Below are 57,671 nucleotides of genomic sequence, written 5' to 3'. Positions count from 1 at the left end.
TGTTCCTGGTCTCCGCAGCGGTCACCGGGGCACTGGTCGCGGTGAGCGGCGCGATCGGCTTCGTCGGGCTGATGGTCCCGCACGCCGCACGCATGCTGGTCGGCGCGGATCACCGCCGTCTGCTGGCCGTCGCACCGCTCGCGGGCGCCGTCCTGCTGATCTGGGTGGACATCCTCTCGCGCGTGCTGCTCGCCCCGGCCGAACTGCCGCTCGGCGTGCTGACCGCGATGATCGGCGTGCCGTGCTTCATCCTGCTCATGCGCCGCCGCTCCTACACCTTCGGGGGTGCGTGATGCGGATCGACATCGACGCGCTGACGGTCGAGATCGCCGGCGCGCGGCTGGTGGAGGACGTCACGCTGCGAGCGGGCGACGCTCAGCTCGTCGGCCTGGTGGGGCCCAACGGCAGCGGGAAGTCAACGCTGTTGCGCTGCGTCTACCGGGCGCTGAACCCCGCCACCGGAACCGTCCGGATCGGCGGCGAGGACCTGCACGCCCTGAGTCCGCGGGAGAGCGCCCGTCGGCTGGCCGCGCTTCCCCAGGAGTCGAGTCACGAGTTCGACTTCACCGTCGCCGAGATCGTGGCGATGGGAAGGATGCCGCACCAGGGACCGACGGCGCGCATGTCGGAGGAGGACCGGCGCACCTGTGAGGCGGCGCTGGCGGAGGTCGGGGCAGGCCACCTGGCCGACCGGGGCTTCCTGACCCTGTCCGGAGGCGAGAAGCAGCGGGTCCTGATCGCCCGCGCCATGGCGCAGCAGCCACGCGCGCTGGTGCTCGACGAGCCCACCAACCACCTGGACATCGCCCAGCAGCTGGAGGTACTGGCCCTGGTGCGTGCCAGCGGACTGACCGTGCTCACGGCGTTGCACGACCTCAATCTCGCCGCGCTCCACTGCGACGTCCTCCATGTCATCGACCGCGGCCGGATCGTCGCCTCGGGCGCCCCGCACGACGTACTCACCCCTGAACTGCTGGCCGAGGTCTTCGGCGTCCGGGCGCACCGCGTACCGCACCCGGAGACCGGCGCCGTACAGCTGATCTTCGACCGTCTCCTCCCCGTCGCCCGTTCCTAAGGAAGCACTGCCACCATGCCCAGCCCGATACGTCCTGCCGCAATCGGCCTCGCCCTCACCGCTGTCCTGGCCCTCAGTGGCTGCGGCGCCGAGATCACCCCACAGGACGGGAACGACGACAAGAGCGCACCCGCCGCCGGGGGCCACTACCCCGTGACCGTCGAGAACTGCGGTGAGAGGAAGACCTACGAGAAGGCCCCGCAGCGCGTGGTCACCAACGACGTCGGAATCACCGAGATCATGTTCGCCCTGGATCTCGAAGACCATATGGCGGGCTATGTGATGCCCGACGACAAGGGCGATCTGACATCCGTCCCCTGGAAGGGCGGCTACAAGAAGACCACCTGGCTGTCCAAGAAGACGATCAACAAGGAACTCGTCCTCGGCGCACGCGCCGACCTGGTCTTCGCGGGCTGGAACTACGGCTTCAACGAAGGGGACGGATTCACCCCGGCCGCCCTGAAGAAGGTGGGCGTCGACTCCTACCTGCTGAGCGAGTCGTGCCGCAACGGGCAGGGGAAGGCGCGAGGGGTGATGCCGCCGCTCGACGCGCTCTACACCGACCTCCGGAACCTGGGGAAGATCTTCGACGTCGAGAAGCGTGCCGAATCCCTGATCGCACGGTTCCGGAAGGAGGTCGCCCAGGCGCAGGCGACCGCCCTGAAGGGCGCCGACCGGCCGAGGGTGTTCCTCTACGACGACGGCCGCGACAAGCCGCTGACCTCGGGTGCCTACGCCGGACCGCACGACATCATCACCAGGGCCGGCGGCGACCACGTCATGAAGGACCTCAAGGACACCTGGACGACGGTGGGCTGGGAGACCGTCGTCGAGCGGGACCCCGAGGTGATCGTCATCAACAACTACGGGGACACCAGCGCGGAGCAGAAGCGGAAGTTCCTGGAGTCCTATCCGCCACTGGCCAATGTGTCGGCGATCAAGAACGACCGCATCGTGGTCCTCGACTACGTGGACCTCGTCGAGAGCCCGCGCAACCCGGCGGCCATCACCTCACTCGCGGCGGCTCTGCGGAAGGCCCGGAGCTGACCTGCGTCCGACCTGGGACAGCCCTGAGGTCTGCTTCCCGGCACCGCCGGCCCCGCCACCAGGGGCCGGCGGCCTACCCGTTCAACGGCGATCTCCCGGACTGCGACGGTCCGCCCCCGGTGACGGGCGAGGTGCGGGTACTGAAGACGGACGCCGATTCCGGTGCACCGCCGGCAGGCGCGGACTTCGAGCTGTGGCGGGAGACCAACGGGGTCGACGGCCTCCAGACCTCGGGCACGGACCCGGACACCCTGGTGACGACGTGTACGACCCCGTCATCGGGAGTCTGCGCGGAGACGACCGCGGTGGGCACGTACTACTGGCGCGAGACCGAAGCACCCGACGGCTACGAACTCCCCGACCCCGACGTGTTCGGATTCGCCGACCTCGCCACGTACCGCACCGTGCTCGTCGTCGAAGCCGCACCCGATCCGAACGCGGCGGGCCACTGCCCGGTCGAGTCCTCCCGATCACGTCTCGACCATCTGCGACAACGCCCCCATGCCGTACGCCCAGTTCTTCGACGGCGGACAAGCCCTCCACGGCCACCCCGGCGACCTCTACGACGGCGGGGGCTCGGCAGGCTGCGTCAACCTGACCGTGGACGACGCGGCGAAGCTGTGGAACCTCCTCGCGATCGACGACCGCGTCTACGTATGGGGCGTCAAACCCGGCACCGCCGGATGAGCAGGCCGGAACCGCCCGCCGCCGTGCCGGGCTGACACTCCCAGCACTCACACCGGGCGACACACCGGGGCGACGCGCCTCCGACGGGACGCCGTCGATGTCGGGATTACGCCATGGCGTTCACTCGCCAGCCCGAACGCGCCCACGGCGATCCGGAATTGGCGACGCTGCTGGTCCAACACCCCTTTGGACCAGGAGCTGTCCTGTGAGACGCACCCGACCATGGCGGTCCACGGCTGCCGGCCTCGCGACCGTCGCGCTGATGGCCGCCGCCGTACCCGCGGCGCACGCCGGCATCGCTCCCGCCCCGTCGACCGGCACCGGCGCGGCGTCCGCCCGCACCGCGACCGTCACCCTGATCACCGGTGACGTGGTCGAAGCGCGCCTGGCTCCCGACGGCCGGATCCTGTCGGCCACGCCGCGCCCCGTGGACGGCACCGACCACCCCGCCGCCGTCTGGCAGGACGGCAGCCGCACCTACGTCTTCCCCCAGGGCGTCGAGAAGCTGGTGGACGCCGGGCTCCTCGACGCACGGCTCTTCGACATCGGCGGACTCGTCGCGGACGGATACGACGACGCGCACTCGGCCACCATGCCGGTGATCGTCGAGTACGCGGGCGGCCGAGCGCCGCGCACCGCCCGTCCGGGCACCCGGACCACCACCACGCTCGACTCCCTCGGCGGCGCCGGCCTCGCCGTGGCCAAGGACACCGCCGCCGACGCCTGGCAGGACCTGACCCCGGCGAAGGCCTCGGCCCGCTCGTCCGGCGGTGTCACCAAGATCTGGCTGGACGCCAAGGTCAGGGGTTCCGCCACCGGCGCCCCCGGCACCCCGACCGTCCCGCTCACCGGAGCGGGCACCGCCCACAAGGCAGGGCTCGACGGCTCCGGCGTCAAGGTGGCCGTCCTGGACACCGGAGCGGACGCGGACCACCCGGACCTCGCCGGCCGGATCACGCAGACCAAGGTGTTCGTCACGGGCCAGGACGCAGCGGACCGCACCGGCCACGGCACCCACACCGCGTCCACCATCGCCGGAACCGGCGCCGCGTCCGGCGGCCGGTACGCGGGAATGGCACCGGGGGCCGGACTGCTCGTCGGCAAGGTGCTCGGCGACGACGGCTCCGGCACGCTCAGCGGCATCGTCAGCGGCATGGAGTGGGCCGTCTCCGAAGGCGCGAAGGTCGTCTCCATGTCGCTCGGCGCCGACGGCGCCACCAGCTGCGCGGGACCGGACGTCGAAGCGGTCCAACGCCTCGGCGACAAGGCCCTGTTCGTCATCGCGGCGGGCAACGCCTCGCTGCACGGCACCGTCTCCACACCCGGCTGCGCACCGAGCGCCCTCACCGTCGGCGCCGTCGACCGCCACAACGAGACCGCGCCCTTCTCCAGCCGGGGCCCCTCCGCCGACGGGATCGACGCCAAGCCCGACATCGCCTCCCAGGGCGTCGACGTCGTCGCAGCCCGCGCGGGCGGACGCGGCGCCCAGGCATACCAGTCGATGTCCGGCACCTCGATGGCCACCCCGCACGTCGCGGGCGGCGCCGCTCTCCTCCTCCAGCAGCACCCCGGCCTCGCGCCGGACCGGCTCAAGGCGCTGCTCACCTCGTCGGCCAGGGACACCGACGCCCCGGTCCTGGACCAGGGCGCAGGGCCGATGGACGTGTCCCGTGCGATATCCCAGCCGGTGACCGGTCAGCCCAACCCGCTGCTCGGTGACTTCGCGTACCCGCAGGCCGGGCTGGAGCCGGTCGAGAAGGCGGTCACGCTGACCAATGCCACGGACAAGGACGTCACCCTGACCCTCGCCGTGCGCGATGTGCGGGGCGACGACGGCTCCCGTGTCCGGGGATTCGCCGCACCGGCCCGTACCAGGATCAGGGTCCCGGCGCACGGCACCGCCGACGCGCCGGTCCGTATCGACCCCGCGGTGAAGCTCGACGCGGGTGACTACGGCACGCTCACCGGACGCCTCGTCGGCACGGGCGCCCACGGGGCGCGCGTCACCGTCCCGTTCGGCGCGCACCTGGAGGTGCCGTCCGCCGGCCTGACCGTCAAGGGCCTCGACCGGCACGGCGACCCGGCGGCGTCCCCGTCGGCGTTCCAGCTGTTCGACGACCACCGCGACACCGCGACCCGGTACACCCTCGGCTACCCGGACGCGGGCAGCACCACGATCCGGGTGCCGCTCGGCACGTACTCCCTCAGCGCCCTGATCATGACCCGGGACGAGCCGGGCAACGTCGGCAGCGTGGCCTCCGTGTCCCAGCTCTACCGGCCGGAGGTCACCGTCTCCGGCGACACCACGGTCACCCTGGACGCGCGCGCCGCCGAGCGGATCGCGTGGGACACCGAGCGCGCGAGCCTGCCCAGGGGATTCGCGATCGGGCTGACCTACGGACTGGACGGCACCGGGCGACTGCTCGCCGGGTACGCCACCTCCGTCCCGTCGTACGCCAAGGCGATCTACGCCCAGCCGGTCCGGCACGCGGAGAAGGTCACCTTCCTCGCGTCGGCCCGGCAGGCCGCGCCGCTCGCCCGGTTCACCTCCGGCGGCGGAAGGGTCCTGGACTCGCTGCCGGTACAGCAGGCCACGGAGTTCGACGGCAAGGGCTCCGCGGCGGTGGTCGCGATCGGCAAGGGCACGGACGCCGCCTTCGCCGCCCAGGACCTCTCGGGCAAGGTCGCCCTGGTCGACGCGGGCCCCGGCGGCGGTAACTCCTACGGCTGGGACGCGGCCGCCCGGAAAGCCGGCGCCGCCGGTGTCCTGGCCGCCGTGCCCGACACCCAGGGCCGCTTCCAGATCACGGGCGCCGAGGGCGGTGTTCCGCAGGCCACCATCACCTGGGACGACGCGCTCGCCCTGAAGGCAGAGGCCGCGCGCTCAGGTTCAGCGAAGGTCGGCTGGTCCGGCACCGCGAGTGCCCGGAGCCCGTACGTCTACAACCTGGCACACGTCTCGAAGGACGCGATCCGGCCCGGCCCCCAGCGGGTGCGCGACAGCGAACTCGCGGTCACCGACGCCCGCTACCACGTGCAGCAGGCCACCGGCGACGCCACGTACTGGTCCGACGTGAAGGTCGGACTGCCCGGCATGCCGGCCGTGTGGGCGGGCGGTACGACACTGCCGCTGCGCGCCCCGCAGCAGCGCACCGAGTTCTTCACACCGTCGGGCGGCGAGGGCCTGACCTGGACGACCCTGATGCGCCGCGACCTCGGCACGAACGGCGGCACCGCCTATGACGGGCCGCGTGAGGCACGGAAGGGCAAGTCCACGGCGTACTGGTACAAATCGCCGTACGGTCCCGTGCGCAACACCTACAGCGCCGCGCTGATGACCCGCGACAGCAACCGTCTGTCCTTCACCGTCGCCCCGTTCGGGGACGCCGGCGGCCACGACTCCACCGCCGGCCGGAACGACTACGGCACCCGGCAGCTGCTGGTGAACGGCGAACCGCAGCCCCTGGTCTCGGGCGTCTTCGAACTGCCGCAGGACACAGCTGATGTGACGTACCGCCAGACATGGCGGCGGCCCGTGTCGGCCGCCGACCGCACCGGCCTCGCGTACAGCACCGAGTGGGACTTCCGTTCCGGCGCCGCCGACCAGGGTGCCCAGCGCCTCCTGGTCCCGGTCCTCGACCTCCCGTCCGGTCTGCGCAACTCCCGCCCGGCGGGGGAGCCGACCACGGTCGGCGTCGGCGCCGCCGTGGACGGGGCGGACGGTCCGGCCGCCCTGGCGGACGTCGAAGTCCAGTACTCCTACGGTGACCAGGCCACCACGGACGCGGTCACCGACTGGCGCGCCGCAGACGTGCGGCGGTCCCACGGCGAGTGGCGGGCGACGGTCCCCGGCGACGCACCCGCGGGCACGTTCGTGCACCTGCGCGTCACGCTCACCGACGGACACGGCGCGCGGGTGGACCAGACGATGGTCCGCGCGTACGAAGTCCGCTGAGAGACACCCGCGGCAGGCCATCCTCCCGTGGCTGGCCGGCAAAGGCCAGTCAAGTCGCTCCCGCACGAACCTGGTTGATGGCCCAGGCACTACCAGGATTTCCGCACGTCCTCGCTCCGCGACCCTTGGGGGTTCTCGTGCACGTCAGATCCATCGCGGCCGCCGCCGGCATGCTGGCGGCGCTCATACCCGCCACCGCCGCCCACGCGGCGGACCCGGCCCGGCCGGCCGCCGAACCCCGTACGCCGGCGGCCACCACGTTCACCGTGCCGCTGCCCACCGGCGACACCGTGACCGTCGAACGCTCCGGCGCCCGGATCGGCTCGGCCACCCTCACCCCCGGACCCGGCCGGAAGAACGTCACCTTCACCACCAGTTCCGTGGGGAACGGCGACGTCAGCGTCGTGCCCTCGGACGCCGAGCCGCTGCTCGCCACGGGCCGGCTCGACCCCCGGCTCTTCGACGTGAAGGCGCTGCTGGACGCCGGATACGGCACGAAGGGCGTCGGCGCCCCCGGCGCCGTGCGGATGATCGTCCAGCACGCCAAGGGCGCGGGCGCCGCGGGCAGAGCCCGCGACGCGGCCGGCGGTGCGGCCCACCCCGGGCGCGCGATTCCCCGTCTCGGCCTGACCGCACTCGCCCCGCACGACGGCACCGACGCCGCCGGCACCTGGAAGCGCCTGACCGCCGGCAGCGGCCGTTCGCTCACCGGCGGTGCGGACAAGCTGTGGCTGGACGGCCGGATGCACGTCGCCCTGGACAAGAGCGTCCCCCAGATCAACGCCCCCCAGGCATGGGAGGACGGCTACACCGGCAAGGGGGTCACGGTCGCCGTCCTCGACAGCGGCTACGACTCCGACCACCCGGACCTGGCGGGCCGGGTGACGGTCTCGTCCAACTTCTTGGGCGGCGACAACGCGGAGGACGACAACGGCCACGGCACCCACGTGGCCTCCACCATCGCCGGGGTCGACAGCACCTACCGGGGTGTGGCGCCCGACGCGTCCCTCGCGGTCGGCAAGGTCTGCGACAACACCGGCTCCTGCCCCACCTCCGCGCTCCTCGCCGGAATCGACTGGGCCGTCAACACCGTCCACGCCAAGGTCGTCAACCTGAGCCTGGGCGGCCCGGCGGACGAGACGGACCCGGCGGTCGCGGTCATCAACGACCTGTCGGCGACCACCGGCACGCTCTTCGTCGTCGCCGCGGGCAACGACGGCGAGTACGGGACCTCCACGGTCGGCGCGCCCGCCATCGCGAACGCCGCGCTGGCCGTGGGCGCGGTCGACGCCGACGACGAGTTGGCGGCGTTCTCCAGCCGGGGTCCACGCCCGAGCGACAACGCGGTGAAGCCCGACATCACCGCGCCCGGCGTCGACATCGTCGCGGCGAAGGCGGGCGGCGGCCACACCGCCAAGAGCGGCACGTCGATGGCGACGCCGCACGTGGCCGGCTCCGCCGCACTCGTCGCGCAGGCGCACCCCGGCTGGAACGGCGAGCAGATCAAGACCGCGCTCATGAACAGTGCCGAGCCCAACCCGAAGCGCGCGGCCTACCAGCAGGGCACCGGCCGGGTGGACGCGGGCCGCGCCGTCCGGCAGACGGTCCTCGCCTCTCCCGCGAACCTGACGACGACGGCCGGCTGGTCCGACGGCGCGGGCAGCGACACCGAGCACACCGTCACATTCAGCAACTCCGGTGACCGCGACACGACGCTCGCCCTCGCCCTCGACAAGCCTCTGTCGCCCACCGCGCAGCCGGGCAACGCCGGGCAGTTCTCCGTCGACCGCGACAAGGTCACCGTCCCCGCGCACTCCACCGCGACCGCGACCGTCACCACCCGAGCCACCCTGCTGCCGCACGGCCCGTGGTCCGCGGTCCTCACCGCCTCGCGGAACGGCGAGACCGTGACCCGCACGATCCTCGGTGTCAACAGCACCATTCCTACGCATCAGCTGACGCTCCACGCGGAGCAGCGTGACGGCGCCCCGGCCACCGGAACCGCCATGCTGGTCAACCGCTGGACCGGCGACCGCTACCCGGTCCCGATCAACGAGGGCACCGCGACGGCGTCCGTGCCCGAGGCGCAGTACTGGATCGGCATGACGATCAACAGTGGCACCGGCACGGAACGCACCACCACGATGGCCGCCACGTCCGTCACCCCCGTCGCGGACACCACGGTCGACCTCGACGCCCGCACCGCCGTCCCGGTCCGGGCGGACGTGCACGACCGCGCGGCCCGCGCCACGGCCGTGCAGGCCGCGCTCGCACTGCCCGCCGGCACCGGCACGTACACCCTGAGCGTCGTCACGACCGGTGAGCGCGCCGGAGCGTCGCTGTTCGCGACGCCGTTCGCGGAGGCGGACGCCACCTACCGTACGTTCGCCGTGTTCGCGGCCGAGGGCGCCTCGTCGCAGTCGCCCAGCCCGTTCTTCTACCACGTGGCCCGCACCTGGCACGACGGTGTCCCGGCCCGGCCCGCCTTCTCCGTCCAGCGCCGCGAACTGACCGATGTGCGCGTCCACTTCAACGCCCAGGGCACACCCGCCGCCGGTACCACCGGGGCCGCCCCGGACGATGATGTCCTGCTCCCGGTCTTCATCGACCAGCAGGTCGGCTTCCCCTCGACCGTGCGGGACTACCGCACCCCGGGCGAATGGCTGGACCGGGCCTCGGTCGCCGGGCGGCAGTCCTTCGCGACCCCGTCGCAGACGTTCGGCCCGCGCGCCCTGAGCCGCCTGGACTTCGCGGCCGCGGTGGTCGGACCGGCGCTGCCGGCGGCGCCCGCCTACCGGACCGGCGACTCCGTGGTCTGGGCCGGCACGCCCTGGTTCACCGACGGCGACGGCAGCCGGGGCGGCACCGACTGGGGCGCTTCCGGCACCCTGACCCTGGCGAGGGACGGTCGGCGGGTGAGTGAGTGGAATGCCATCGGCAGCGCCAGGACCATCCCGGTTCCGGCGGGTCCCGGCCACTACACGCTCGACGCGGACATCGGCCGGGACCAGACCTTCGCCGCCCTGTCCACCCGCGTGCAGTCGGCGTGGAGCTTCGACTCGGACACCGACGACGGCGCCGGGACCATCCTGCCGCTCATGGCCGTACGGTTCACCCCGCACGGCCTCGACGCCTCCGGCGGCGCCCCCCGGCACGCCCGGACCCGGGTGGACGTGACGGTCCAGCGCGCACCGGGCACCGTGGAAGCGGCGGTCGCTCCCGCGCGGCTGGAGGTCAGCTGGGACGACGGCGCCACCTGGCACGCGGCCGGGCTCACCGCCCCCCGGCACGGAACGCCGGCGCACGCGGATCTGACCGCACCCGCGGGCGCCTCGTACGCGACGCTGAGGGCCGGCGTCGCGGCGAGCGACGGCAGCGCGGTCAAGCAGACCGTCACCCGGGCCTTCCAGGTCAACAAGGCCCGCCGGTAGACCGGACCGTGGATGGACCGGGCCCCTCGGGGGCTCGGTCCACCCACGGTCCGCAACGGGCGGTGCTCAGGGAGTGACGATGGTGAAGTCCGGGTCCGGGGAACCGAGATGGCCGAGGAGTTCGGTGATCCTCGCCGCGTCACCGGTGATGGTGGCCCGTCCCGGGAGTTCCGACGGGGGGAGGCTGCCCAGCAGGACGTCGCGCAGAGCGGCCTCGTCCAGAGCCACCTCCACGTCCGGTGCATGGGCCGCGGGGCCGGTGCCGGTGACGTGGGTGAGCACACCGTTGTGCAGCCGCAGCGTCACGGGCTCCCCGCCCGCCACGTTCCAGCGCACGGTGATGTCCGCGTCCCAGCTGCGAGGACCGTCGACCCGGATGGACAGCGCGTCGAAGAGCTGGTCCAGCGAGAGGACCCTGAGGAAGTCCGGGGACGCGGTGACGGTCGGCGACCCGACCGGGCCCCGCCGCAGCTCCAGCGCGCCCGTCAGGAAGAAGTTGCGCCAGGTGCCGTTCTCACTGCCGTACCCCAGTTGCTCCAGCGCGTCCGCCTGCAGAGCGAGGGCCTCCGCATGGGTCGGGTCCGCGAAGACGACGTGGTTCACGACCTGCGCGACCCAGCGGAAGTCGCCCGCGTCGAAGGCCTCGCGTGCCCGGCGCACCACCTCGTCCGCGCCGCCCATGAAGTCGACATACCGCTTCGACGCCTCGACGGGCGGGTGTTCCCACAGGTGGGCCGGGTTTCCGTCGAACCAGCCCATGTACCGCTGGTAGACGGCCTTGGTGTTGTGGCTGACGGAGCCGTAGTAGCCGTGGGTGTGCCAGGCCCGCTCCAGCGCCGGAGGCATTTCGATGGTCTCGGCGATCTCCAGCGGCGTCATTCCCTGGTTGATCATCCGAAGCGTCTGGTCGTGCAGATAGGCGTACAGGTCGCGCTGTTCGGAGAGGAATCGCCGGGCCTTCTCCCGCCCCCACACGGGCCAGTGGTGGGAGGCGAAGGCGACGTCGGTGGAGTCCCCGAACAGGGTGATCGCCTCGGTCAGATACTGGGCCCAGACCCGCGGGTCACGGACTTCCGCGCCCCGGAGGGTCAGCAGGTTGTGCAGGTTGTGGGTCGCGTTCTCGGCGAGGCACAGCGCCGCGTGGTCGGGGAAGTGGATGTTCAGCTCGGACGGGGCCTCGGTACCGGGGGTGAGCTGGAAGACCATGCGGATGCCGTCGACGGTCTCCGTCTGCCCGGTACGGGTGATGTCGAGCGTCGGCGGGATCAGACCGACCGATCCCGTCGAGGTCGTCTGCCCCAGACCCGCGCCGATCTGCCCCTGCGGGCCGTTGGGCAGGGCGGCCCCGTACATATAGGCGGCGCGGCGTGCCATCGCCGTGCCCGCGTACACGTTCTCGCTCACCGCGTGCTCCAGGAAGCCCTCCGGTGCGATCACCGGCACGCCTCCGGCGACCTCCTCCTCGGTGGTCACGCCCTTCACGCCACCGAAGTGGTCGACATGACTGTGCGTGTACAGCACCGCGGTGACCGGGCGGTCGCCGCGGTGGCTGCGGTAGAGCGCGAGGGCCGCGGCGGCGGTCTCGGACGAGATCAGCGGGTCGATCACCAGGACGCCGTGCTCGCCCTCCACCACCGTCATGTTCGACAGATCGAACCCGCGGATCTGGTAGACGCCCTCCACGACCTCGAACAGCCCGTGCTCGGAGACCAGACGGCTCTGCCGCCACAGGCTCGGATTGGCCGTGGGCGGGCAGTCCTGGGCCAGGAAGCCGTAGGCGTCGAGATCCCAGACGGCCGCGCCGTCGGCCCCGGCGATCTCGCCGCTCTGTGCCGTTCCCATGAACCCGCGCCGGGCGTCGTCCATGTCCTGGGTGTCGTCGAACGGGAACCGGCGCAGAACATCCTCGTTGGCCCGGCTGATCGAGGACTGGGCCGGTTTGGACTGCGGGTTCCCGGACATGGTGCGCTCCCTCGCGGCGGACTGAGGCACCCGTCGGCTGCCCTGCCCGCCAGCGTTGCCGTTGCGCCGGTCCGCTGCCAGCAGGGCTGCTCCGAACGGCTTACGCGCGGGGACACGGGCAGAGGCGGCCGGGCTCCCCAAAGCCCGGCCGCCTCTGCCCTCGGTGTCAGTTCCCGGTCAGCAGCGGCCCGCCGGGCGGTCGCGCTTCACGAGGTTCGTGTATCCGGTGGTGCCGTCCAGCCACAGCACGCGCCGGCCCTCGTCGGCCACGCCGAACGCCTGCTCGCCACGGTTGCAGGACATCCGCTGCGGGCCGCCCTTGCCGTCGGGCGCGACCTGGTAGAGCTTCGCCATCGTGTCGTTGGCCCACCAGGTGGCCGGCGGGGTCGACGTGATGGAGACCGCGTCGTCCGAGGCCGTCAGGGAGTAGGCGTAGAGGGAGCCTTCGCCCGCCTCCGGGGTGACGGTGACCGGGTTCGAGCCGTCGATGTTCGCGCGGCGCACGGCGGCCTGGCCGGTGTCGGTGACGTCATCGTCCTCGATCCAGAAGACACCGTCGTCGGTGATCGCGGTCTGGCCGATGCCCCATGCGCTGTCGGCGACGGGCATCGCCGTCTTGGCGCCGGTCGCTCCGTCGAAGACCTCGACGCCGACCTTGCCGTCGCCGTTCGCGTCAGGGGCCACCTTGGCGTACGCGATCTTGCCGTCCTTGACGGACGGCAGACCCGAGACGTTGCTCGGCCGGCCGTCGTCGACCAGGCCGACCTCGCCGGTCTTCATGTTGACGTACCGGACGTTCGTGACCCCGTACTGCGGATTGAGGGCGGTGTACGCGACGTAGTCGCCGTCCACGACGAGGCCGCTGACGTTACTGCCGATGCTGTCGATCACCTTGGCGGGGCCGCCCTTGACGGGGCGCGCCATGATCTTGATGCCCGTGCTGCTGTAGTCGGCCCACACCACCGTCTTGCCGTCGGTGTTCGCGTAGACGTTGAAGTCGCCGTTGTTGGCGCTCATCAGCTGCGGCTGACCCTTGCCGGACGTGTTGCCCAGCCACACCGAGTACGGCTCGCTGCCGTCCTCGTTGGAGTTGGAGACGGCGTACTTGCCGCCGCCCGCGCCCACGCCGGTACCGGCCACGTTGACCTTGTTCAGGATCGTGTCGGTGTCGACGCCGAGGGCCTTCTCCCAGCCCGGGACGATGCCGTGCGCGTCGAACGACCGCTTCACGGTGTTCAGCTGGGCCTTCGTGGCGCCCAGCTCCTGCGCGGCGGCGATGACCGCGGCGCGGCCCTCGGTGAAGCCGTCCAGCGGCGTCATGTACGCGGACAGCGCACGGTAGACGATCTTGTCGGCGAGGTCGCTGCCGAGGTCCTCGCGCATGTCCCACAGGGCGCCGGAGAAGATCGTGGAGTTGAGGTGCACCCCGCCGTTGTCACCGCCGTAGGTGGCGCCGATGAAGTTCTTCGACGTGGTGGCACCGTCGTTGAGGTCGCGCAGGGCGCACTCGCGCGGGCCCAGCGTGGTGCAGAGGTCCTCACCGAGGAGACCGGCATCCGGGTCGTCCATGGAGACGTTGTTCGCCTCCAGGTCGATGGCGTTGCCGAAGTAGTCCGCGAGCGCCTCGTTCATGGCGCCGGACTGGCCCGCGTAGACCAGGTTCGCGGTGTGCTCGACGACGCCGTGCGTCATCTCGTGGCCGACGACATCGGTGTCCGCGGAGAAGGTGCGGTAGTCACCGCCGCCCTTGCCGTACACCATCTTGGCGCCGTCCCAGAAGGCGTTGTCGTACGGCTGGCCGTTCTGCACCACTCCGACCAGGGAGTAGATGGCCCCGTCCTTGCCGTCGAGGCTGTTCCGGTCGAAGTGGTTCTTGTAGTAGTCGTAGACCTTGCCGGCCGCCCAGTGGGCGTCGATCGCACCGGAGTCGGTGAAGTCCGCACCGAGCTCGGGCGTCGTCGACTGGAACGTCTTGATGCCGCTGGGCCAGTGGTCGGGACCGGAGGCGGACGCGACCTCGTGGCCACGGGCGTCGTACGTCTGCAGCATGGGGCCCTGGTACGGCGAGTCGGCGGCCCGCTTGCTGTAGTCGATCATCTCGTAGACGCCCTTGATGTTCCTGTACAGGTTCACCTCCGTCTTCTCACCGTTGTAGCGGGCGCCGGTGCCCTTGACGACGAGCTCGTCGGCTGAGGCGGGGGAGGCCTCGGGGGTCGTGCCCGTCGGGCCGGCGGCGGCAGGGGTGGCGGTGTCCGTCGCGCCGAACGTCTTGATGTCGCTGTACTGCATCACCGGGAAGCCGGAGTGCGCGTCGATGTACACCTGCTGCTTCACCGGCTGCCCGTCGACCGGGCTGATGCCGGTGACGGTGATCTGCCGGGTGAGGACGCCGGCGCCCTGCGGGAGGATCGTGACGCCCTCGGCCGTGCCGGTGAGCTTCTGCTCCTTGGCCGGGGCGTGGAGCAGCCCGCCGCCCAGCTGGGTGGAGACGGCACCGATCGCACGCTCGATCGCGGTCTTCTCGGAGATCTTCGGCGTCACCGTGGACAGCTTGAGCTTGGTGAAGTAGTTGCCGGACGTGCCGGTGACGGTGCGCTTGCCGTCCTTCTTGGCCATCCGGACCAGGTACTGGCCGCCCAGGACCTGGACGCCCTGGTACTTCTGCTGGAGGCGGACCGTCTCCTTGCCGCCCTTGTCGGTCGTGGTCCCGGCCGAGACCAGGTCCTTCGCCGAGGTGTCCGCGATGTGGTAGCGGCTCTTCCTGGCCTTGAGGTGGCCACGGGCGGCGTCGGCCGCGGTGCCGGTGGCGGCCACTTCCTCGTTCAGTCCGGTGACGAGCGACGGAGTCTCGGTCTCGGCGCCCGGCGTCACCTCGGACGCGGTGGACGCGGTGGCGGTGTCCGCGTGGGCGGCCGGTATCGCCGTCACCAGCAGGCCTGCGGCGGCCAGCACCGCGGCTATGCCCTGACCGACGAGCATGCTGCCGGATCCCTGTCCTGGTCTGGCTGATCTCTTGCGTGCTGAACTCCGCACGGTGCCCCTCCGGTGCCATCACTGCATGAACGGATAACGGATAGGGACATGCAAGTACCGGGACAGTGGTGTGAACAATGCGTTCCGGGTGCGCACTTGTGGACGTCCACACTTGTGTGGCCTGCATTGACAGGCGAGAATTCAGCCAGTGGGGCTGACTGGGTGGGACACGCAATGGCAGGCGCTCGGACTCGGAACGGACGAACTCCGGGTGTACGAAGCGCTGCTCGACGCCCCCGGACACGCCTCCCGCACAGCCCTCGCCCAGTCCCTGGGACTGAGCGCCCGCCGGGTCACCAACGCGCTCGACCGGCTGGCGGAGCACAGCTTCACCCACCCGGCCAGAGGCACGGCCGGACTGCCCCTCGCGGTGGCCCCGTCCACCGCCCTGCGCAATCTGATCCACCTGCGGCAGGCTGAACTCCTGCACAAGTCAGCAGAGTTGGAGGAGCTCACCGGCTCCGTCGACCGGATCGCGGCCCAGCTCCTGAGCTCCGTGAACACCCCCCGCTCCACCGGCATCGAGACGATCCGGGGCGCGGCCGCGATCGGCGCCCGGGTGGCCTCGCTGCTGGTCTCGGCCACCGAGGAGGTCGCACTCCTGGACCGGCCGCCCTACGCGGCCAGCCGGCCGGACGGGATGCCCGCGCCCCTGGACGTGGCCGAACCGGTCCGGCGCGGGGTGCGGGTGCGCGTCGCCGTGGACCGCGAGGGGCTCAGCTTCCAGGGGCGCGCCCGGGGCCTGGGCGAACTGGCCGTGCAGGGCGTGCGGATACGGGTGGGCACGGATCTGCCGACGAAACTGATCACGGTGGACCGGCGGGTGACACTGCTGCCGCCGACCGACGCGGCGGACCCGACGGCCTCGGCCCTGGTGGTCAGCGACGCGCTGCTGAGCAACGCGCTGGTCCCGCTGTTCGAGTCGGTCTGGGAGCGGTCCGTCCCCATCGGGTCCGTCACGCACGACCGGATCACGGACGAGGACCGGGAACTGCTGACCATGCTCGCCTCCGGCCTGAAGGACGAGGCGATGGCCCGGCGCCTCGACATCCACGTACACACGGTCCGCCGCCGCATCACCCGGCTGATGCAGGCCCTGAACGCGGAGACCCGCTTCCAGGCCGGGGTACAGGCGGCGCTGCGGGGGTGGCTGACGGCGTGAGCGCGGCCCCATGTGAGGTCATCGCGACAGCGCCGCCACGCTCAGCAGCAGATGCGCCGACTCGGGATGGTCGAAGTCGGAGTGCGCTCCGGCCGGGGCCAGTCGGGTGCGGGCGGAGCCGCGGAAGCGGCCGCTGGCGTCCACGTTGACCAGCCGGTGATCCAGCGCCGAGAGCCCGTACGGCTCGTGCACCGGCAGCAGCCGGGTGTGGAACTGGGGGACCGGCGCGGTACCGGCTCCCGAGTGCCCGATGCCCGCGGAGCCCTCCGCGCGCAGATGCCAGAAGCCGGTGGCCCGGTCCCAGCGGGAGTGGGTCAGCACCAGCGGTCCGCGCAGCGGGGCGTGGACCTTCGCACCGGACGGGAACAGGGCGGGGAAGAGACGGTCGAACGCGTCCCGGGGCGCCGCCATCTGGAAGACGACCATGCTGTCCACGGTGAAGGGGCGCCCCGGTGACGTGGGCGTGCTCCACCCCAGCACCCGCGGCGCTTCCGGTGCCGCCGCCCACTGCACGGCCTCGCACAGGAACCGGCCGCCGAACGAGTGGCCCACGAGGTGCAGGTACTGGCCGTTGCGGTTGGTCAGGACCGGGGCGGAGGCCGGGTCGGGGCGCTGGGCGTCGAGGTAGCCGAGAAGGTGGGCGAGCACATGGGGCGCATGGCCCTGACCGGGTGCGCTCATCGCATGGGCCCGGTCGCGGATCCTGCGGTAGCCGCCGAGCGAGGGCAGGCTGGACGACGGCCAGCGCACGACCACGACCCCGGGCCGGTATCCCCGGGCCAGCTGCGGATAGCGGTCCGGGTGTGCGGCGGCCAGCTCCCGGGCCCGGGTGAGCAGGGCCGTCGCGCGCCGCTGCGCGACGGCCGGTGCGGTCTGCCAGCCATGCACGTAGACGTAGAGATCCGTCACCCGGTCCGGGGTGCGGACGTGCTCGGCGAGGTGCTCGGCGATCCGGTTACCTGGGACGGCATGACGACCGCCGGGCGCGCTGAGCCGTCCCCGTTCGTCGAGGTCAACGGTGATGAGGTGCACGGTCGGATCTCCAGGAGGCTGTCAATGCCGCAGTACAGCAGGTAGGCGAGGGCGAGCGGGTTGTGCAGCTCGTCGAGGAAGTGGCGGACCAGGGCGCGGCAGATCTCACCCGCGGTCTGCGTTCCGCTCAGATACCGGTCGAGGAAGGCGTGCGCGTACTCCGAGGCGAAGATCTGGGGAATCTCGATCTGCGGACCCAGCACCCCGGCCGCGCCGTGCTCGACGAAGGCCCTGCCGAGGTATTCCAGTTCGGCCGTCGCCGTCGGCACCCCGGCGTGGCAGGCGTTGAGCACCACGAACGGGCGGAAGACCGAATCCCGCGAGGTGCGGAACTCCTCGCGGTGCTGGTGGACCAGGTCCGCGTCGATGACCTTGTTGTCCGAGAGCCTGATCCCCACCGTGCGGTGGGCGCCGTACTCCTCGAAGGCGCCGTGGCACCAGAAGTACATCAGGTCCTCGTCGAACTCGGCGCCCGAGAGCGACTTGAGGAGCTCGTCCGCGTGGGTGCGTACCGTCAGCTCGGAGCGCGCACCGAGCAGTCCCGCCACATCCTCCGAGCGCCCCACGCCGTTGAGCGCCAGGTCGGCGTTGAGGCTGGTGACCGGGAGGGGCCGGACGGCCGGAGGGTGGAAGGGGGCGTACGAGGCGCCGGTCTGCTCGATCTCGTGCCGGTGGCCCAGGAACGCGGGCGTCCCCGTCTCACCGGCCCGCACCGCGAGCATCGGCCAGGGCACGGAGAGGTCGGAGTCGAAGCTGATGCGCAGGCCCTCCTGGCTCAGCTCCCCGAGCAGGAACTCACGGAACCTCACCAGATCGCTGTCCGTTCCCGCGAGGATCCGGTTGAGCGTGTAGGCCCCGGCATCGGCCAGTTCCTCGATCACCGGGACGACCGTGCTCCGGCAGGACCTGAGGTCGTGGCCGGCGGCGAAGGGGAACGGCGGACCGGACGGCATTCCGTCGGCGTCCAGCGGCTGGTGGCGGACGAACGCCTGCCACCGGCCCCGCAGCCGGTCGGCCTGATCGCGGATCGCGGTGCCGGAGGCCTGGAGACCGGCCCGGTGGACGCGGGTGCGCGGGGCACGCTTGCCGTGCGGGAGCGCGATCACCTCGACCCGGTCGTCGGCCCCCACGGACAGCACGACGGAGAGGTCGAGCGGGCGCTGCCCATGGTCCCCGGGCCACTGGGTGAGGTCGTCCGAAGGGTTGTGGAGGACCTCGGAACGCAGTTCGCGCGCCATCGTTCAGGACCTCCCGAGCGGTTCCGGTACCGCCACCGGGAGCGTCGCCTCGATCACCTGCAACACCTTGCCGCACTCGGGGTCGTACACCCGGAAGCGCAGCCGGTGATCGCCCGGTTCCCAGGCCGTGAACGTGAACCGCGCGGGCTGCTCGTCGTCCGTCGCACAGGACACCGAGGACGGTTCCAGCGTCGCGGAGGAGTGTGACGTGGCGACCACGAGCACGGACACCGGCGCCGTCCTGTCGAGCTCCGCGTGCCGGGGGTCGGTGACGGCCAGCGTGAACTCGACGGTGGCCGGCGTCCCGATGCGTACGACGTCGTCGGCCAGGGTCAGCCGCGCCCGCCGCGGCGGCCGGGCCGGCGTGGGTGCGGAGGGGGCGGCCGGCGCGGGCGGAGGTGCCGGTGCGGGCGGTACGGCAGGCCCGTCCCGATGACCGGCCTGTTCCCCGGACTGCTCAAGGGGCCGCTCCCCGGTCCGGTCCACCGGCGCGCGTGGGAGGGTTTCCGAGACGAGTGCGGCCAGTTCGGCGTAGGCGCGGCGGGTGTCCGTCCGCAGCTGGGCCAGGTCGATGTCGGCTCCGGTGGCGAGGTGCTCGTCGAAGGGGACGGTGACGACGCCCCGGCAGCGGCCGGCGAAGTGCTCGATGATGCGGTCGGTCCTGACCAGGGTGGAGCCGGGGTGCACCGCGGAGAGGACCACGAGGGCGCGCCGTGCCAGCTCTGCGTGACCGTGCCGGGAGAGCCAGTCCAGGGTGACGTCGGCGACGGCGGCGCCGTCCACGCTCGCCGTGGCGACCACCACCAACTGGTCCGTGAGCGCCAGCACTCCACGCATGGCCTCCTGCATCAGCCCGGTGCCGGAGTCGGTGACGATGAGGGGGTAGGCACGGCTCAGCGCATCGACGACCCGGTGGTACTGCTGGGCACCGAACGGTGTGGAGAGCGCGGGCGTGACGTCGTGGGCGAGGATCTCCAGCCCGTTCGGGCCGGTCGCGGTGAACCTGCGGATGGCGTCGTGGCCGTCCGCGTCGGGCAGGGCGGCGAGCAGATCCAGCACCGTGAAGTCGTTCTCCCGGCGCACCCGGCGGCCGAGCGTGCCGCCCTCGGGCGAGGCGTCGACGGCGATCACCGGATCGTCGCGCTGACCGGCCAGCGTCGCGCCGAGCGCCGCCGCCGTGGTGGTCTTGCCCGTACCGCCCTTCAGACTGATCACCGAGACGCGGTGGCTGCCGGAGAGCGGGGAGCCGGATTCCGCGACGGCCCGGGGCCCCTCGGCGGCCGGTCCACCGCGCCGGGGCAGCAGACGGCGCAGCCGGGCGAGCGGCCGGGGCTCCAGCAGCAACTGCTCCGCGGAGAGCGCGGTGCGATCCGTCCACCGGGTACTGCCGTGGTGCGCCGGAGGCGCCCAGGGAGCCGGTTCGAGCTGGTCGGGGCGTGGTCCCGTGGTGGCCGGGACACGGGCGGCCGCAGCCATGTCGGCTGCCCTGTTCCGCCACTCGGTCAGCTGGTCGCGGATCTCCAGTACGGACGGGTGGTTCGCCTCGAAGGCCCGCACCATGTCGTCGAGGAGTTCCGCGTACGCCACCGCCGCTCCCGCAGCGTCCCCTGCCTGGCCCCGCCAGAGCGCGATGTTGTGGCGGGTGAGGAGCGTGTCGGGGTGCGTGGGACCGAGGACGGGCAGCCGGTCGGCCAGCAGTTCGGTGTACGCCGTCGCGGCTCTGCCCGGATCGCCCGCGATGCCCTGCCAGCGCGCGAGGTTGTCCCGGACGGTGAACACATCCGGGCTGTCCGGACCGAGGACCCGTTCCAGGTCGCCGAGGAGGTCTCGGTAGGCGGCGACGGCACCGGCCGCGTCCTGCGAGGCGCCGCGCACCCGCGCCCGGTATCCGCGCGCGGCGAGGGTGTCCGGGTGGTCGGGTCCGAAGCGCTGGTCCAGCCGGGCGTACAGCCAGTCCCAGCGGGTCCGGGCCGCCCGGATCAGCCCGGCGTCTATGAGGTTGCGTCCCACCTGGAAGAGCAGCGGATGGCAGTGCGACCGCCACAGGGCTTCCCCGGCGTGCCCGGTCAACAGGTCCGCCCCCGCCCGCAGCGCCCGGCAGAGGGCGGACTGGGGCCGGTCCGACGCCGAGCGCCACACCGCTCGCAGCGCCTCGGCGGCGCTCAGGGCCAGGGCGTCCCGGCTCGCGACGGGCACCGCTCTGCGCACGGCCGTCTGCACCAGGGTGCTCAGCCGCACGGACGGATGCGCCATGTCGCTCTCCAGCTCCACCAGGCGCAGCCGGCGCAGGACGTCGAGGGTGTCCAGCACCTCCCCGGCCTGGACGGACGGGGGCGTCTGTGCCGCCTGCTGTCCGCCCCGGAGCGCGAGGTAGTACAGCGCGGGAGGACTGGTGAGCACCGCGATCGGCACCCCGCGCGGATCGAGTACGGAGGCCAGCTCCAGCAGGTGACGGGCCAGCCCCGCGCACTGCCGGTCCGCCGCCTCCACCGCCACCCACCAGCCGGCGGTGACCGCGTCACGGGTGGGCCCGGCGCCGCCGGGTCCGGCCAGCCGGGTGAGCCGGTCTCGGTAGGCGGCACAGGTCAGGCCGTCATGTGCCATGCAGGCGGCGGCCGTTGACAGCGCCGAGGGGTCCTGCCGTAGGTCGGCGGCGAGGGCCGCGATGTGGAGGGGGTCGTCCTGGCGGCCGTGGCCGAGGAGTTCGCGCATCAGCTGGTCGGCGGCCTCCTCGGGGAGGTAGGACCCGAGCTCGACGTGTCCGCTGCCGCCCGGCAGGGAGGTGGCGCGGCGGGCGGTGACCAGGACCCGGCCGTTGGGCCTGGCCGGCGGCCACATGCCGTGCAGGTCGGTGGTGTCCGGCACCCCGTCGAGCACCACGAGCCAGCGCCGGTCGGTCCAGCTCAACCAGGACCGGAACGCCTCCGCGGAGCGCTCCGGCTGCTCGTGGTCGTGCTCGGTGGTGGCCGCCGCGGCATCGGCGTAGCCGCAGATGAGCATGTCGACGCTCGCGGCGTTCACCCACACCACCATGTCGGCCGAACCGTCCCGCAGCGCGCGCCGGGCGATGTGGGCGGCCAGCTGTGTCTTGCCCGTCCCGGCGGGGCCGGCGAGTACCTGGATCGACGACGGGCCGTCGAGCAGGGCGGCCTCGGCCCGCCGCCGGAACGGCGTGGCCTCCGCCGGGATCCGCCCCACCAGGGACGCGGGCGCTCCGGTGCCGGCGTCGAGGCCGGGCGAGACCGCACCAGTGGCCGGGGTGCCCGACACCGTGGCGTACGTGTTCCGGCTCAGCTGCGCGAGGTGGAGCAACTGCATGGCGTGTTCGACGCGTTCGGCACCTGAGGTCTCCTCCAGCAGCAGCTCGAACCGCGTCTGCAGGGCGGCCTCCATCCTGACGCGCAGTTCGGGGTCGTAGGCCTGCCGTACGGCGGCCGCGCTCAGGTCCAGGCGCTTCAGATGCTCCAGTTCGGCCCGGAGATCACCCCTGCCGAGAAACCGCGCCGCCCAGCTGCGTACGAACAGCCACTGCTCGGTGGTGGTCGCTTCGGCAACCGAGGCGCCCGCCGCCTTCGCCGCGGAAAGGGAGGCGTCGTCAAGCATTCAGCACCCCCGCCCCCTTCGAGCCGTTCCGCCAACCACGCTGCTCTTATAGAAGCACAGCGGCCACGGCAGGCCGAGGGGTCGCGATCGCCTGCCGGCACGATGGGCCCCGGCCCGTGCGCCGGGAGGCGTTGACGAGCGAGAACGCGTGGTCGGTCATCTCGCTCTCACAGCGGCGCAGGGCCGGCCGAACGGCAGTGGTTACTGACCACGATGTTGCGCAGTACGCCCAGTCCCTCGACCTCGACTTCGACCGTGTCCCCCGGCTGCAGCAACTGCGGAGGCCTGCGGGCGTAGCCCACCCCCGACGGGGTGCCGGTCGCGAGGAGGTCTCCGGGGCGCAGGGACAGTGTGTGCGAGATCAGCGACAGCGTTTCCCCGACCCCGTAGATCATCTGATCGGTGCCGGCGTCCTGGACGGTCTCGCCGTTGACCCGCGTCCGCAGCCGCAAACCGTCCTTCAGGTCACCGACCTCCGCGGCCGGAACCAACGGGCCGATCGGTCCGGACCGGTCTCCGTTCTTCCCCAGGGACCACTGGGAGGTCAGCTTCTGCGCCTTGCGAGCGGTCAGATCGTTGAACGTGGAGTATCCGACGACCGCTCGCACGGCTTCCTCGGGGGATGCGTCGACGAGGGGGGAACCGACCCAGGCGGCGACCTCGCCCTCCCAGTCGAGCCCCTCCTCGTTGGAGGGCACGGGGACCTCGGCGCCGTCCACCGTGAGGGACTGCGTCCATCGCGCGAAGAGGGTCGGATAGGGGGGCAGTTCCTGGTCCCGGAAGCTGCCCTCCGCAGCGTGCTCCGAGTAGTTGAGTCCGATACAGAAGACACGAGCGTCTGGCAGTACTGGGGGGACCGGTTCGACAGCGCTGAGGGCAAGAGTCGGCCCGGCGGGAGGTTGCGCGAGATGCCCTGCCGGATCGGCCCAGAAGTCCGGGAGCGAGGCGATGACCGTGACTTGCTTCTGATCCTCGATCAGCGCTGCGACCTCCACGCCGCGGCTGTCGTGGAGTCGCTTGACGCCTATGATTCTCATCTGTATCCCTTTCTGATCCTCAGCTATGTGCGTTCGGCCTGGGAACCGTCTGTTACCGACCCCCTCGCTGACCGGCGCCCGGTCGACTCCCTGACCGGGCGCCGCTCAACTGCGGGTTCACCGGTCGACGGTGCCCTCGGGCAAGCCCGTGTGGTCATGTGCGAGGTGGTGCTGCATGAGCAGGTCCGCGCCGAAGTCGTTGGACGGGTCGCGCCAGACGCTGTGCACGTGGTTGGCGTTGTCCTCGGCGTTGTCGAATTCGACCAGAGTGACGGGACCCTGAATGCGGAAGTAGTGCGGATGTTCGATGGCCGTGCCGCCGGCCCAGGCGAAGCGCAGTTCCCCGACGCCGCCGGCGGCAGCGATGCGATCCATCTCGAAGCCGACCAGGCCGGGGCGGGCGCGCTCGACGAACAGGGCGAGCAGCTCGTCGAAGTGGGCGCGTTGGGCTGTCGAGAGGTCGGCGACGCGGACACCGCGAGGATGCGCACGGAAGTAGGCGAGAGCCTTGCGGTCGACATCGGTGATCATCGCGTCGCGACGGCCGACCCCGTGGTACGCGGGGTATTCGACTTCGCCGATGGACTCCACGGTGCGGGTGACGAAGTCCGCCGGCGGCTTGGAGTGGATGATCGCTTCGTCCCGCTGCGAGTCGGTGAGCCCGTCCAGCAGGACGAAGGCGGCGTCCTCCTCCTCTCCGAGGATCCGGAACGGGCCGAGCCGGGCCGGCTCTGCGCCGATCAGGAACGGGGTGGCGTTGACCAGGTCGCCGTCAACGACCGTGAGATTGACCGACAGGTGGTGCCCGACCAGGCGCCAACCCCAGGTGGTGTCCGGCTGCGGTTGGCCGAAGAAGGTGAGGTAGTAGCCGCGGGCGTCGCGGAGCGTGGCGGCGATGTGTCCGAACACGGGCAGATTGATCTCGCGCAGCACATGCTCGTTCGCCATCACCTGGATCACGCGCGCATACGCCGGAACCGACATCGACTCGGCGATGAGGCGGTGCGCGAGTACCTCCTGGTGGCGGTCGAGCTCTCCCAGAGCGAGGCCGTGACGGCCGGACTCGGGAAGGAAGTTCCAGTGCGTCCGGCTCGGATCCGTGGCGGGCAGCAGCACCCTGGTGCGTTGCTCGCCGGTCAGGCTGTCGAACAGGCCCATCGCCGCGAAGGTGACCGCGGTCGCGTCGAACGAGCCGTCCGGTCGCGGCCGATGGGCCTCGGGAAGCTCACCGTGGTGATGTGAATGTCGCGTCCCCGCCATGTCGTCATGCCCTTCTTCATCGGTTCCATCGGTTGCTCAGGATCTGTCGGTCGCCGGTCACAGATTTATGTGCGGCTTCGCCCGACCGGCGCGGGCAGAGGCCGAGGTGGCTGAAGCGTCCGGCGTAGTTGGGAGACGAAATCAGCGATGTCCGCGTGCTCTCCGGCCGCGAACACGTAGAAGTCCGGCCGCGCGAGCAGCGCTTCGCACGCGTGCTCCTCGAACCACCGCTCGTAGGCGCCGTCGAGATCCTCGATGGAACCCCGCCCCGACAGGCCGGCGACCACGCCGCCGATCTGCCGGAACCAGGACAGGTCCGCCCCGCCCAGGCACTCCGCGGGATTCCCGGCACGACTGATCAGCTGCCAGCCCTTGCCGACCACATCGTCGAACAGCCCTTCCCGCTCGCCGGCCCGGACCCGTCCCTGCGGTGCCAGCCGGCCTTCCGAACCGGTGCGTGTCATCGTCAACGACGGCTCGCCCAGGCGGGGGTGCGGAGGCTGGTGCGTATCGGCAAGCGGATCGCGTGACCGCTTCCTCATCTCGGCGTCGCGGGCAGCCGCCCTGACGGGGTCGAGCTCGCAGATGACGCGTCCGGCGGCCACCGCCTCGTCGATGATCTCCCGGACGTGGCCGCCGCGTTCCGGACCGTACGTGTCGAGCACGGCCGGAGTCGCCAGGCCCTGGTGCGTCATCGCCAGACGCCAGCTGAGGGCCCGCGCGTCACGCAGACCCGCGCAGAGCCCCTGACCGAGGAACGGTGGCATGAGATGGGCCGCGTCACCGGCGAGAAATACGTTTCCCTTGCGCCAGGCACGCGCCCAACGCCCACGGAACGTGTAGACGGCATGGCGTTCCAGCCTGGCCGTCTCCGGGGTCACCCCCCAGGGCTCCATGAGCCGCCAGGCCGTGTCGGCCCGGTTCAGCGCGTCGATGGCCATGTCCGCGCGGCGCATGAACTCGAAACGCCGCCGTCCGGGCCCACTGTTGACCGCGGTGGCGGGCTGCGCCGGGTCGCAGTACTGGGTGACGAAGGCGCTCCAGCTCTCCTCCACCCTCGGCCGGTAGTCCACCACCAGCCAATCGGCCTGAAATCCCGAATCTCCGACCTCGATGCCGAGCTCCGCTCGCACCGCGCTGTTGGCACCGTCGGCGCCGATGAGCCATCGCGCCCGAAGGTGCCTGACCTCGTCCGGCTGCTCCGTGCGGGATACCCGGACCGATACCCCCTCGTGCCCGTGTGCGTGCGCCAGGGACAGGAAGGTCCAGCCACGGTGAACGGTCACCCCCGGCGTCGCGGCGGCCAGGTTCTCCAATGCCGCTTCGAGGTCGGGCTGGTAGAACCCGTTGGTGTTCGCCCAGCCCGACTCGGCGGGCCTGTTCCAGTCGATGGCCTGCAGCAGCTCGCCCTCACCGTTGCGGAACTCGTACCCGCCGCGCTCGCCCCGGGAAGGTTCGAAGAGGTCTGCGTGGTCGCGCATGAGCCCCGCGGCCTGGAGAATCCTGAGGGCTTCGTGATCGATGGTGCACGCTCGGGGCAGCGGATACCGCGCGGCCCAACGCTCCACGACGGACACCCGCAGACCGGCCTGGCCAAGCAGGACCGCGGTCAGCAGACCGACGGGACCACCACCGATGATGACGCAGTCCACCGCCCGCCGAAGGTGTGCGGCCGGTTCGGGCTTCTTCGATGAGGTGGTCATGCCCCCGGTTCCTCCACCGTGTCGCTGTTCGCGGCAGGCGCGAACAGGGGATCGGTCGGCTCCATGGTGGGCGGTGGGTGGGGAAGGTTCACGTGCGAGCGCTCCGGTGATGTCGGGGTGGTACTGGACCGGGTGCGGTGAGCTCCGACGCCCGAGGGCAGGACCGTTTCGCGCTCTGCCGCCGATCGGCGGGGCTCGGAGCCAGGTACGGCACCACTGCGCTCGGGAGCGTCATCGTGTGTGCGCATTCTCAACGCCTTCCGGTTCCGGTTCCCTACGAGCGGCGTTCGAGCACGGTCGTGAACGTCGGTGCGGAGCCGGCCCCGCACAGTGCCCGTCCGAGGTTCTCCAGCCACGTGTCGATGGTGTGGGCCGCGTGCAGGCTGCCGGCGCGGCAGTTCCTGGCGATCAGCTGCAACGGCTGTCGCTTCGCGATCGCGGACGCCCCGGAGGAGTGGAAGAGCGTCTCGACGGCCGAGCTGCACGCGTCCCAGACATAGGCGACGTCGGTGTGGAACTGGAGGACCTGACGGTCGGTGGGATCCACTCCCTGACGTTCACACTCGTCCAGAGCGGCGATCGCGGCATCGGCCACCAGACCCGCGGCCCGGATCTGGCTGTGCGCCCGGCCGACGGTGAGATGGGTGATGGGGGCATCGGTCTGGTTCCCGTACGGCGAGTAGGGGATGGTGCGCTTCCCGAGCGTCCCGAGGAAGACCTCCATCGCATGGTCGGCCATGCCCAGCGCGGTACCCGTGCCCGTCACGAGTGAACGGGCGAGCCCGCCTCGCCGGGGCCCGAGTCCCCGCGCGGTGAGTTCGTCGATCCGCGAGGCGAGCAGGGCGGGAGTGCTGAACCGCTCGTCGGGTACGAAGAGCTCGCCGTCGGTCGCCACGGTCTGGCTGCCTGTGGCGGCGAGACCCATGGCTTCCCAGTCGTCCATGGCGACGAGCTCGCCCTTCGGAACGAGGACCATGCCGACCTTCGTGTCGTCGGTGGGGTCGCAGTACACAGCGAGATATCCGTGGGACGCGTGGACGCTCCCGGTCGCGAACGGCCACTTCCCCTCGACCATCCAGCCGCCATCCACGCGCCGCGCGGTTCCCGACATCCGGCGGCTCGATCCCCCCACCGCGAACGTGCGGTTCCCGGCCCAGGGAGATTCGTACACCGGTGCGACGACGTCGTCCGCGAAGGAGAAGCTCCACAGGTTTCCCCCTGCGGCCGCCCACACGACCCACGAGGTCGCTCCGCATCCCGCGCCGAGGGCGCGGTAGATGTCGTGCAGTTCGCGCGTGGTGAAGTCCGCGCCACCGTGGCGCTTCGGTGTGGTCAGGCTGAAGACGCCGGCCGCGTCCAGGCGCTCGATGTTCTCCTGCGGGATGCGGCGCTCTCGCTCCGCCACGGGCTGCTGGTCGCGAAGCCAGGGCCGCAGCTCGGTGATGCGTCCGACCATTTCTTCAGCCTGTGAAGGGTGTGCTTTCGAGTTGCTGCCCATGGTCTCGGTCCTCGCGATCTTCCAGTGGTGCGCGTCCGTGTGCGCCGGCTCGCCGTTCGGGCGGCAGCGGACCGGTCTCGGGAGAGGGGTGTCAGGGAGGGGCGTCAGGGCGGATCAGGAGGGCCAGGTGTCGCCCGCGGACGGCACTCCGCCGAATCCGGCGACCTGTCGCAGGGCCGGATCGGAGCCGTCCCGTCGGCCCGCGGAGGCGTCGGGGTGGTCGTCGAACCAGCCGTCCGCGGGGTACTTGTACATCCAGTCGACGAGAAGCCGGCGGCGGGCGATCAGCCACACGCCGTCACGCCGCTCGAAACGGTCGAGATAACGGGCCCAGAGCTTGACGCACTCACCCTTCCACTGGTGGCTCTCCGAGCCCTGATGGTCGGCCTGGAGATATGTCTCGACGTGGGCGGTGTCGGGGCCGTCGAATTCGACCAGACTGTTTCCGAGCATGTGCATGGTCCGTACGAAGCGCGGCATCTCACCGCTCAGGAATTCGATGAACCCGGACACGGGACCGATGTGCAGGCTCTCGGGGAACTGGACCCAGGCATCCTCGTGGAAGACGCTGCGCACGAGGTCCATGTCCACCCTGTCGAGGCCCCGGCAGTACCGGAGCAGAGCGTCGTGGATGTGGGCACGGGCGCTCAGTTCATCGATGTTCATGTTTTCCTCTCACTGAAGACGAATACCTCGGGCCATTCCCGCGAGGACCTGAACCGGCTCAGGAATTCTTCGCGGGCAGAACAGGAAGTTGCACATAGCTCGGATGGCTCGGGCCCGTGTGGATCGTGTTGTGCGCACCGTCGTGATAGGCCGGGTCGTAGGCGTGGCGCATTCCATGCCCGACGCCTGTGTACGGCTGGACATCGATACGGATGCGATGCCCCTTCCGCACCAGACCGGTATTCGGAATGATCTCTATCTCCACCGGCACGATCTCGCCGTCCTCAAGCGGGGCGTAGTCGTTCCGCAGGTGCGTGTGCTTCGGCCGGAAGTCCGTCGACCGCTCGGTGTCCAACGTGCGGTGCGAGGCCTTGAGCCATCCCTTGGCCAGCGGATAGAACCGGGTGGAGATGCCGGGAATCAGAGCAGGTCCACAGAAGTCGACCTCGCGGTTGTCGGCATCGAGCACGCGCACGGACACGTAGATGTCCATGTCCTCGCTCGTGCCGGCCACCCACAGCACCGCCGTGCTGTAACCGGCGAGCACCGTGTCCTCCTCCAGCGGCTCGCTGACGAACGTCGCACCCGGGCTGCACGGCGCGGTCATCACCGCGCCTTCACCGGTCGCCGGCGGGAAGCGGGGTACGGTCGGATCCACTTCGGCGGAGTAGGTCACGGACCGGTCGTCCGCCGGCATGGCCCGTACCAGCCGCAGGACGTTGTCGCAGGGCAGATCGAGGTCCGGACCGGACGGAGAGGCGTCGAGGTACCAGCGCACGTACTGCGTGCGCGCCACCGGCCACTCGTGCTCCTCCTGGAGGTAGGAGGCACCCCGTCCCGTTCGGATCTCCAGGCGGACCGGGGGCTTGTCCATGATCCCGTTGTCGATGCCCTTGAGCCAGTGGTCGAAGAAGGCCGCGTGGTCCTCGACCGCTGCGGTCGAGTAGGACTTCAGGAACCAGTCCTCCCAGAAGTCGATCTTCTTGTTCGGCGTGACGGTGTTCAGGTAGGTCTCGCTGCTGCCGAGCTGGTGGAAGTTGCCGGGATGCGTGGTCGCGGCGACCGTCCACAGAGGCACGGTCACCTCGCCCGGAGCGGGGCTCATCAGCACCTCGGACCGGGGCCCGAAGATCGCTGCCGGGTCCGAGTCCCTGAAGGGGTTGGCCCTGGCGATCCCCAGGAAGTCCTTGGCGTCGACCTCGCCGCAGATCGCCGGAACGATGCCGTGCTCGAACCATCCGGGGAAGAACTCCTCGTTGAGGATTCCCCCGGTGTACATGACCTCCTCGTAGAGGTCTGTGTCCGTGCCGATCGCGATCATGGCCCTCAGGTGCGGTGGATTGAGGCTGGCCACCGCGTGCTGACTCACCGCGTAGTACGACATGCCCCACAGGCCGACGTTGCCGTTCGACCAGGGTTGTGCCGCGGCCCACTCGATGGCGTCGTAGTACGCCTCCGCCTCGTCGATTCCCCAGATGCCAAGCGTTCCCGGGCTCTTGCCGGCGCCAGGACTGTCCACGCGAACGAGCGCGTAACCTCGCGGGATCCACGCCTCGGTATTGACGCTCTCGTGGTTCTCGTACTCGTACCCGTCCGGATTTCCACGGAAGTAGCGCTCTTCCATCGCCTCGTGGCGCTCGGCGTCCGCGTCGTTCGCGAGGGAATGATGGACGAAAGCCCTGCCGTAGACGCCGCAGTTCATGACGACAGGGACCGGCTCCGAGGTGTCCGGACGATAGATGTCCGCGTACACGAAGGAGCCGTTGCGCAACGGGATCCTGACATCGCGGAAGCGGCGGATTCCGAGGACGTTGCGCCGCACCTCGTTGCGTGCCGCCGACGCCGAAGCGAGCCGACGAGGTTCGGCGCCGGCGCGGATCTCCGTCTGATTGAGGTCGTCGATCAGTTTCGCGACGGTCGGATCGTCGGTGAACGCCTGGACGGGATCGACCGGTCCGCCCGGGAGCGACGTGAGTCCGTAGCGGAAGTCGACGGCCCGTCCGCCCACGAGGTCGTGTGCTTCCGGGGCGAGGTGAATTCCTTCGTCCGGGCTGTCGTTGCGATTGAGTGTGAGCAGGAAGCGGGCGATGTTCGTCAGCCCCGGATCGGACAGCTTGTCGATGTTGCCGTCGACCCGCGCGACGATGTCGGCGAGGGTGATCCGCTCCGCTCCGCGTGCCGCACCGACCGGAACCGCCCCGACCGAGAAAACGACGACCTCGCCGTCCCGGAACCCGAATGTGCCGTCATCGTCCGTGAAGCCCGAGTGGGTAGGGGTCTCGAACCGCAGTCCGACGACGGGTCCTGCGAATCTTCCTGTGCGCAGCATGGTTCTCTGCCTTCGTGGGTCGGGACAGGGCGGGATCGGGTCGGCGGGCCGATCGTCAGACGCTGGCCAGGCGCCGGAATCTACTGCCGTGAAACACCAGCGGCGAGGTGTCGGGAGTCGCGCTGAGACCGTGGATCTCCATCAGCACGATGTCGTGGTCACCGCAGGGGACCTCCTCGCGGATCGTGCAGTCCAGCCACAGCGTCGCACCGTCCAGGAAGATGCTGCCGTCGTCGGAGGCGAACCAGTCCGTGCCGGCGAAGCGGTCGTCCGACTTGCTCGCCAGTCGCGCGCAGATCTCGTCCTGGCCCTCGGCCAGGACGCTCAGGCCCAGTCGCGGCTGCTCCCGCAGCTTCGGCCAAGTGGTCGAGGTGTGCTGAATGCACATGGATACCAGCGGGGGCTCCATGGACACCGACGTGAACGAGCTCGCCGCCAGCCCCACGGGCTCGCCGCCGTAGCGCGCGCACACCGCTGCGACTCCTGACGGAAAGCACCCGAAGGCCCGCCGCAGCTGGGCGGCTGCCGTCACCGGCTCGATACCTCTCACTTCATTTCTCCTCGTCCGGCAGGTGCCGAGCGTCCGCCTCGGTCGAGGTGGGCGTGCTCGCTCGGGTACCGCCAGGTAGCGCGGGATGGTGCTGATATCGGGGGAACTGCGAACGCGAGGCGGGTGGAGAACCTCTTTGGTGAGGCTGTCGGCGTCGAGCCGTGCACCCGGCTGCTTCAACGTTCGGCTCGGCGGGGCCGGCGGTCCGGCCTCGTTGGTGCCTCGCGAACCGAAACCCGCGTGAGGCATGTCCTGAACACTAGTTCCTGCCATCAAAATGTCAACACTTTGCCCGGCAGCCTTCATGCGGTGCTCACCATGTGGGCCATTTACGTCGTCATTTGCTGGAACGTGGTGCGATTCGTGTCTACCCATCCCATGACTGGATGGTGAGACTGTGCACACTTGTATGCGCCGGTGTGCGATGGGGAAGTGCGTCCTACGGCTGTGACGGAGAGCTGTCCAGCCAGCCACGGATGGCCTCGGCGTCGGCGCCGAGGGGCGGCGGTGGCACGTGGTCGACACGGGTGGTCTCCGTCTCGGTGCCGGCCGGGTCCACGGCGAAGGTGCGCAGGGCCGATCCGGGAAGAGAGATCTTCCCCAGGCTCCGGTGCTCGATGTCGACGAGCAGTCGCTGCGAGCGGGTCTGTTCCCACTCGTAGACCTCGTCCAGCCCCCGGACCCGGCCGGCGGGCACCCCGGCATCGGCGAGTCGTCGAAGCAGTTCATCGGGCTCGTACCGGCTGAACGCGGACTCAAGCAGCGCGGTCAGTCCGTCCCGATGTGTCACGCGGTCGGTGTTCGTCGCGTACCGCGAGCCGTCGGCCGTCAGGCCGAACGCCGCACAGAGCCGGCCCCACATGGCGTCGTTCCCGCAGGCGATCTGCACGCTGCCGCCGCCCGCGCAACGGAACAGTCCGTAGGGGGCGATTGCGGGGTGGTGGTTGCCCTGTGCGGAGCCCACCTCGCCCGCGACGGTCCACCTGGTGCCCTGGAACGCGTGAGCGGCCACGACGGAGGCGAGCAGGGAGGTGCGGACGATCTGTCCCCGTCCGGTGCGATCACGTTCCCGCAGTGCGGCGAGGACGCCGAACGCCCCGTTCATCCCGGCGAGAAGGTCGGCGATCGGCACGCCGACGCGCTGGGGGTGGGCCGGGTCCGGTCCGGTGACCGACATCAACCCCGCTTCGCCCTGGGCGATCTGGTCATAGCCGGCGCGATGGGCCTCGGGGCCGTCGTGCCCGAACCCGCTGATCGAGAGCACGACCAGGCGCGGGTTGAGTTCCATCAGCCTCTCGGTGCCGAATCCCAGCCGCCGCAATGCTCCTGGCTTGTAGTTCTCCATCAGGATGTCGGCTCGCTCCACGAGCCGGTCCAGTACCTCCGCGTCCTCGGCACACTTCAGATTGAGCGTGATCGATTCCTTGTTGCGGTTGCAGGACAGGAAATACGTCGACACGGGGATCCCGTCGTCCCCGCCGACGAACGGTGGTCCCCAGGAGCGGGTGTCGTCCCCGGCGGGGCTCTCGACCTTGATCACGCGGGCGCCGAGGTCGGCCAGCATCATCGAGGCGTGCGGCCCGGCCAGGGCGCGGGTGAGGTCGACGACGAGCAGTCCGTCGAGCGCCCTGCTCACGACCGGACCTCGGCCGCACTCGCCGGCAGGGCGGCCGGGTTCGGCCGGATGACGAGCATGCTCGCGGGCAGGTTGGTGTGGTTCTCCACTGTGCGAACCGTGCCGGCCGGCAGTCGTGCGCCGTCGAGGGGGCGCAGTGTGTGCGCGACACCGTCGCCGTCCGTCAGGGACAACGTGCCGGTCAGTACGAGGTAGAGGGTCTCGGCGGGGACGGGTGAGAGGTCCGCCCGGCCGCCGGGCAAGTAGTGCGACAGGGCGACGGTCACGGCGCCGGTGTAGTCCTGGCCGCCGAACAGCTGGACCGGGCCGACGCCGTGGTGGCCGGCAGGCTGGAAGGGCTGTCCCTCTTCGAGCGGGGCGATGTCTATCGGCATGAGCGTGCACTCGATTCTGGCTGAGCATGCAGGCCGGCGCTTGCGCTGACGGAGCTGACGGGCCGCGGGCGGGGCGGTCGGCTCTGCGGAATGGGTGGCGGGCAGAAGCACCATAGGCGCACCTGAGCCAAAAATGTCAACATTAATGGAATGTGTTGTGTGGAGAGCTGAGGGTTACGCGCCTCGTCCGAGTTGCGAGTGATCGCGCTCGACGAGGGCTCGCGGGGGCGGGGAGGGGCTTGCGTATGCGATGGGCGGCCGCCGTTCCCCACGTCACCCCCGCGCGGGTCGTGGGGATGATTGACGCGCCGGTGTAGGGCCGGGTGGTGACCGAACGCGCAAAGTGTTGACAGTTTCGGTGTGGTCTCTACTATTCTGTTCAGGGCCGCGACTCCGTGCACCGGTCGGTTGCACACACTCGTGGCTCCTGCGTCCGAGACGCTTCAGCCGGCGATGGCAGGCCACCGCGAAGCCCTGCGCCCTTCGCAGGGCGGGGGAGGAGGCCGGGGGGTCCACTACGGCGAAGTCATTCCACCCTCGGACGTGCCCGCCCTCCTGGGCATGGGCGCGGCGGCCGTGTTCCCGCCCGGGGCGGTGATCCCGGACGCCGCGTACGACCTCGTGAAGCTGATGGTGGGCACGCCCACGCCAGGGTGTCAACATTTTGCAGGTCCCAGTGCGTGAAGAGGTCGCTTTCTCGGCATGTGAGGCTTGGCGGAACTGTGATGCGGCATCGATGGTGTGAGGCCACCATCCGAAAGTGTCGGCAGTCCTGCGGAGTCAGTCGGCTACGGTGGTACCGCAACCGGTCCGCGGTCGAGAGACCGGTCGGACGTCGAAACGTGGGAGAGGCCAGCACACGATGACAGCAGGGTCGGTGGAGGTGGCGGACAAGCTAGCCCATCCCGACGAGGTGAGCAGAGCCCATCACGCTGTGCGGCGCGCGATCATGCGAGGCGAACTGAGGGCCGGAGATCCGCTGTCCCAGGTCGAGCTCGCCCGACAGCTCGGGGTAAGCCGTGGCCCCCTGCGTGAAGCGCTCAGAATTCTGCAACGTGAGGGCTTCATCCAGCAGGAGTCCCAGCACCGTGCCAGGGTGGCGGCGTTCAGCGATGACGACCTCGACGAGCTGTACGCCATGCGTATCAGTCTCGAAGCGCTCGCCGTCGGCATCGCCGTGCCACGCATGACCGAGGAGCACCTTCACCGGATCGACCAGCTACTGGACGAGATGGACGAGAAGGCTCGTACCGGCGACGTCGAGCAGTGGGAGTGCCCGCACGAGGCGTTCCACCGTGCGCTGGTTCACCCTTCCGGCCCCCGCCTGGAACGGGAACTGGCCCTGCTGTCCGACCATGCGACCCGCTACCGCATGGCCTTCGTCACCTGGAACCCCCTTGAGTGGCAAGCGGGCACGAGCGAGCAGCACCACAAGATCGCCGAAGCGGTCAGGGCGCGCGACCCCGAGGCCGCCGCGCTGGCACTGGCGAACCATCTCGGCCGGACGGCTCTGGTGGTGCTCTCCATGGCATCACCCACGTTCGAGCCCGTCCGAGTGCGCAGGGCCCTCTCCGCTGTGTGCGGCGCGTAGCCGCACCACCCTGCTGCTGCGGTGGCGGAGCGGGTGCGGCCTCGCCCACCGGCCGGGTCTGCCCCGCCTGGAGGTGGGGCAGACCGCCTCGGTCACGCGGGCTTGACCGGAAGCCGCACGTACGACGCGCGGTCGCCCCCGGTGTGGACGATGTGCCGTCCGCCGAACGTGGTGGTGTACTCGCGGATTCCGGGCATCATCGTGCCCAGGAGCGACCGGCTGCTGATGACGAGACGCAGCTGTTCGCCCGGGTGGAAGGTGAGCCCGACCGGGAGCAGGTCGATCTCGACATCGACGACCTCGCCGGGCGAGAGCTTCTCGACCTTGTCGAAGCTGTGGGCGGGAACATCGTCCGTCGACAGCGTCTCGTCCAGACGCCGCATGGAGACGCGCAGCCGTCCGTCCGTCCCCTTGTAGCGAAGGATCGAGGCACCTCGCTCGGTGACGTCCTGGATCATCGCGCCCTGGTTGAGCACGGTGAACTGCTGCAGAGGCGTGCCGAACGCGTTGAGCTTCTGGACGAGAAGGAACAGGTCCATGTCGTCCGCGCCTTCGGCCTCGACCCACAGGTGCGCCTTCGGGTAGCCCACGAGAACGGTCTCCTGGTCGAAGCGCGTCACGAACGACACCGTGTCCGGGTTGGCCCCGACGGCGTACCCCGCCGTCGCCCCGGTGTCGGGCACCGCGGTCCCCAGGGTCCGTGAGCGGCCGTCGAGGTAGTACTTCACCGGCGTGACATCGGCCGGCGGGAACTCCTGCGCCGGGATGTTCACCCGGTCGCCGCCCTGTAGGTCGAGGAGGGAGTAACGCACCCGTGGCGTCTGCTCCCACCCGTTGTCCGCGCCCTTGAGGAAGTGATCGAAGAACCGGCGCAGGTCCTCCACGTTCGCCCGGTCGTAGTAGTCGGGCCATTCCTGGCTGTTGTGGACGCGCAGCCACTTCTGCTCGGACTCCATCCGCCGCCAGGCGCGGAAGGTGCCTGCGGTGTGCAGCGTGTTGGAGTAGCTCGCGACGACGTACGCGGGCACGTCGATCCGGTCGAAGAGCGGGATCTTGTTCTCCCACAAGCCGTTCACCAGGGGGTAGCGGTCGGCCTCCGCGAGGATGTCTTCCTTCTGGCCGTTGCCGTAGAAGCTGTTCTCCTGAAGCTGGCGGGCGAAGCCGGTGTCGGGGATGCCGCCGCGCATCACCAGGTCGCGGTAGACATCGCTCACGCCCTCCCACGGGTTGATCGCCGCCAGGTGCGGAGGCTGTTCGGCCGCGGTGAACCACTGCGAGACCGCGAGGTAGGAGGTGCCACTCATGGCGACCTTGCCGGTGCACCAGTCCTGGACGCCGAGCCACTCGATGAGGTCGTAGCAGTCGCGCCCCTCCTGCCGGTCCCACAGGACGCTGTCGCCCTCGCAGTTGGCCACGCCCCGGATGTCCGGGTTGCAGATCGCATAGCCCTGCGCACACCAGTACGCCGGGTCGGGGCCCTCGAACTTCTCCAGACCCGAGACGATCCCGTTGTCGAGTCCGACCATGCCGAAGATGCCCATCACGCTGGCGGACGAGCCCTGGCCCTTCCCGTACGGGCTCCACGCCACAATGACCGGCACCCGTTCCGCGCCCGCGGGACGAAAAACGTCGACGTTGATCGTGACGCCGTCGCGCAGTGTGACCGGAACGTCCTTGTCGAGCACGATGTCGAGGGGGAGTGGTTTGAACGGCGGGGCGATCCGAAAGCCCGCTTCCAGCGTGCGGGTGCCGGGCTCGTACTCGCTCAGAACCCCGTACCGGGCACCCGGCTCCAGTGGCTGGGAGGGGGTGAACACCTTCTGGACATCACTCATGGTGAGCTCCTCGCATCTCTGCGTCTGTGGACCGGCTCTGTCCACGATGCGAGCGTACGTCCGCCTGCGCAGGATCTCAACAGCTGTTGAGATCCTGGGCGAGGGTAGTTTTGGGGCATGACCGCGCATACGAGTCCCGCCGCCACCGCTCGCCTCGGACGCCGGCCGGGAGCGAACACGACGCGGCAGGCGATCCTCGCCGCGGCCCGCGCACGTTTCGCAGCCGATGGCTTCACGGCGACCACGATCCGCCGGGTCGCTGCGGACGCAGGGGTGGACGCATCGCTGGTCATGCAGTTCTTCCGGTCGAAGAACGAGCTGTTCGCCGCCGTCATGTCGGTTCCGGCGGACGCGTTGACGCGCTTCAGCGCCGCGTTCGAGGGGGCGGACGACGGACTGGGCGAGCGCGTCGTCCGCGCCTTCCTCGCGGTGTGGGAGGAGGACGCCCGGAGCTCGGAGCCACTCATGGCGATGCTCCGGGGCGCCATCGCCAACGATCAGGCGAACGAGCAACTGCGTGAGTTCCTCCAGGAACGGCTGCTCGTCGACGCGTCGGCGTCGCGCCCCGCCGACGCGGAGCTGACGCTCCGGGTGGGCGTCGTGTCATCGATGCTCGTCGGGCTCGTGGTGGGGCGGCGAGTGGTCGGTGTCCCCACGCTCACCGGGGTGGAGCGTGAGCGGCTGATCGCGCTCGTCGGGCCCGCGGTGCAGAGCGTGCTCGTGCCGGCCCAGCGGGCCACCGCCCATGGCGAGGGGGCGGGCCGATGACGGAGCGATCGACGGGCCGGAGCGGCCGGGAGGTGTCGCGCCCGGGGCGGGTTGAGGGACTCCGGTACGGACAGGCTCGATCGCGACCGCTGTGGCCGTCCGTGCGCGAACCTCAGCCGGCCTTCGGAGCAACCGGCGCGAAGCGGTCCAGGGTGGTGATCCCCTCGAACTTGTGCGGCTGGGATCCCGCCATCAGCCTTCCGTAGTTCTCGGACAGGGCTTCGAGGTTGAGGGCTCCGTGCAGGGTGATGACCCGAGCGTCCCGCCAGGCCCGCTGAATGGGCTCACTTTCCATGATCGCGGTCGATCCGGAGTTCCGCTGGAGCAGTTCGATCGCCTCCGCGCACCATTTGGCCGCGTAGGCCGTCTCGGCGAGGACGCGCGCACTGAACATCTGCATGTATTCGGGTTCGGCCGGCGTCCCGGCGGCGGCGAGTGCTCCGAGCCGGTCGGTCTCATCGGCGTTGGCGCGGGTCAGCAACGTCGCTGAGCGGATCTTGGAATGAACCTCTGTGAGCATCAAGTGTGTGAGAGGTGCTTCCAGCTGATTCTTGTACGTCGTGCCGCGCAGGGGCCGGCCGGCGGCGCGTTCGAGGAATCTGTCCAGCGCACCTTGGGCGAGGCCGATGGACATCCCCGCCATGAGGCTGAACGCCCAGCCGAGGGAAGGCGCCTTCCAGAGGGCACCCTTGAGGCCGTTGTCGAGGGAGCCGCCGACGACGTGCCGGAAGTCGACGCCGCGGTGCTCCGGAACGAAGAGCTGGTCCTCTGCGAGCGTGATGGACACACTGCCGGTGGCGCGCATGCCTGCGACCTGCCAGTCGTCGAGGAATCGGATTTCGTCGCGCGGGACCTGAACGCCCACCAGGTAGGGGCCGTCGCCGTCATCGGCGATGCAGCCGAGGTTGGTGAAGGGGGCCCAGAGCGAGTCGCTGCCGAACGTCCAGGGGCCGCCGGAGATGGTCCAGCCACCCTCGACCCGCTGTGCACGACCCTTGGAGGCCGGGAAGTGGCTTGAGGCGGCGACCCTCGGCCCGACCCACGCGGGGCCGAAGACCTCCTCGACCACATGAGCCCCCGAACCGGCGGGAATCCAGTTCGTCGAGGCCCCCACCCATACGGTCCATCCGCACGAGCCGTCCCACTTGGACACCTCGGAGACGACGTCCAACTGCTGCCGCACGGTCAACTCGTAGCCGCCGAACTCCGCGGGACTGCCGATGTCGAACGCTCCGGTGGCATCCAGATCGGCGATGGTCTCGTCGGGAAGCCGGCCCGCGCGTTCCGCGGCGAGCGCGCGCTTCCTCAGGTCCGGCCCGAGCGCCCGGACCCTGTCGAGGATCTTCGTCAGCGTCTCGGACGTGTGGTCAGTCGCAGCCATCGTCGATATCTCCTGTGATCGGTTCTCGCGGACGAGGGTTCGCTCGCGCATGTGGTCGCGCGTGTGCCGGTGTGAACTCTCGGCCCCGGTGCAGTTGAAGGTCTGATCTGCGGCAACCGGCAACCGGCAACCGGCAACCGGCATCCGGCATCCGGCATCCGGCATCCGGCATCCGGCGCCCGGATGCCTGTTGGCAGTCGTCGTCCGAGGCGGCACCGGGGCGGTCGCCCGGTTGCCGGGGGAGCGGTCCGGTGGAGAGTCGAGCCACCCGGCCTGCCGCTGGTGTTGCCGGCGTGGATCGATTGCGGCGCCCCACTGCCCGTCGCCCGGCGGACAGGGTGGTCGCCCTGATCGCACCGTAGAAGCCACTCTCGAAAGTGTCAACATTTGGAGCACGCTTATTCTCGGCCATGTGTGGTGCACCGATAGTGATCGATGCGGCGACCTCGTCCGGAGCTCACCCTTCGAGTCGGCTCCAGCTCAGGTGGCGTCAGGTTTTCCGTTGCGCGGAATGTGGGCTCGTGGTTCTGGTCTGTTGCCTGCACTCCCGGATGGCTCCGAGAGAGGTATCCGGGTGATGTAGCCCAGAGGACATGAAGTGTTGACAGTTTCTCCATGGCTCCTGATGATGGTGCCCACGTCCGCCACCCCTTTCGTCGGCCTTGAGCCGTCGTTGGAAGTGACGGAAGGTAATTCGGATGCCGAACCGGCGGGCCAACGGGCCGCCACGCCGTCACTCGGTGGTCGACTCGCGACCCGTACCGCACGCGGCTGTAGGGCATTGCGTCCGAGGGCGGATGGTGGAGACCGCGCCTCGCCGGCAAAGGGGAGGCGGGGCGCACCTCGTGCGCCGCGCTCCATGCGCCGACGCTGCTGAGATCAGCCCGATCGCCGACAGGCGCGTACCCACAACGGGCGTCGAGAGTGCCCCACCGGTGACTTGTGAGGATGAGGAGCGCAATCATGGTTGAACACGACAAGGCCGCCATCATCGAAGTCATGAACCTCTACGGCTTCGCGCTCGACGCCCACCAATGGGACTTGTTCGATCGTGTCTTCACGGAGGATGTGACGGCCGAGTTCGGGCCGGCCGGAAATGCCTGGCAGGGACTCGACACCTTCAAGCGCTCTTTTGCCGAGTTCCACGCGGGGCTGGACGGGCATCAGCACACGATGATGGGTCACCTGGTCCATGTCGACGGCGACAAGGCGCATGCCTTCAGTTACGGCAATTGGCTGCTCGTGCGTGAGGCGGCCGACGGCGGCCCGACGTGGCAGGGGACCGGCTGGTACGACGACGAACTGGTCCGGACCGAGCAGGGGTGGCGGATCCGGCACCGTGTCTGCCGGCTGATGTCCTGGGCCGGCAACCCCTCGGTGCCCGAGCCGAACGCCGAACACCACCCCGACATGAAGACGAACGTCCTGCGTCGGCACACCGAGGCGGGGAAGGTCGGATTCCTCAAGGCGATCCAGGCCACGTAGCTCTCCGCGGTGCGGCGAGCGGCTCAGGCCCTCGCCGCGCGACCACCTGCCGGCTGCGGCGGTACCGCTCGCAGCCGGCTGTCACCGCCGACAACCACGCACTCCCTCGGGCAGCCCCGGCGGGCGGCGCGCGCGGGCCCGCAGCCGTCGCCGGGCGTCGGACGGGCAGCTTCACGTCGGTGGCCCGGCCCGCGGCTGGTGGTCTTCTGCGCCGGCCGGACCTCGCTTCCGTCACGGAGAGGCGTGAGTGCCGCCGGGACGCGCCGCCCGCTGTCCTTCCTCCTCCAGCCGGCGGGAGATCGCACGGGCCGTCGCCCGCACGGCCGGTCCGTAGCCCGCCTCCGAGAAGCCGGTACTGGGCCCGACCACCGACAATGCCGCCACCACCTCATGGCCGTCCCGTACCGGCGCGGCCACGGTGCTCCGCGGCCACGGACGACTCTGCCGGCCGTAGGCGTGGTCACCACGCCGTACCTCCGCGAGCATGCGTCGCAGGTCAGCGGAGGTGACGATGTCGTCATGGCCCTCTCCCGGCTCGTAGGCGGCGATGGCGTGGTCCTGGACGGCCGCCGGAGCGTACGCGAGCAGCACGAGCCCGGCACCGGTGGACGTGAGCGGAAGCCGGCCTCCCACGCGGTATTGCACGGGACTGGCATCGAGCGCAGAGAGCCGTTCGACGAGCAGTGCCTCCTGCTGCTCGCGCACGGCGAGCAGCACGTGCTGCCGCGTGACATGGAAGAGGTCTTCCATGAAGGGCATGGCCACGGACCGCAGCCCGTGGCCGCGCGGCGCCAGGGACGCCGTCTCCAGCAACCGCAGCCCCACGACGTAGCGGCCGTCATCGAGACGTTCCAGCGCGCCCAGGCGGACGAGGGTGCGGGCGAGTCGCAGCGCGCTGCTGCGGGGGATGCCGCTTCGCCGGGCGAGTCCGGCGAGGGACAGCGCGCGGTGGTCGCTGTCGAACGTGCTGAGCAGGGCGAACGCCCGGTCGACGACCGGCCGGCCCTCGACCGGCTTCCTGCCGCGGCGTGGCTGAGCGCTGCCGTCCGAACCCGGCGTTCCATTCATTGGCATCACTCATTCCACCTTACGGCCGCCTTCCTACGCTGGCTCAGGTACGGACCCGCACATCCAGGGAGCCCCACATGACCCCGACCGGTCTCATCGACGTCCACGCCCACTTCGTCACCGACAGCTACGTCGCAGCGGCCCGGTCCGCCGGGATCGAACACCCCGACGGAATGCCCGGCTGGCCCACGTGGAGCGTCGAACAGCACCTCGACCTGATGGACCGCTCGGGAATCGAGAAGTCCTACGTATCGATCTCCTCCCCGGGCGTGCACTTCGGGGACGACGTCGCGGCCCGCGTCCTGGCACGGGAGGTCAACGAGTTCGCCGCCGGGGTCCGCCGCGAGCATCCGCAGCGGTTCGGTCACTTCGCCTCCCTGCCGCTGCCCGACGTCGAGGGCTCGCTCGCCGAAACCGCCCACGCCCTCGGCGTACTGGGTGCGGACGGGGTCGCCGTGGAGACCAACCACCACGGCAGCTACCTCGGCGACCCGCGCTTCGAACCGCTGTGGGAGGACCTCGACCGCCGCGGAGCCCTCGTCTTCGTCCACCCCACCTCCCCGCCCCACGCCGATGACGTCTCGCTGGGCCGGCCGCGGCCGATGCTGGAGTTCCTCTTCGACACCGCCCGCACCGCGAGCGACCTGCTCCTGCGCGGGGTGTTCACCCGCTTTCCGCGGATTCGCTGGGTGCTGACCCACGGCGGGGGAGCACTGCCGCTGCTCGCCGACCGCATCGACATGTTCAGTGCCGTGTTCCGCGACGGCTCCAAGGACGCGCCCAGTGCCCTGGAGGAGCTCGGCCGCGTCTGGTACGACATGGCCGGGACGCCCTTCCCCCGCCAGGTTCCGGCCCTGGACGCCGCGTTCGGCACCGAGCGCCTCCTGTACGGCAGCGACTACTGCTGGACACCCGCCGAAGGTGCGCTCGCCCAGATCGCGTCCGTCGACGCGGCGGCGCAGCCGTCCGCCACCGACACCTGGCGAGACCTCACCACCCGCAACGCCCACCGGCTGTTCACGGGGTGACGGCCGTCCGAAGGCCGTAGTCCGAAGCCCGAAGCCCCCGAAGTCGTATGGCACCAAGGAGAGACATGAGCAGGTACGTCGAGCCGTCCACGGTCAACGGGCGGGTGCTGGTCACGGATGTCACCGTGGTCGATCCGCTGGACGGGCGCCGCACCCCCGGTCAGGACGTGGTGGTCGAAGGGAACCGGATCACGTCCGTGACGGCGACCGGCGGGCCGGCCGAGGGCGCGCACGTGGTGGAGGGGCGGGGCCGGTTCGTCGTCCCGGGGCTCATGGACATGCACATGCACGCCCTGAACACTCCGAAGGACGTCGACGGCACCTACGCGCTGATGCTCGCCAACGGCGTCGTCGGCTTCCGTCAGATGTCGGGAAACAGGGCGCTGCTGAAGTCCCGGAGCCAGGGCACGCTGCCGCGGCCGACGGGTGCGCCGGCGCTCAGGGCGACAGCCGGTGACCTGCTGACCCCGCTGAACGCGAGCACCGTCGAAGGCGCGGTGCGGGCCGTACGCGAACAGCACCGGGACGGCGCCGACTTCGTCAAGGCGGGCATGACGACCCGCGAGACCTTCCTGGCAGCTCTCCAGGAGGCCAACCGCCTCGGCATCCGTCTCGGTGGCCACCTGCCCGCCGACCTCGACCCCCGGGAGGCCGCACGCGCCGGGGTGTGGTCGATCGAGCACCTCGGCCCCGGAGTCACCGTGTTCGCCGCGGCCTCCTCCAAGGAGAGCGAGGTTCGCGCGGGCAACCCCACCCGCAAGCTCCCGCCGATCCCCAGGGTCAAGATCCCCGGCGCGGACAGGCTGGCGATGAAGCTGATCAAGGGGATGGTCACGAACCCCGCGACCAGCACGTCCGAAGGGGAAGCACACGCCTACGAGCTGGCCGACGGCTCCTACGACCAGCAGAAGGCGGAGGAACTGGCCGCCCTGTTCGTCGAACACACCACCTGGCAGTGTCCGACCCTGATCCGGGTCCACACCCAGCAGTTCGGCGACTCGCCGGAACACACCGAAAACCCGAGGCGCCGGTACATGGCCCCGGAAGAGCTGCGCACCTGGGACAAGTCGGTGAAGAAGTTCTCCAGGCTCCCCGACACCACCCGCAATGCCCTGCACAACCACTGGGCCGCGCAGCTGCGGATGACCAGGACCTTCGCCGATGCCGGCGTGCCGATGGTCGCGGGGACGGACGCGTGCGGGGCTGCCGGAATCATCCCGGGCTTCGCTCTCCACGACGAGTTCGACCATCTCGCCGAAGCCGGACTCGACCCGCTGACCATCCTGCGGATGACAACGACCGAGCCGGCCAGGTTCCTCGGGGAGGAAGGCGACTTCGGCCGCGTCGCGCCGGGTATGGCCGCCGATCTGGTGCTTCTCGACGAGGATCCGCTGGCGAGCCACACAGCCCTCCGCGCGATCGCCGGGGTGATGAGGGACGGTTCCTGGTGGTCCCGCTCCGACCTCGACGCCGTAGTGGAGCGGATCGCCGCCAAGCCCGGTGCCCACTGACCGCGTCCCAGCGCCCGCGCAGTTCGCTCATGCGGTCCGTACGGCTGCCCGGTCCGCATCCGCGGCGCCAGGGCGTGTCCGGAACGCGCTTCCTCAGGCGCGGGCAGCCGCTGCGGCGACGATCCAGTTCCTGAACTCGACGGCGTAGTGCCGGAGGTGGTGCTCCAGGACCTCGTCCGGGCACGTGGCGGGGAAGTAGACCGTCAGGTTCGCCGTGAAGCCTTCCGCGGTGTCACCGAACTGGATCAGCGCCCGCCCGACGACCGTGCCGTCGGCCAGGAAGAGGTTCGAGGACATCTTGCGCGGGAAATCGGACTCCGGGAGGAGTTCCTCCGCGTCCTTGGCCCAGGCCAGGGCTTCCGTTCCCCAGCCGCCCATGTAGAAGTCGGCGACGTGCGGACCGATGTTCTCCACCACGCGCGCTCCGACGGAATCGGTGCCCATCACGTAGTGCTCGGGGTGCGCCGCGAGGAGTGGGCCCTCATCGCCGGCGAACGCCTCGTCCATCCAGGCCAGGAACTCGCCCGAAGCGATGCCCTGCGTCGTGAGCACCGTCGTGCCCGACTTGAAGACGCCCTCCGAGGTACGCGCGCTTTCGCGCAGGAAGGCATTGCCCGCCTCGATGTCCTCGGCCAGCAGGTCGAGCAGCCCCTGGCGCCCCAGCCGCGTCCTGAAGCGCTCAAGGGCGCGGCGGGCGTAGAACAGCTCGAAGTCGTCGATGCTCCCACCCGTGGGTCCTGACGCAAGGGTCACGGTCACGGGCGACGACGTCCGGGTGTCTGTCATTCTCGAACCTCCACGAAATGTGAATGTGAATTCATGTTCGCGTTAGGGTAGGCGCAGGAGTGAGCGACTTGTCAAGAGAACCGGCTGGGACCGCCGCCGATACCATGCGTGACATGACCGAGGAGCCAGATCGCGCACCGCTCTACCGAGAGCCCCGGCAGGCGCGCAGCGTTGCGACACTGGCTCGCGTACTGCAGGCGGCCGAGGAGATCGCTTCCTCGGCCGGCCTGGAGGAAATGACGATCACCGGTGTCGCGGAACGCGCCGGTGTCTCGGTCGGCACGATCTACCGTCGCTTCGACGACAAGGACCAGCTGGTCACTGCCCTGGTCGAGCGGATGCTGGAACGCCGCGAGGCCTACGTCGCCGAACGGCTGCGCGCGGCGGAGCCGTCGCTCCGCGGCATCATGGACACCTACGCGCACGCCCTGCTGGAGTCCTTCGCCGAAGGCAACAAGCTCTTTCCCGAGCTGCTGCGCGCACGGGGTGTCAAGGCGGTGGACCGAGGGGCCCATGCCATCACCGAGATCCACCGCCTCCTGGTCGAAGCCGCAGCCCCCTACGCCGGCCAGATCCGGCGCTCGGACCCGCAGGCGGCACTCGACACGGCGGCCCGCGCCCTCCTCGGTGCCTGCTTCCACAACTCGGTGCGCCCCGACCCCGCCGCCGGCGAGGCTGCCCTGCGCCGGTACGCCGACGAACTCGGCGACATGGCGATCGCCTACCTCCACACTCCCGACCGGGACCGCACCGCTCGTTCCTGAGCCGCCGGGGGAGGCGGGGGAGGCGGAGTGGTTTGCGGGGCCGGCGGGTCCCGTCGGCCCTCCGGTGGAGCCGTGTCATGGCCACCCGTCTCCGTCCGCACAAGAACTAACACGTGGGGCGGGCTGGTCTGTGCCGGTGCGCCGGTTCGGCGCGTTTCTCCCTGGGGCATGCGTCAAAGTGCCTTCTGAGGCGAGGACTTGGCGCCCGGCGTGCATCGAGGCGGGTTGTGTGGAGTTGCTCCGGCGGCCCGTCGGCCGGCCGTGTCGACATCCAAAGTTGTTTGTGGCCGGGAACGTAGACGCCGTTGCGGGACGGGCGTAGAACTACGCCAGCGATCGATTGCGTTGCAAATTGGTGGCTTCTGTTGGAAACGGCTGGGCGGTGCAGGTGAGATCCGTTCCGGCCGCATTCCCGGACCACCGTCCCTCGGCTCACATCATTCACGCCATGGAGGCATCATGTCGGCTGTCGACCCGGACAGAGGCGTCGTCCCGCCCACCCACACACGCAGGACTCTGCTCAGGGGCGTGGGCGCCGCCGGACTGACCGTGGCCGCCGGTGGTCTGCTCGCTGCCTGTGGAGATGACTCGGAGTCCAGCGACCCGGGCAAGTCGTCGGGCCCGGTGGCGGGCAGCACGGTCACCTTCGGATCGAACAACTCCGACCCGGCGACCAAGGAGGCGTTCGCCGCGCTGACCGGTTCCGCGACGGCGTCGACCAAGGTGAAGCTCAAGATCAACACCGTTGACCACAACTCCTTCCAGCAGAACATCACCAGCTATCTGCAGGGCACACCGGACGACCTCTTCACCTGGTTCGCCGGATACCGCATGCAGTACTTCGCGGCGCAGGGACTCGCCGCGCCGCTCGATGAGGTCTGGGAGAAGATCGGCGGCAACTTCGGCCCGGTCGCCAAGGAGCTCTCCACCGGCCTCGACGGCCATCAGTACCTTGTGCCCCTGTACAACTACCCGTGGGTTGTCTTCTACAGCAAGAGCCTGTTCAAGAAGAACGGCTACACGGTGCCGACCACGTGGGACGCGTACCTCGCGCTGTGCAGGAAGATGAAGTCCGACGGCCTCATCCCCATCGCGTTCGGCGAGAAGGACGGCTGGCCGGCCCTGGGCACGTTCGACATCCTCAACATGCGGATCAACGGCTACGACTATCACGTCAAGTTGATGAAGCACGAGATCGCGTGGACCGATCAGGGTGTGAACACGGTCTTCCAGCACTGGGCGGAGATGATGCCCTACGTGCAGAGCGGCGCGAACGGCCGGACCTGGCAGGACGCGGCCAAGACGCTGGAGTCCAAGAAGGCCGGGATGATGTTCCAGGGCACCAACCAGGTGGCCGCGCAGTTCGTCAGTGACAAGGCGGACCTGGCCGACCTGGACTTCTTCCCCTTCCCCGCGATCAATGCGAAGTGGGGCCAGGACTACATGGACGCGCCCGCCGACGGCTTCATGCTGAGCAGCAAGGCGAAGAACCCCGCTGCGGCCAAGGCCGTCCTGGAGTACATCGGCACGGGCGCGGCCGAGGCCGAGTACCTCAAGTCCGATCAGTGGGACGTCGGTCTGGCCAAGGGGCTGAAGGTGCCGACGTACAACGCCATCCAGAAGAAGTCGGTGGCCGAGATCGCCAAGTGCAAGGCCGTGGGCCAGTTCATGGACCGGGACGCCGATCCCGCCATGGCCACCGCGATGATCTCGCTGATCCAGAAGTTCGTCGGCGACCCCAGCACCAGCGGCATCGCGTCCCTGCAGAAGAACGCCGAGTCCCAGGCGAAGGCGATCTACACCGGATGAGCACCGTCACCCGCACCCACCGTCTGCCGGCGCCGCCCGGCCGCCCGCCCGCCCGGCGCAAGCGCCGGAGGCCGCGGCGCCTGCGGCACCTCAACACCCACGACCGCGTCGTCGTCGTCCTGATGCTCGGCATCCCCCTGCTGCTCAGCCTGGCCTTCGTCTGGGCCCCGGCGCTCGGCACCGTACTGCTGTCGTTCACCCGGTGGAACGGCGTCGGTGACCTGCACACCAAGGCATGCGACCCGGCCCTGCCCGCCATCCTGAACAACGGGTGTGTGAACGGCGTCCAGAACTACCACCAGGCCGCCACCAACTACCCGGAGTTCTGGCCCGCGGTCCAGCACAACTTCATCTGGCTCGCGGTGTTCGTCGTGATCGCCACCCCGCTCGGGATGGTGTTCGCGGTCGTCATCGACCGCGGTATCAGCGGCAGCCGGATGTACCAGAGCATCCTGTTCCTGCCGGTCATGCTCTCGCTGGCACTTGTCGGCATCATCTGGGAGTTCATGTACTCGCAGAACTACGGCGTGATCAACACCGTCATCGGCCGCGCCGGGGACAACAACGCCATCGACTGGCTCGGCGACCCGGACCTGAACCTGTGGGCCGTTCTCGTGGAGGCCACCTGGCGGCAGGCGGGATACGTGATGGTCCTGTACCTCGCGGGCCTGAAAGCCGTCGACCCGACCCTTCGCGAGGCCGCCCGGATGGACGGTGCCAACGCCTGGCAGACGTTCTGGCGGGTCGTCTTCCCCGTGATGAGACCGATCAACGTCGTCATCATGGTGATCACCGTCATCGAGTCGCTCCGCGCCTTCGACCTCGTCTACATCACCAACAAGGGCATCAACGGCCTGGAGCTGCTGTCGGTCCTGGTGACCTCCAACATCGTCGGTGAGACCCAGCGGGTCGGCTTCGGCTCCGCACTCGGTGTCGTACTGCTCCTGATCTCGCTGGTGCCGATCTGCCTCTTCCTCCGTCAGACGTTCCGCAGGGAGGGAACACAGTGAGTCCGACGACGCTGCCGAGGGCCGCGACACCGGCGCGCGAAGTCCGGCCGGCGCGACCGCGGGGCCAGGTCCTCTCGCAGGTCTTCCTGGTCAGCGCGTCCGTGCTGTGGCTGCTGCCGATCCTGTTCGCGCTGTACATCGCGGTCCGTCCGTACGCCGACACCCGCAAGCACGGATACGTCTCGCTGCCGCACAGCCTGACGCTGAGCAACTTCGGTGACGCGTGGTCCCAGGCGAACATGGGCCGGTTCTTCTGGAACTCCCTCGTGATCACGGTGCCGGCGGTCGTCATCGTGCTCGCCCTGGCCGCCGGTGCGGCCTTCGTCCTGACCCGGGTGAACATCAAGGTGAACGTCGCCCTGCTCATCCTGTTCACGGCGGGGAACCTGCTGCCCCAGCAGGTGATCATCACTCCGCTGTTCCGGATGTACCTGAAGATCCCGCTGCCCTCGTTCCTCAGCGACAGCGGCCTGATGTACAACTCCGCCTTCGGTCTCATCACCATCAACGTGGCCTTCCAGCTGGGGTTCTGCGTCTTCGTGCTCAGCAACTACATGAAGTCGATCCCCGGGGAGATGTACGAGGCGGCACTGGTGGACGGAACAAGCCTGTGGACCCGCTTCTGGCGCCTCACGCTCCCGTTGTGCCGTCCGGCGCTGGCCGCCCTGGCCACGTTGCTGACGACCTGGATCTACAACGACTTCTTCTGGGCCATCACGCTGATGTCGTCCGGCGACAAACGCCCGGTCACTTCCGCGCTGGCCAACCTCCAGGGGCAGTTCGTGAGCAACCAGAACCTCATCGCCGCCGGCGCGATGATCGCCGCGATCCCGACGCTGGTGGTCTACGTCCTGCTGCAGAAGCAGTTCATCTCGGGACTCTCCCTCGGAGCCGGCAAGGGCTGAGACCCGGCAGGGGGCGGTGCGCGAAACCTCCGAAACGACACCCGCAACCAGGAAAAGAGGATGAGGACACATGAAACCTCGATGGATGGTGCTGGCGCTGGCCCTCACCGTGGGCACCGGACTGGCGGCGCCACAGGCGTTCGGGTCGCAGACGGAGCAGGCCCCGGCGGCGGACGCGGCGCCGATGCTGGACAACGGAATAGCGGCCGACGCGCCCCTGATGGGCTGGAGCGGCTGGGGTTTCCTGCAGCGGGACCCCACCGCGGGGAAGTTCAAGGCACAGGTCGACGCCCTCGTCTCCAGCGGGCTCAAGGACCTCGGCTACAACTACGCCAACATGGACGACTTCTGGTACAAGTGCCCCGGGAGCCAGGGGCCCGACGTGGACGCCAACGGCCGCTGGGTGACCGACGGATCACTGTTCCCGGGCAGCGGCTCCAAGGACGGCATGGAAGCCCTCGCGGACTACGTGCACGGCAAGGGGCTGAAGTTCGGCCTGTACGTGACGCCGGGCATCTCCGCCCAGGCGGTGGCCAAGAAGACGAAGATCAAGGGCACGTCGTACACCGCGGACCAGATCGCCACGTCGAGCAGCGCGAGCAACTTCAACTGCAAGGGCATGCGCAACATCGACTTCAGCAAGCCCGGGGCGCAGGAGTTCATCGACTCCTGGGCGGACCAGTTCGCCGGCTGGGGCGTGGACTACCTGAAACTGGACGGAGTCGGTCCGTCGAAGACGGGCGACGTCAGGGCCTGGTCCAAGGCCTTGGGCAAGACCGGCCGTCCGATCGCCCTCAACCTGTCCGCCAGCCTGTCCGCGTCCTCCACCTGGTCCGAGCTGTCGAACTCCTGGCGGATCGACGGTGACATCGGCGCCAGTCCCAAGGGCCAGAGCTTCCCGCTCACCAGCTGGGCGAACGTGTCCAAGCGATTCGACGACGCGGCCAAGTACCAGCCGTACGCGACGAAGGGGGGATGGAACGACCTGGACTCCTTCGGTGTCGGCAACGGCGACAACGACGGCATCACACCGCCCCAGCGGCAGACGAACATGGCGCTGTGGGCGCTGGCCGCCTCCCAGTACATGCTGGGTGCCGACCTGACACATCTCGACCCGGGCGACAAGGCGCTGCTGGCCAACAAGAAGCTCATCGCGATCGACCAGGACGGCATTCCCGCCGCCCGGGTCATCAAGAGCGGCAATGAGCAGGTCTTCGCCAAGCGGGAGAAGAACGGCACCTGGTACATCGGTGTGTTCAACACAGACACCTCTTCCAGCCACACCTTCAGCCTTCCGCTGGCCCAGCTCGGGCTCAGCGGCTCGGCGAAGATCACCGACGTGATCAACAACGACAAGCCGCTGGGGACCGTCAGCACCTACACCACAAGCGTGGCCCCCGGCGGAGTAGCCCTCATCGCGGCGGTCCCCACCTCCGGGACGGGTGGTACCGGCGCTCTGGTCAGCGCCCAGTCCGGCAAGTGCGTCGACACCGACGGCGGCAACGTCTACCTCCCCGGTACCAAGGAGCAGATCTGGGACTGCAACGGCGGCCTCAACCAGCAGATCTCACCGACCTCCACCGGTGAACTGCGCACCATGGGCGCCACGGAGTGCCTGGACGTCTTCGAGAACGGAACCGCCCCCGGAACGAAGGTCTCGCAGTGGGACTGCCACGGCGGGACGTCCCAGAAGTGGACCGTGAAGAGTGACGGCACCATCGTCGCCCAGAAGTCCGGGCTGTGCCTGGACGTGAAGGGAGCCAAGACCGCGAACGGCACCGAGCTGCAGTTGTGGACCTGCAACGGCGCGGCGAACCAGAAGTGGAGCTGGGACCGGGGCTGATCCGGATCCCGGTGCCCCGGCCGCCGGCCGGGGCACCATCGGATGCGGCGCGGCTCCCACGCGGCGGACGGGCCGCAGGAGAGCTCCCTCCGATGCCGGAGAGTGTGCGGCATGGCAGCAGGAACAAGGTCGCCGCACGCTCCGCCACGGGGCGGCCTTGCCATTCCTTGCCGGCCACGGAATGTGCACCGGGCTCATCGCGCCAACTTTGTTCCACCGGACAAGGTCCCTGAGTAGGCTGCCGGTATGGAGTACGAGACCCCAACAGCCTGGCCCGTACGTCGGAGCATGCCGGACCTCGCCACCCTCGACGCCCCGACCCACCGCACCGTCATCGCCGCCGTCGCGCGTCTGCGCACCCTGCACGACGTCTTCGGGGACCGCCTGGTCACGCTCATCCGCCGGCACCTCCCGGGTTACGCGGTGCTCCCGGACGCGGAGATCCGGTCCTCCGCCCGGCGGTTCATGGACATCCTCGTCTCCGAGCTCGCCTCCCTGCGCGTTCCCGACACGGCTCTGCGCGAAATGCTCCGTGGTTACGCGGTCGAGCGTGCCGCCCAGGGTGTTCCGCTCGACGTGCTCACCATCGGCTACCAACTGGGCTCCCGGGAGATGCTCGCCCTGCTGGACGAGGTCGCCGCCGAAGTGGGTCTGCCCCCCGACCTCCTGCTCGCGGTGCATGACAGCACCTGGGAGTTCTCCAACGAGGCGTCCGCCATCTTCGCCCGGGTCCAGCACGATCTCGCCCTGGAGCGCGCGCACTTCGACGCCGAACGCCGCTCCGCCTTCGCCAGCGGTGTACTCGGCGGGACCTTACCGGCCGAGCGGATCAGCCGCGACGCCCACCTCTTCGGGCTCGCGCCCCAGGCGCACCACGTAGCCCTCGCCGCGCAGGCCGCGTCGACCGGCGAAGCCGACGCGGTCCGCCGCTCCGTCGCCGCCGTCCTTCACGTGCCGGCCGACCGGCTCCTGCTCACCCAGGTCGGGTCAGTACTCGGGTTCATCGCGCCGAGAGCGCCCGAATCCATCACCGGCCACCTGGTGGCGGCCGGTCCGCCGCTCCCGCTCGACGAACTCGGCGCCGGGTTCGACGAGGCAGTGCTGGCCCTGTCGACCGCGCGGCGGTTCGCCATGTCGGGCCTCGTACGCCTGGCGGACCTCGGGCCGCGACCGCTCGTACTCTCCGATGGGCACACCGCCGAGGGGCTCTGCGCACGCCACCTGGCGTCACTCGACGCCGCCGGGCGTTCCAGCAGCGAGATCGAGCTGACCACGCGCGAGTACCTCGAACACGACCAGGACGTGCGCGAGGTCGCCGTGCGGCTCGCCGTGCACCCGAACACCGTCCGGTACCGGGTGAACCGGTTCCAGGAACTCACCGGACTCAACCTGCGGCGCACCGAGGATCTGGTGACCTCGTGGTGGCTGCTGAACCGCCGGCGTACCTGAGGGGCCGGACGGTCCGCCCGCGCCGGTCGGCGCGGGCGGATGCCGGTCAGGGCAGGTTCCACTCCGACCATCAACAGAGTGCCGCCGACAGCGGCACTCAACCAACGGTTCCTCAACATGAGATTTCTCCGTTCAACACACTGATGACGTGGCCGTCCGCAGGTCAGGACGGCCTGACGGGCGGGAATGCCGTTGCGGTCACGGCGTGATGGTGATGAGGAGCCTGATCGGTCGGTCCCGCTGCCTTGCCTGCGGCGATCGTGGTACCGGTCGTCGGGGGAGCCGGCCGAGTCCGGCCGTACCGGCCCGTTGGATGAAGAAGCTCTTCACCCAGAGAACGAGCGTTGCACAGTGTGCAGTTGTGTTTCTTTTAAGGTCAAGGTGAAAGACAAAGAAACAGTTATCAACACTCACCGGCCTGGCAGTCAGCCGCAGGTGGCAGCCTATTTCGCATGCCGAGTTCATTCATGTGAACTCCGGCACGGGATTCGGTTTGGCCGAGTCCCGTGCCATCGCCTCGTTCGGCAGGGTTGACCGCCAAGTTGGCCGGGCCTACCGTCACGTCCTGCAACGTTCATACTGCAGACGAATGTTCATATCCTTGAACTTCCTGAGTCGGGCTCAGCTGCCTTCGCCGTGCGTGTGAGGCAGGCGCCACCCAGGAGCCCCTCACCTTCCACGGAGGCACGTCATGAACGAACTTCCAAGTCGGCGACTGGTTTTGGGGACCATGGCGGGCGGAGTCCTCGCCGCGTTCGCCTCGGGCGGTGTGGCTGCCGCCTCTTCGGCCGCGGTGCAGAGTTACACCCCGCCCGCCCGGCGCGTCCGGCTCGGCCTCAACTCCGGATGGCTGTTCCACAAGGGCGACGTCGCCGGAGCCGAGGGCCCCGGCTTCGACGACAGCGCCTGGGACTCCCTGAGCGTCCCGCACACCTGGAACGCACAGGACGGCGCCGACGGCGGAAGTTACTACCGGGGCGTCGGCTGGTACCGCAAACGCGTCACGGTTCCGGAGAACCTCTCGGGAATGATGCTCTTCCTCCAGTTCGCCGGGGTCAACCAGGTCGCGGACGTCTGGGTCGACGGAGTCCACCTCGGTACGCACAAAGGCGGCTACTCCCGCTTCCGGTTCGGCGTCACGGACGCCTTCACGCCAGGGAAGAGCGGTGTTCTGGCCGTGAAGGTGACGAACGCGCCCAACCCCGACATCGCCCCCCTGAGCGCGGACTACACCTTCCAGGGAGGCATCTACCGCAACGTCAGCCTGCACGCGGTCGACAGACTCGCGGTGCGGATGCTCGACTACTCCGGGCCCGGGGTCTATCTGCGCCAGCGCAGTGTCACGGAGTCCTCGGCGACCGTCGAAGTGAAGGCGACGCTGTTCAACAACAACAGCACCGGCCGCTCCGTGGTGGTGCGTGCCGTTGTCACCCACGCCAACGGCACGGTCGTTGCCGACCGGAGCACCACGCCGCAGACGCTCACGGCCAACAGCGGCATGGACGTCGTGCAGACGCTCACGATCGCCAACCCGCGCCGGTGGAACGGCTTGGCCGACCCCTACCTGTACCGCGCCCATGTCGAGATCCGGGACGCCGCCTCCGACACCGTCACGGACGTGGTCACCGAGCCGCTCGGCCTGCGCAGCTTCAGCCTCGACGCCGCGGACGGCTTCAGGCTCAACGGAAACCACCTGAACCTGCACGGTGTCAACCTGCACCAGGATCGGGCGGACGCCGGCTGGGCCGTCACCGATGCCGACCACGAGCGGGACTTCGCCCTCATCAAGGAGATCGGGGCCACCGCGGTGCGGATGGCGCACTACCAGCACGACCAGAAGGACTACGACCTCGCGGACGCCGCGGGATTGGTGGTGTGGGCGGAGATTCCCCTGGTGGACGCCATCACGGACTCGGCCGCGTTCACGGCGAGCACCCAGACCCAGTTGCGTGAGCTGATCCGGCAGAACTACAACCATCCGTCGATCGTCTTCTGGGGGATCGGCAACGAGCAGCGCAGCGACAACACCCCCACCAACAAGCTGCTTGACCAACTCGCCTCGCTCGTTGAGAGCGAGGACGCGGAGCGCATCAGCACCTATGCCAACAACCTCGGCAACGATGCCGGAGTGGCCGGCCACGCGGAGACGACGGCGTACAACAAGTACTTCGGCTGGTACGGAGGCTCCTACAACGATCTGGGAGGGTGGGCCGACAAGCTGCACGCCGCGTCGCCCGGCCGGACCTTCGCCGTCTCCGAGTTCGGTGCGGGGGCGAACCCCGCCCAGCACGCGCTCAACCCCTCCGCACCCAGCTCAGGAGGCTCGTTCCACCCGGAGGAGTATCAGGCCCTGCTGCACGAGGCGTCCTGGAAGCAGTTCGCCGCGCGCCCCTTCGTCTGGGGCTCGTTTGTCTGGAACATGTTCGACTTCGCCTCCGACGGGCGTAACGAGGGCAGCCGGCCCGGAATCAACGACAAGGGGCTGGTGACGCGCGACCGGGAGATCCGCAAGGACGCCTTCTACTGGTACAAGGCCAACTGGTCCGCCGCGCCGACTCTCTACATCACCAGCCGTCGCTGGACCTCGCGCACCGACGCCGCGACCGAGCTGAAGGTCTACTCGAACGCCTCGGAGGTCACCGCCGTGCTCAACGGCGCGTCGCTGGGCAAGCGGAGCAGCGCCGATCGCATTTTCAAGTGGACCGGCGTCAAGCTGCGTTCAGGAGCCAACACCGTCACCGTGACTGCCTCGATCGACGGTTCGACGCACACCGACACCGTCACCTGGAACCTGGATTCCGGTGTGTCGACCGACGGCTGACCGGCCCGACCGGCGCCTCGGGCCCGAAGGAGATCCGGAGCCGGCATGAGCCGGCCCATCACCGTCACCCATGCGCTCGGCGAACAGATCCTGGTCGCTTCCGGCGGAGCCGAGCTGCTGACCTATGTGTACTGCCGGGAGCTCGGACAGGGCTACTGGCGGGCTAAGCGCGGTGGGCCCGTTCTATGCGGAAGAACCACTCAAGTGAACTAGTGCGCAGTCAAGTTGGCCCACAAGACAAGTCCTGTTGGAGTTCTGTTCATTTCTGTGCGGACCGTTGACGGCCAATCCAACAGGTCTACACACTGTGCCGCACTGCCCCCCATGGAAAGAGTTCACCATGTACAGGAGCAAGCTCAGAAGTCCACGTCTCTTAGCCGCGTACGTGCTGGCGACCGCCCTGGCCGCTGTTGTCCTCCCCGCAGCTCCAGCCTCCGCAGCTCCAGCCTCCGCAGCTCCCGCCTCCGTGGCCGCGGTCACCACGTGGACGGTCGCGGGACCATCCGCCAATGCGCCGGTCTCCGCACAGGTGAGCCTCGAAAGCGACGGCGGGGGGCTGCGATTCGGGGTGTCCCGCCAGGGAACGGCCGTACTGAACCCCGCCCCGATCGGGGTCGAGACCACCGCCGCCGATCTGACGAAGGGCCTGTCCTTCACCGGGCGCAAGGACCGCACGGTCACCGAGTCCTACACGATGACAACCGGTAAGAAGCGCTCGCGGAAGACCGACTACACCGAGACGACCCTGTCCTTCACCGGCTCCGGCGGGGCACGGTTGGACGTCCTGGTCCGGGTGTCGAGCACCGGCGCCGCATACCGGTACGTCCTCCCCGGTTCCGGGAGCGTGACGGTCAAGCGGGAGGCGTCTTCCTGGGAGGTGCCGGCATCGGCGAAGGCCTGGCTGGTCCCGGCCCATCGCGAGGATCAGGGACAGTGGGTCAGTACGACCGCGGGCGGCGCTCCGGCCAACGACTACGCCGTACCCGCTCTGTTCCAGGTCGGTTCGAGTTACGCGCTGCTGGCCGAGACGGACATCGACGGCCGTTACGCCGGCAGCCGCCTGACCCACCGGGCGGGGTCCGGGACCTACAGCACCTCGATCACAAACGCTCCCGTCACCGCGGCGCTGCCGCTGGCCACGCCGTGGCGCACCGCCGCCGTCGGGGACCTGGCAAGCGTCACCGAATCCACGATCGTGGACGACCTCGCGCAGCCGTCCAAGGTGAGCGACACCTCGTGGATCAAGCCGGGCGCATCCGCCTGGTCCTGGCTGACCGAGCACTCAAGCCCTTCGGACCCCGCCCGCCAGCGCAAGTACATCGACTTCGCCCAGCACCACGGCTGGGGCTACGTACTGGTCGACGAGGGCTGGCAGTCCAGCTGGATGCCGGACCTCGTGAAGTACGCCGACGCCCGGGGCGTCAAGGTGATCGCCTGGTTCAACTCCTCCGGCCTCCAGACGGCCGAGCAGCGTGACAAGTGGCTGCCCCTCGTCAAGAGCTGGGGCGTGGCGGGAGTGAAGATCGACTTCAGCTACGAGTACACCCAGCCCACCCTCAAGTGGTACGACACCGTGCTCGCCCAGACCGCCCAGCTCAAGCTGCTGGTCAACTTCCACGGTTCTGCCACGGAGCGTGGCATGCAGCGGACCTGGCCGCATGTCATGACGGGTGAGGCGGTCTACGGCGCGGAACAGCAGAACAACCGGGCCGCCCGCAACACCGTGCTCCCGTTCACCCGCAACGTCATCTCCAGCATGGACTTCACACCCGTCGTCTTCAGCATGAGCAACCGGGACACCACCGACGCCCATGAGCTGGCGACCGCCGTGGTGTTCGAGTCGGGCTGGCAGCACTACGCGGACAACCCCGAGAGCTACCAGTCACGCCCAGAGGCGCTGCGCATCCTCGATCAGCTCCCGACGGCCTGGGACGAGACGCGGCTTCTCGCCGGCACCCCCGGCGAGGACGCCTACCTGGCTCGCCGGGCGGGCGCCAAGTGGTACGTCGGCGGCATCTCGTCCGAGGCCGCGAAGAAGTTCCAGACACCGCTCGGCTTCCTCGGCGACGGCCGGTGGCTCCTGGAGACCGTCCGCGACGGCTCCGGCCCGCTCGTACGCGAGACCAGCGTGGTCTCCCGCACGGACACCCTGTCCGTGGCGATGCAGCACAATGGCGGCTTCGCCTCGGTCCTGTGCCCCTACACGGAGGGGATGACGACCTGCGGCTCCTCCGATACCGACGGGGTGCTCAAGGGCCAGGAGTCCGGCCTGTGCGTCGACGTGCCGAACGGTACGCAGACCAACGGGACCGACGTCCGGCTCGCGGACTGCAACGGCG

At 69.8% G+C, this 57,671-nt stretch carries 37 protein-coding genes and 2 pseudogenes (2 of these 39 cut by a window edge); 21 read left to right on the top strand and 18 right to left on the bottom strand.

From position 1 onward, the window contains the following. The 7 genes and pseudogenes from ACZ601_RS04945 to ACZ601_RS04915 all read left to right on the top strand — a co-directional run. Positions 1–293 carry the 3' portion of a FecCD family ABC transporter permease gene (locus ACZ601_RS04945; RefSeq protein ID WP_469533013.1) on the top strand. 817 nt of this gene lie to the left of the window's left edge, so the window shows 293 of its 1,110 coding nt (coding positions 818–1,110); its start codon lies beyond the left edge, outside the window; the stop codon is at positions 291–293. Next, complete coding sequence (locus ACZ601_RS04940; RefSeq protein WP_469533010.1) at positions 293–1,075, top strand: ABC transporter ATP-binding protein; 783 nt, start codon at positions 293–295, stop codon at positions 1,073–1,075. The genes ACZ601_RS04945 and ACZ601_RS04940 overlap by 1 nt, the downstream gene beginning before the upstream one ends. A 15-nt stretch (positions 1,076–1,090) precedes the next feature. Continuing rightward, on the top strand, positions 1,091–2,122 hold the full coding sequence (locus ACZ601_RS04935) for an ABC transporter substrate-binding protein (protein WP_440575008.1): 1,032 nt from the start codon (positions 1,091–1,093) through the stop codon (positions 2,120–2,122). A gap of 119 nt (positions 2,123–2,241) precedes the next feature. Continuing rightward, positions 2,242–2,424: pseudogene (locus tag ACZ601_RS04930) on the top strand (hypothetical protein); the annotation flags it as partial. A gap of 106 nt (positions 2,425–2,530) precedes the next feature. Next, positions 2,531–2,809, top strand: a pseudogene (locus ACZ601_RS04925) (L,D-transpeptidase); the annotation flags it as partial. 205 nt (positions 2,810–3,014) lie between these two features. Continuing rightward, complete coding sequence (locus tag ACZ601_RS04920) at positions 3,015–6,764, top strand: S8 family serine peptidase (protein ID WP_469533007.1); 3,750 nt, start codon at positions 3,015–3,017, stop codon at positions 6,762–6,764. Between the two features lie 137 nt (positions 6,765–6,901). Then, positions 6,902–10,195 carry a S8 family serine peptidase gene (locus ACZ601_RS04915; RefSeq protein ID WP_469533006.1) on the top strand — a complete coding sequence of 1,098 codons (3,294 nt, stop codon included), beginning with the start codon at positions 6,902–6,904 and terminating at the stop codon, positions 10,193–10,195. Between the two features lie 66 nt (positions 10,196–10,261). Here the strand turns inward: ACZ601_RS04915 and ACZ601_RS04910 are convergent, their stop codons facing one another. Next, positions 10,262–12,157, bottom strand: a complete 1,896-nt coding sequence (locus tag ACZ601_RS04910; protein ID WP_469533003.1) for an alkyl/aryl-sulfatase — start codon at positions 12,155–12,157, stop codon at positions 10,262–10,264. Positions 12,158–12,334: 177 nt separating this feature from the next. Then, complete coding sequence (locus ACZ601_RS04905) at positions 12,335–15,136, bottom strand: M4 family metallopeptidase (RefSeq protein WP_469533000.1); 2,802 nt, start codon at positions 15,134–15,136, stop codon at positions 12,335–12,337. 202 nt (positions 15,137–15,338) lie between these two features. On the opposite strand from ACZ601_RS04905, the gene ACZ601_RS04900 reads away from it, so the two are divergent. Continuing rightward, on the top strand, positions 15,339–16,352 hold the full coding sequence (locus ACZ601_RS04900; RefSeq protein ID WP_469532998.1) for a LuxR family transcriptional regulator: 1,014 nt from the start codon (positions 15,339–15,341) through the stop codon (positions 16,350–16,352). Between the two features lie 18 nt (positions 16,353–16,370). Here the strand turns inward: ACZ601_RS04900 and ACZ601_RS04895 are convergent, their stop codons facing one another. The 12 genes from ACZ601_RS04895 to ACZ601_RS04840 all read right to left on the bottom strand — a co-directional run bounded on the left by ACZ601_RS04895 (position 16,371) and on the right by ACZ601_RS04840 (position 33,278). Further along, positions 16,371–17,261, bottom strand: a complete 891-nt coding sequence (locus tag ACZ601_RS04895; protein WP_469532995.1) for a hypothetical protein — start codon at positions 17,259–17,261, stop codon at positions 16,371–16,373. Further along, positions 17,258–18,622: a CHAT domain-containing protein gene (locus ACZ601_RS04890; protein ID WP_469532992.1), complete on the bottom strand. Its 1,365-nt coding sequence runs from the start codon at positions 18,620–18,622 to the stop codon at positions 17,258–17,260. Before ACZ601_RS04890 ends, ACZ601_RS04895 begins: the two co-directional genes overlap by 4 nt. 3 nt (positions 18,623–18,625) lie before the next feature. Beyond that, complete coding sequence (locus ACZ601_RS04885) at positions 18,626–22,225, bottom strand: nucleotide-binding protein (protein ID WP_469532990.1); 3,600 nt, start codon at positions 22,223–22,225, stop codon at positions 18,626–18,628. Positions 22,226–22,392: 167 nt separating this feature from the next. After that, entirely contained in the window at positions 22,393–23,262 is an 870-nt protein-coding gene (locus ACZ601_RS04880; protein WP_469532987.1) for a fumarylacetoacetate hydrolase family protein, read from the bottom strand. 117 nt (positions 23,263–23,379) lie between these two features. Then, a complete protein-coding gene (locus ACZ601_RS04875) occupies positions 23,380–24,522 on the bottom strand; it encodes a DUF3500 domain-containing protein (protein WP_469532985.1) in 1,143 nt (380 codons plus the stop codon). A gap of 65 nt (positions 24,523–24,587) precedes the next feature. Continuing rightward, positions 24,588–26,225: a bifunctional 3-(3-hydroxy-phenyl)propionate/3-hydroxycinnamic acid hydroxylase MhpA gene (gene mhpA, locus ACZ601_RS04870; protein WP_469532982.1), complete on the bottom strand. Its 1,638-nt coding sequence runs from the start codon at positions 26,223–26,225 to the stop codon at positions 24,588–24,590. Positions 26,226–26,499: 274 nt separating this feature from the next. Next, positions 26,500–27,681, bottom strand: a complete 1,182-nt coding sequence (locus tag ACZ601_RS04865; protein WP_469532979.1) for an acyl-CoA dehydrogenase family protein — start codon at positions 27,679–27,681, stop codon at positions 26,500–26,502. A gap of 156 nt (positions 27,682–27,837) precedes the next feature. Further along, entirely contained in the window at positions 27,838–28,389 is a 552-nt protein-coding gene (locus tag ACZ601_RS04860; RefSeq protein WP_469532976.1) for a nuclear transport factor 2 family protein, read from the bottom strand. Between the two features lie 58 nt (positions 28,390–28,447). Beyond that, entirely contained in the window at positions 28,448–30,718 is a 2,271-nt protein-coding gene (locus ACZ601_RS04855) for a CocE/NonD family hydrolase (protein ID WP_469532973.1), read from the bottom strand. Between the two features lie 55 nt (positions 30,719–30,773). Beyond that, a complete protein-coding gene (locus tag ACZ601_RS04850; protein WP_469532970.1) occupies positions 30,774–31,268 on the bottom strand; it encodes a flavin reductase family protein in 495 nt (164 codons plus the stop codon). 439 nt (positions 31,269–31,707) lie between these two features. After that, complete coding sequence (locus ACZ601_RS04845; RefSeq protein ID WP_469532968.1) at positions 31,708–32,904, bottom strand: CaiB/BaiF CoA transferase family protein; 1,197 nt, start codon at positions 32,902–32,904, stop codon at positions 31,708–31,710. Next, positions 32,901–33,278 carry a cupin domain-containing protein gene (locus ACZ601_RS04840; protein ID WP_469532965.1) on the bottom strand — a complete coding sequence of 126 codons (378 nt, stop codon included), beginning with the start codon at positions 33,276–33,278 and terminating at the stop codon, positions 32,901–32,903. The genes ACZ601_RS04845 and ACZ601_RS04840 overlap by 4 nt, the downstream gene beginning before the upstream one ends. Before the next feature lie 862 nt (positions 33,279–34,140). On the opposite strand from ACZ601_RS04840, the gene ACZ601_RS04835 reads away from it, so the two are divergent. Further along, positions 34,141–34,869 (top strand): GntR family transcriptional regulator, encoded by a 729-nt coding sequence (locus ACZ601_RS04835; RefSeq protein ID WP_469532962.1) that lies wholly within the window; start codon positions 34,141–34,143, stop codon positions 34,867–34,869. A 92-nt stretch (positions 34,870–34,961) separates the two neighbouring features. Here the strand turns inward: ACZ601_RS04835 and ACZ601_RS04830 are convergent, their stop codons facing one another. Beyond that, complete coding sequence (locus ACZ601_RS04830; RefSeq protein WP_469532959.1) at positions 34,962–36,704, bottom strand: CocE/NonD family hydrolase; 1,743 nt, start codon at positions 36,702–36,704, stop codon at positions 34,962–34,964. Between the two features lie 117 nt (positions 36,705–36,821). On the opposite strand from ACZ601_RS04830, the gene ACZ601_RS04825 reads away from it, so the two are divergent. Continuing rightward, complete coding sequence (locus ACZ601_RS04825) at positions 36,822–37,472, top strand: TetR/AcrR family transcriptional regulator (RefSeq protein WP_469532956.1); 651 nt, start codon at positions 36,822–36,824, stop codon at positions 37,470–37,472. 112 nt (positions 37,473–37,584) lie between these two features. Here ACZ601_RS04825 and ACZ601_RS04820 read toward each other — a convergent pair whose 3' ends face one another. After that, complete coding sequence (locus tag ACZ601_RS04820; protein WP_469532953.1) at positions 37,585–38,853, bottom strand: acyl-CoA dehydrogenase family protein; 1,269 nt, start codon at positions 38,851–38,853, stop codon at positions 37,585–37,587. 963 nt (positions 38,854–39,816) lie between these two features. Here ACZ601_RS04820 and ACZ601_RS04815 point away from each other — a divergent pair. After that, positions 39,817–40,338: a nuclear transport factor 2 family protein gene (locus ACZ601_RS04815; RefSeq protein ID WP_440574452.1), complete on the top strand. Its 522-nt coding sequence runs from the start codon at positions 39,817–39,819 to the stop codon at positions 40,336–40,338. 231 nt (positions 40,339–40,569) lie between these two features. Here the strand turns inward: ACZ601_RS04815 and ACZ601_RS04810 are convergent, their stop codons facing one another. Next, complete coding sequence (locus tag ACZ601_RS04810; RefSeq protein WP_469532949.1) at positions 40,570–41,406, bottom strand: IclR family transcriptional regulator; 837 nt, start codon at positions 41,404–41,406, stop codon at positions 40,570–40,572. A gap of 77 nt (positions 41,407–41,483) precedes the next feature. On the opposite strand from ACZ601_RS04810, the gene ACZ601_RS04805 reads away from it, so the two are divergent. Together ACZ601_RS04805 and ACZ601_RS04800 are read left to right on the top strand one after the other, a co-directional pair. Beyond that, the gene (locus ACZ601_RS04805; RefSeq protein ID WP_469532947.1) at positions 41,484–42,434 is read left to right on the top strand and encodes an amidohydrolase family protein; all 951 of its coding nucleotides are present in this window, start codon (positions 41,484–41,486) and stop codon (positions 42,432–42,434) included. A 65-nt stretch (positions 42,435–42,499) separates the two neighbouring features. After that, positions 42,500–43,945 (top strand): amidohydrolase family protein, encoded by a 1,446-nt coding sequence (locus ACZ601_RS04800; RefSeq protein WP_469532944.1) that lies wholly within the window; start codon positions 42,500–42,502, stop codon positions 43,943–43,945. A 93-nt stretch (positions 43,946–44,038) separates the two neighbouring features. On the opposite strand, the gene ACZ601_RS04795 is transcribed toward ACZ601_RS04800, so the two are convergent. Next, positions 44,039–44,731, bottom strand: coding sequence for a hypothetical protein (locus ACZ601_RS04795; RefSeq protein ID WP_440574455.1), 693 nt, complete (start codon positions 44,729–44,731; stop codon positions 44,039–44,041). A 113-nt stretch (positions 44,732–44,844) separates the two neighbouring features. Here ACZ601_RS04795 and ACZ601_RS04790 point away from each other — a divergent pair, with 113 nt between their 5' ends. The 8 genes from ACZ601_RS04790 to ACZ601_RS04755 form a co-directional block, all read left to right on the top strand. Then, on the top strand, positions 44,845–45,495 hold the full coding sequence (locus ACZ601_RS04790) for a TetR/AcrR family transcriptional regulator (RefSeq protein ID WP_469532941.1): 651 nt from the start codon (positions 44,845–44,847) through the stop codon (positions 45,493–45,495). Between the two features lie 549 nt (positions 45,496–46,044). Beyond that, positions 46,045–47,304 (top strand): ABC transporter substrate-binding protein, encoded by a 1,260-nt coding sequence (locus ACZ601_RS04785; RefSeq protein ID WP_469533869.1) that lies wholly within the window; start codon positions 46,045–46,047, stop codon positions 47,302–47,304. Further along, complete coding sequence (locus tag ACZ601_RS04780; RefSeq protein ID WP_440576412.1) at positions 47,301–48,314, top strand: carbohydrate ABC transporter permease; 1,014 nt, start codon at positions 47,301–47,303, stop codon at positions 48,312–48,314. Before ACZ601_RS04785 ends, ACZ601_RS04780 begins: the two co-directional genes overlap by 4 nt. After that, complete coding sequence (locus ACZ601_RS04775; protein ID WP_469532939.1) at positions 48,311–49,219, top strand: carbohydrate ABC transporter permease; 909 nt, start codon at positions 48,311–48,313, stop codon at positions 49,217–49,219. The genes ACZ601_RS04780 and ACZ601_RS04775 overlap by 4 nt, the downstream gene beginning before the upstream one ends. Before the next feature lie 70 nt (positions 49,220–49,289). Continuing rightward, positions 49,290–51,062, top strand: a complete 1,773-nt coding sequence (locus ACZ601_RS04770; RefSeq protein WP_469532936.1) for a glycoside hydrolase family 27 protein — start codon at positions 49,290–49,292, stop codon at positions 51,060–51,062. A gap of 246 nt (positions 51,063–51,308) precedes the next feature. Beyond that, complete coding sequence (locus tag ACZ601_RS04765) at positions 51,309–52,511, top strand: PucR family transcriptional regulator (RefSeq protein ID WP_469532933.1); 1,203 nt, start codon at positions 51,309–51,311, stop codon at positions 52,509–52,511. 691 nt (positions 52,512–53,202) lie between these two features. Continuing rightward, on the top strand, positions 53,203–55,332 hold the full coding sequence (locus ACZ601_RS04760) for a glycoside hydrolase family 2 protein (protein WP_469532931.1): 2,130 nt from the start codon (positions 53,203–53,205) through the stop codon (positions 55,330–55,332). A 340-nt stretch (positions 55,333–55,672) separates the two neighbouring features. Then, a protein-coding gene (locus tag ACZ601_RS04755) for a ricin-type beta-trefoil lectin domain protein (RefSeq protein WP_469532928.1) crosses the window boundary here: on the top strand, positions 55,673–57,671 show its 5' portion. Its footprint extends 671 nt past the window's final position; 1,999 of the gene's 2,670 nt are visible here — the first part of the coding sequence; it begins with the start codon at positions 55,673–55,675; its stop codon lies off the right edge, out of view.

It is taken from the genome of Streptomyces sp. NPDC104307, assembly GCF_055584045.1.
The sequence above is the reverse complement of the archived record's forward strand: the minus strand, read 5'-3'. Positions and strand labels throughout refer to the sequence as shown.

Coding starts and splice junctions, on each gene's coding strand:
- ACZ601_RS04815 (WP_440574452.1), top strand. CDS start 39,817: ATGGTTGAACACGACAAGGCCGCCATCATCGAAGTCATGAACCTCTAC.
- ACZ601_RS04810 (WP_469532949.1), bottom strand. CDS start 41,406: ATGAATGGAACGCCGGGTTCGGACGGCAGCGCTCAGCCACGCCGCGGC.
- ACZ601_RS04890 (WP_469532992.1), bottom strand. CDS start 18,622: ATGGCGCGCGAACTGCGTTCCGAGGTCCTCCACAACCCTTCGGACGAC.
- mhpA (WP_469532982.1), bottom strand. CDS start 26,225: ATGACCACCTCATCGAAGAAGCCCGAACCGGCCGCACACCTTCGGCGG.
- ACZ601_RS04885 (WP_469532990.1), bottom strand. CDS start 22,225: ATGCTTGACGACGCCTCCCTTTCCGCGGCGAAGGCGGCGGGCGCCTCG.
- ACZ601_RS04760 (WP_469532931.1), top strand. CDS start 53,203: ATGAACGAACTTCCAAGTCGGCGACTGGTTTTGGGGACCATGGCGGGC.
- ACZ601_RS04905 (WP_469533000.1), bottom strand. CDS start 15,136: ATGCTCGTCGGTCAGGGCATAGCCGCGGTGCTGGCCGCCGCAGGCCTG.
- ACZ601_RS04795 (WP_440574455.1), bottom strand. CDS start 44,731: ATGACAGACACCCGGACGTCGTCGCCCGTGACCGTGACCCTTGCGTCA.
- ACZ601_RS04805 (WP_469532947.1), top strand. CDS start 41,484: ATGACCCCGACCGGTCTCATCGACGTCCACGCCCACTTCGTCACCGAC.
- ACZ601_RS04860 (WP_469532976.1), bottom strand. CDS start 28,389: ATGAACATCGATGAACTGAGCGCCCGTGCCCACATCCACGACGCTCTG.
- ACZ601_RS04790 (WP_469532941.1), top strand. CDS start 44,845: ATGACCGAGGAGCCAGATCGCGCACCGCTCTACCGAGAGCCCCGGCAG.
- ACZ601_RS04865 (WP_469532979.1), bottom strand. CDS start 27,681: ATGGTCGGACGCATCACCGAGCTGCGGCCCTGGCTTCGCGACCAGCAG.
- ACZ601_RS04820 (WP_469532953.1), bottom strand. CDS start 38,853: ATGGCTGCGACTGACCACACGTCCGAGACGCTGACGAAGATCCTCGAC.
- ACZ601_RS04780 (WP_440576412.1), top strand. CDS start 47,301: ATGAGCACCGTCACCCGCACCCACCGTCTGCCGGCGCCGCCCGGCCGC.
- ACZ601_RS04940 (WP_469533010.1), top strand. CDS start 293: ATGCGGATCGACATCGACGCGCTGACGGTCGAGATCGCCGGCGCGCGG.
- ACZ601_RS04800 (WP_469532944.1), top strand. CDS start 42,500: ATGAGCAGGTACGTCGAGCCGTCCACGGTCAACGGGCGGGTGCTGGTC.
- ACZ601_RS04840 (WP_469532965.1), bottom strand. CDS start 33,278: ATGCCGATAGACATCGCCCCGCTCGAAGAGGGACAGCCCTTCCAGCCT.
- ACZ601_RS04825 (WP_469532956.1), top strand. CDS start 36,822: ATGACCGCGCATACGAGTCCCGCCGCCACCGCTCGCCTCGGACGCCGG.
- ACZ601_RS04875 (WP_469532985.1), bottom strand. CDS start 24,522: ATGGCGGGGACGCGACATTCACATCACCACGGTGAGCTTCCCGAGGCC.
- ACZ601_RS04855 (WP_469532973.1), bottom strand. CDS start 30,718: ATGCTGCGCACAGGAAGATTCGCAGGACCCGTCGTCGGACTGCGGTTC.
- ACZ601_RS04835 (WP_469532962.1), top strand. CDS start 34,141: ATGACAGCAGGGTCGGTGGAGGTGGCGGACAAGCTAGCCCATCCCGAC.
- ACZ601_RS04880 (WP_469532987.1), bottom strand. CDS start 23,262: ATGAGAATCATAGGCGTCAAGCGACTCCACGACAGCCGCGGCGTGGAG.
- ACZ601_RS04765 (WP_469532933.1), top strand. CDS start 51,309: ATGGAGTACGAGACCCCAACAGCCTGGCCCGTACGTCGGAGCATGCCG.
- ACZ601_RS04770 (WP_469532936.1), top strand. CDS start 49,290: ATGAAACCTCGATGGATGGTGCTGGCGCTGGCCCTCACCGTGGGCACC.
- ACZ601_RS04910 (WP_469533003.1), bottom strand. CDS start 12,157: ATGTCCGGGAACCCGCAGTCCAAACCGGCCCAGTCCTCGATCAGCCGG.
- ACZ601_RS04935 (WP_440575008.1), top strand. CDS start 1,091: ATGCCCAGCCCGATACGTCCTGCCGCAATCGGCCTCGCCCTCACCGCT.
- ACZ601_RS04830 (WP_469532959.1), bottom strand. CDS start 36,704: ATGAGTGATGTCCAGAAGGTGTTCACCCCCTCCCAGCCACTGGAGCCG.